The following is a 57,671-nucleotide window of genomic DNA, read 5'->3' on the forward strand; positions in this document are numbered from 1 at the left end:
CGCACCTGATCATGACGTGCGCGAGTTTTCGTGCCTGATCCTCGACGATGTCAGGACAGCAGTCACGCGGTTTTCAGCAGCAATGGATAGAACTTCCTATTCGGCTGATCATTGAGTGAGGCACGCTTGGAAGCTCGGAAAGACCCCATTCAGTGTCGCATGGCATGGCACGGCTCAGGCTGGATGCTCGGCGTGCTGACAGTTGGAACTCAGCGCAACAATGCCGTACACATTGCTCTCCGCGTTATCGCGAACACCTATACTCTCCGGGTACCGCTTGAGTGATCTGCATAGGACGACAGATACATGACTATCTCTGTGCTCATTGTGGGTGCTGGCCCGGTAGGGATGACGCTTGCATCCGAACTTGCCCGCTACGGCATTCCTGTTCGTATCGTTGACAAGGCGCCGCATCGAACCGACAAGTCCAAAGCCATGGTGCTCTGGAGCAGAACGCTCGAACTTCTTGATCGGGGAGTGGGCGGCGCGCAACCGTTCGTCGATGCTGGCTTCAAACTCGAGGGCGTCACTTTCATTGCCAACGATCGAGTGGTGGGTCGGGTTGCCATGGATTCGATTCCAAGCCTGCACAATTACGCGCTGGCGCTGCCACAGTCAGAGACCGAGCGGCTGCTGGAGGAGCGGCTGATCAGTCAGGGAATCAGCGTCGAGCGCGGCGTCGAGGCAACGATGATCGTGCCTGACGATTCAGGTGCGGATGCAGTCCTGGTCCATCCCGACGCTCGAAAAGAGACAGTGCGCGCTGATTGGTTGATCGGTTGCGACGGTGCGCACAGCACAGTACGCCATGCCATGAGCGTTCCTTTTGCGGGGGAGACGTTGTTGAGCGACTGGTTTCTCGCTGACGTACACATGAGTGGATATCCTCGTTCGGACACTGACGCTTCGATTCATTGGCATAAGGACGGCGTCCTGCTTATTTTCCCGATCCAGCCAGGACGTTACAGAGTGATTGGCGACCTGCCGCCCACTGAAAGTTCCATTCCGCCGACGCCGACGCTCGATCAGGTGCAGGAGCTCGTGGATAGGCGTGGCCCCGCCGGAACCAGGCTGAATGCGCCTATCTGGCTGTCTGGCTTCCGTATAAACGGCCGTAAAGTCGCAAGCTATCGACAAAATCATATGTTCCTTGCCGGAGACGCGGCTCATATCCACAGCCCGGCGGGCGGACAGGGTATGAACACCGGCATGCAGGACGCGATGAATCTTGGCTGGAAACTTGCGCTCGTCATGAAGGGTGATGCCGACGAGTCCTTGCTCGACAGCTACAGTCCTGAACGGAGTTCGGTCGGAGATGCAGTACTGAAAGCGGCTGAACGGCTGACTGCCGTTGCCACGATTCGCAATCCGGTAGCACAGCAGCTTCGCAATCTGGCCGCGCATTTCGCGTTGGGATTCACGCACTTCTCTCGTGGAGTTGCGGAACAGATGTCCGAGGTCGAGATCCACTACCCCGATAGTCCACTCAACGGTCCGCATCATGGCGGTGCAAGGCCTGGACAAAGAGTGCCTCCCGTTGAAGGCCGGCCTCCAGTGGGTTCGGGCACTCGACCTGTGTTCGTTCTGTTTGGGACGCAGAACAGTGGTGTCGAACATCTCGTGAACAGGTTCCCTGGCCTGCTCGATGCGAATATCCAGCCGCCGCTGCATCCCGATACCCTCTCGCTTGTGCGCCCGGATGGATACCTTGCGTGCTCATCTCAGGGCATTGCCGAAATTGAAGCTTATCTTGGTCGAGTGTCAGGTTCATCTCGAATCGATAACCGCGCTTCTTAGATAATCAGCGGAGGCGGGCAAACACGATCGCGGCGGCATCGGCGACCTGACGGGGTGAAGCATGCGCGATCGCGCCTCGGGTGACGAACCGGCTGGTCGCCGCCGGAGAAGGGTCGTGGATAGGTAGTGCGACATCGTCGGCAAGGAGGCGCCCGGCCATCGAGCCGCCCATTTGACCGAGCCCGATGAAGCCAATTGCTGTCTTGTTCGGCATGGAAATCCTGATCGTGGATACGCGTCGTATGCTGCCGCAAGGCCGCAGGGCCGCACGTTCGGTTGATCCGGCGGAGCTCAGTCCGGGAAGTAATGCATCTCGAGCAGGACGCATCCGCCCTCGGAGCGGATCGGTCCGTGAGGCGTGCCGGGCGGCCGGCGCACGAATGCCCGTTCGGCGAACGTGCCGAAGGCCGCAGCCTGCCGGATGCCGTGGACATCGACGGAGAGCAGGAATCGCGGTCAACCAGCCGGCACGATGAGTTCCGTACATTGGAAGCCGGCTTTGCCGCGGCAGTCGGGTCCTGGCCCGGGTCCGTCGAGAAAGGCCGTCGCGAACCTGGTCATGGCGAAGACTGGTTGTCGATAAACGCGCAAACGTCGTCCAGAACAGGTGCCACCCTCACGAATGCCGATAGAGCTCGCACCGGCCGCGCCAGACTCCCGACGATCATTGCGTGATTCACGTCGGCATAGCGTTTGAGCACAACGCGATCGTGCGTCGCCTGGAGCCGCGCGGCGAAGCGAGTGGTGTTACCTGGATCGACGGTGTGATCTCCTGTGCCGACGCCCAGAAAGATCGGCGGCTCATGCCCGTCGACGTGATTGATCGGCTGACTCGCCTCACGTAGCGGCGCCGGAAAAATCGCTTCGAGCTTGGCATCGTTCAAGGGCAGGAAGTCGTACGGTCCAGCGAGACCGATCGCGCCTGCCAATGACGGCACGCGGACACCGCGTTCCGTCAGGTAGTGCCGGTCGGTCATGAGGAGCATCACGATCTGCGCGCCGGCCGAATGGCCCATGAGAAATAGTCGGTCAGGGTCCGCACCAAATTCAACAGCATGGGCGCGCGCCCACGAGACAGCAGCGGCGGCATCGTCCATAAATCCGGGGAACGTCGTTTGCGGATAAAGCCGGTAGTCGGGTATGACCGTGACATAGCCTCTCGAGGCGAGCGCTTCGCCTACGAACCGATAGTCACGACGCTGGCCCGTCTGCCAGCTTCCGCCGTAGAAGAAGACCACGAGCGGCCTGGCGGGCTTCGACATGGCTGTTGCCTTGGGCACGTAGACGTCGAGTGAATGACGCTCACCGCTCTCGTAAGGCAGGTCGGGGTAGACGACGTAGTCGCTTCGCGGAGTCAGTGCGTTGACGAGCGTGACGGGACTACACGCGGCAGATAGTGCTAACGCAGACAAGCAAGCTACGCCAGATGCAAAACGACGGGCGCGGGCCCGGACAAGAGTCATATGTCGATCCAGATGAGGGGCTTGCACGAGCAGGCTGAAATCTTCGATGCGGGAATCCAACCTCCCCGGATGCACGTGAGAGCCGAATGTGCGTACACCACATGCCCAAGCATGGGGGGAGGGTTGTGCCGTCGAATTGGCCGATTCCGGATAATCTGCGTCCGAGGGAACGTCGCAATCTCCCTCCCGCTTACACGAATCATTCTCCGTGATCGACGGGCCGCCATGTTTGCCGCTGCTTGCAAAAGGCATAAGCTCATACAGCGACAATTCGCCATTCGTCCCGGCCCCGGCGCTCGCTGAGAGCGTGCAGCCGACTCAATCTGTATCACTGAGCCGATGCAGCACGCCGGCTGAATCCCGAGACATTCCCTGGGTGGGCCTCCGGCCTCCGGCCTCCAGGCTCCATTTTTCATCGAAGCAGTATTCGTCCCGTACCTGGTTTGGCTTCTTGAGCGGCCTCCCTGGTGTGCGCCGGAACGAGCGCTGACGTCGCGAACTCTGGCCAAGGATAACGCGTGCCCGCCTGCTGACGGCTGTCACGCTCGTCGCTGATTCACGCAAATGGAGGACACGATATGTCCTGGTCGATGACTAGACTGTCCTTCACTCAGCCGAGCGGTCACTATCCGCTCACGACGAAGGAGACTCAGCATGCGCAATTCATATTTTGGCCGTCACTGCGGAATCTGTGAGCACGAACTCTCGCACGGCTACTTCTGCTTGTCGAAGCGCAGTCAGACTCTCAGCCCTACGCTATCTGGCCCGGTCGCTCTGGTGGCAGACGACGAACTGCTGACAGACTTCTGCAGCGAGGACTGCGCACGCTATGCCGAGGCTGCAATCAGTTCGACGTTGACCTCGCCGTATCCAGCCGCGAGCGCGACCGTCCCTTGTTCGCTCTGCCTCCGGCCCGTGGACCGGTCGAAGCCCCACGTTTCTGTCAGCATGACCGATTTCGAAGACGCCTCCGAGCCGTGGCTCGTCTCGGCCCGAGTGGTCGCTGAAAGTGAACTGGCTGTGTACTGCTGTAGCTGTGCAGAGCCTCGGCCTGCTGCCCAAGTGTTCGACGAGGCTGAGCTGGGCATTGGAGCATGAAGGTCTTTCTGGATGATGAGCGTGCCACGCCCGACGGTTGGACCCGAGTCTACTGGCCGAACGAAGCGATAAGACTGCTCGAGACCGGTGCAGTCGACGAGATGAGTCTCGACCATGACCTGGGTGATGGCGCGCGCGGCACCGGGTACGATGTGGTGCTATGGATAGAAGAAGAAGCCGTTGCGCTTCGTGGCTTCACGCCGCCGCGTATCGGGGTGCATTCCGCGAATCCGTCTGCTCGTGACAAGATGCTGGCCGGCATCCGTGCGATAGAGCGTCTCTTAGCCAAACAAAACAGAAACCCGGATGGCCGACCCGTCGACGCATGACTGCACGAGCGGGGAAGCCGCTGCAATCGAACGCGTGGCGAACGCAGCTCGAGAAGTGCAGGCTGCGTCACAGGCACTCGAATCGCAATTCAACGCGGAGGCAGCTGCAAGTGAGCGGACGCTGCCTCTCGCCCGTTTGACGGCGGCTATCGGCGAGCTCCAAGCGGCACGTGATTCGCTCGACGCCCTTCTGACCAGGAAACCTTCCGCCAAGCACACGTGACGGTCAAGCGCACGAACAGGAACGCCCTCAATGCATGCACCGAGTTTTCGAGCGAACGACGGGCCTCCTTTAGCGCGAGCGGGCGCCAGGACACTTATTTCGACCGGGAGAACGGGTTGATGGGCCGCACGGCATCTTTGTCGCTTGCTCGTTCGAGCAGCTGAACTGTCTCCCAGCCTGCGACCATGGCCTCCAACCCGCGCAAGACGTTCGCCTCCAGCGGTTGTAACGCCGCGTCACCCTTGAACGCCGAACTGAAGGCAGCATGCCAGCGATACTGGAAGTAAGCGGAGACTTCTTCAATGCGCTCGGGCGTCGCCGAATCCGTGTACATCACGGAACCGGGCGAGAAGACATCGTAGAAGAGAACATGCTTGTGCTCATTGTTTACGGCGACGGTCGGCTCATCCGTGACGAGCACCGACCCGACTAGCTGAATCGAGCCTTTCATGCCTCTCGGCGTTTTGAAAACCCAGACTCTCTTCGGAAGCCGCTGCGCGAGTTCGACAATCTTGGGGCTATTGAAGCCAAACTGGCCGACCTGACCCGCTCGAACGTTCTGTTCGAAACTGGGCGAGTGAAAGAAAATGTCCATCCGTAGTGTTCACCTTTGCTGATTGCAGTGTCTCGTGGCAACGCAATAGTAGCAAGTTCGCAGCATCCGCCCGGTCGGGCTCGACGCTTCTAGTCTTGAGCGCTCAGGCCAATACGTCTTCCGAGGTACGAGTCTGATGTTGATTGGACCCAATCGTTGCAGCTCACGATAAAGAAGAGAGCTTGAAGAGCCGGATGCTGTTGCGCGTACATGCCTGCATCACCGCGACCTCATCCATGTCCCGCAGCTCGGCAACGGCGCGTGCCGTCCATAAAAGGTTGGCCGGCTCGTTGTATGGGCGCCGCTTCTTCGCGTTCTTTGGGCCGAGATACGGCGCATCGGTTTCAAGATGCAGCCGGTCCATTGGAATGAACTTCACCGCTTCCCGCAGTGCCTGCCCGCGCGACAGGTCAGTCACCCAGCCAGTGACGCCAATGTCGAGCCCCAATTCAACGAAAGCCATCGCTTCATCTGGGCTGCCTGTGAAGCAATGCACGACTCCGTGCACGCCGCCGGCGACACTCTCTTTCAACATCGCGTAGAAGTCGTCGAACGCATCACGGCAATGCAGGAAGAGCGGTTTCCGGATATCGGCGGCCATCCCGAGTTGAGCAGCGAACCCACGGCGCTGATTCGCGGGCGTTGAGAAGTTGCGATTGTAATCGAGCCCGGTCTCGCCAACCGCGACACAAGCCGGGTCAGCCAGAATTGCAAGTAATTCCTCGCGAATCGAGTCATTCCAGTCGTCGGCCGAGTGGGGGTGCACGCCTGCGGTTGAAAACAGGTAACCAGGGTACTGATGCGCAAGCGCGAGCGCTGACCGACTAGACTCGAGCGAAGTGCCTGTCGCCAGAATGGCGCCGACATTCGCGTCCTTCGCTCGCTCGATGATCTCGGTGGCAAGTCCGGTCAATTGCTTGGAATGGAAATTGACACTAATGTCGACGAGCATCGCGGCGAGAGTCATCAGGGATTGCGATTGGAGTTTAGAGGCGGATGGATGCTGCTTGGTGCACGCGTTGTCGCCCGGCGATGGGACGGAAGCACGACATGAGTTCGAACGGCCTGGCCAGTGTCTTTCGAGCGGCATAACGATGGCGCTCGATCCTGCTCGTCTCTACCGCTGGCCGGGACTTGATGTTTCGCTCAAGGCGCCGTTTCAGAAATACGTCGCCGTCGCTGAGCTTGGGTCTAGACGCTTGGCGGTAGCGTACTTGTTTTCATTGCTCCGCCTACCGCCACCTCTGAGACCGTCAGCGCATCCGAGCGTCCGCCCGCTTCGCGCGTGTTCCGCCTCGGTAGATGCGTTCGCATTTCTTCAATCAGATGCGCGAAGCCTCGCAGCCCAGGGTGCATCGTTTGTTTCGCTTTTATATTCATCGAACTGCCCGCGAGTATGCTCAGCAACTTATTATATGCTCGCGACGCCCGCGACGACGAGGTACGCGCCCGAATGGTGTCGCCCGGAACTGTCCGAGCCCACTGGTCGTATCGGCATGCCGCGACTCAGTCGGTGGTCGGGTCGCTGATGCCATAAAATGGCGCCACGGGGACGGGCCTGCCGCTTGCGTCGGTGTTGCTCGGCCCTTTCTGCTGTTACGAAAGGCTAAAGCCGATAAGGAGGAAGAGATGAGTAAAGCGCAGGACGCAAAGAAGGCACAAAAGAAGGTGCCGACGAAGACGCCGAAGGAAAAGAAAGCCGCGAAAAAGGAGAAAAAGGAAGCGTCAAAGCGGCAGTGAAGCGCTCGGGTCTTGAGCGGCAGACCGACTTGGAAGGGCATGAATCGCTTGCCCTTCCTGGCTCGACCGAGGCGGTCTGCTTCGTCTTCAGTCTGCACATCACGCTGGATGGACACTTGACCGTAGCTGAGAGACGCCAATGAACTCTCCGCTCCCTTTTTCCTGGCGCACGACGCGTTCTGGTCGTATGCCGTGCCGGGCGCTTTCGTATCGGGAGAGTTTCTCTCCAGTCATGACAATGCGGCCCTCTAACGCACAGCGCAAGATTCGCGCACGGACCCGTCGCACGGCACGCCTGAACAGGAAAATGACCCCGGCGGGCAGAACAGTCGCCATTTAACTTTGGCGTTGCGCGCACAAACGAACGCGACTGCTTCTGCTTCCTTACCTGCGGAATCGTCGCGGTCGGCGTTCAGGGGATCGCAGCGGTTGAGCCACACTGTCGAGCACTGCGGGCTTGCTTACCGCGCGAAGGTCTATGTTCCAAGTCGCTACGACGGTCGGCCGCTACCGATGATAGTGATGCTCCACGGCGCGCAGCAACACCCCGATGACTTCGCCGCGGGAACGCAGATGAATGTGGCCGCTGAAGACGCCGGATTTATTGTTGCCTATCCGGAGCAACCGGACAGTACCAATCTGCTGCGTTGCTGGAATAATTTGCTCGCTGTTGAGCAGATGCACGGTATCGCCAACGTCACCATGGAAAGCGATCAACGGCACGGTGCGCGCCCGAGCCACGTCCTCTTCGCGTTTTGGCGAGCGGATCGCGCCTCGGCCGTCGCTCATCGCGCGCGACGCCGAGCGCTGCTCGGGACAAGCCCCATGCGCCTTACAGCGGTGGATCAACGCCCCGTCGTCACGGACGTTGACGTACTCATGGCGGGCGCAGGGCAGGCCAGCGACTGTCGAACTGAGCGAATGACCATTCAGGCGAATCGGACATACATGGGGATGTCGCATCTGAAGCGCCGAGCCACCATGCATCAACGAACTGGCTGAAAGGACTCGCGTCGGCGCATCCTTGGCCACCCTTTATAATTCGGCATGACTATATCTGCCGGCCACGCCGCAAGCTTATGCCCCCCAGCACCGACCGTGCGATTGATCCAAGGGTCGGCCGTGCGCGCCTCAGCGCGCTATTCAATCTCCTCGCGCAAGGAATTCATGCTTCGTGAACCGCGGCCGGCGGGCGTATGAAAATCCCTAAACGACTCGCGCCGCTGCTCGAGGAAGGACTCATCGACGAAGTTCTCGGCCAGTTGATGAGCGGAAAGGAAGCCACGGTCTATGTCGTGCGCAGTGGCGAAACGAAGCGTTGCGCGAAGATCTACAAGGACGCGAAGCAGCGCAGTTTTCGGCAGGCAGCATCGTATCGGGACGGGCGCAAGGTCAAGAACAGCCGCCAGGCCCGGGCGATGGAAAAAGGCACGCGTTACGGCCGTCAGATGCAGGAAGCGTCGTGGCAGAGCGCCGAAGTCGACGCGTTGTTCCGACTCGCCAATGCGGGGGTGCGCGTGCCGCAACCCTTTATTTGCACCGACGGCGTATTGCTGATGGAACTGGTGATGGACGAGGAGGGTGACGTCGCGCCACGACTCAATGACGTCGATCTGACCGAGTCCCGCGCGCTGGAGCTGCATGCGCTGCTGCTGAATCAAGTGGTCCGGATGCTCTGTGCAGGGGTCATTCACGGTGACCTGTCCGAATACAACATTCTGCTGGCTGCGGACGGACCGGTGATCATCGATCTGCCACAAGCCGTCGACGCGGCCGGCAACAACGACGCCGCCTCGATGCTCAAGCGAGACGTCGACAACCTGGCCGCGTACTTCGGTCGATTTGCGCCGCACATACTCGCTACGAACTACGGCGCGGAAATCTGGGCGCTCTTCGAAGCGGGGCGACTGCACGTCGATGTTGAATTGACTGGCCGGATCGAAACCGACACGCGACCCATGGACCTCGACGGCGTGCTGGAGGAAATCGAACTGATACGGCTCGAGGAAGACGCGCGAGTGCGGCGACAGCAGGAGTCAAGCACAGGGCGCTAGCCGTTTATCAAGGCTCGAGGGCTCAGCGTGCGCGGATGGTTCGACGCGCAGTGCAACGACTTTTCCACCTAAGGAACGGCCCATCTCGCTGGAGCAGACTCGCGCTGCCTGAGGAAGCGTCGTGCGAGGACACGCGGCTCAGCATGACGTGGGCGCGGGCAAAGTGAACTGGAACGGCGGCAGGGGAAGGTCGTCGCCATCGATGAACGCAGTCGCGCAGCGCACTGCAAAGCCGAGCGCGCCATCCCGGTTGGAGAAGACGCCGAGTGTGCCCAGAGACGTGGCGTGGCCGTCCTCTTCGAGAATCGAGGCCGTCGCGACGAAGGTGCGGCCAACGCGTCTGCAGGCGGGTTGAAAGGCGGCTCCGCGGTGGTAAATGATCATCTTTGTCTCTCTCAGGTTCTAATATGGCCGGCCGCTCTTGAGCGCGGCTTCGGTGGTGATTCATACGCTTGGCTGCCGCTGTGACCTGGATTGCGGGGCGCACGAAAAACGAGTGCTCATCGGCGCGCTAGGCTGGGCAAAACTTGAACGGCGGAGGTAAGAATATTCGCTGCGATTTTTGTTCTTCAGCAATTTTAATTTTTATTACGTTTCCGAAGTCGCTTCTTAAAACAGATCAATGGATGGCGCGACCCCGGCGTGCTGGCACGACGGTGGGTCGCAGATGGCAAGCGCCACCGATCAGAACTCATGACGCGAAGAAGCCTTGCGGACCGCGTCCGGCCGCAGGCGTCCGCCTGGTCCTGCACGATTGCGCGCTTTCATTGGGCGAGCGATGCCGAATCATCCGGCCGCTCACCGGGCCGACGTGAACTCAAGGGCTTCGCGCAAATCCGGCATGAATCAGACGTTGCAGGGTAAGGGCGCATTTGACGGCGTTTTTTGCGCCTTGCCATGCGACATGCGATGTGCGACATGCGTCAGGCCATGTGTGGATCCAATCGGCCGGACAGCCATGCCGCTTAGTCGTCGGCGGTGTGCGCATGCGGCAGACCTTTGAACAACACGATGACGTAATGGTACGGCTCGATGCGGTTGGCTTTGCAAGTCTGCACGGGCGAAAACAGGTTGGCGGCGACGCCAGCGACGGTGTCACTGAAGAGCCGGTTCCGGCATCCAACCCCGCCTAAGCGGTGTAAAGCGTGATCAAGAAAATGACAAAGCGATAAGCGATAACGATGAAGCCAGCGGCCAGCGTCATAACGATGGCGATCATGAGCCGCGCGGGTCCATACGTGCCGAAGACAGGCTTCGAAGCGAGAAACAGATAAGTCCCGCAGACACCGAGGTTAATGACAGAGAGGGTTCGATCGACTACCGGCGAATCAAGTCCGAGACCACCCAGGCGAACCTCGATGGCCGCAACCGCAAGCGCAACTGAAAACAACAATAGCAAAAATGCGTAGAGATGGAACGAGAACCATACGAACGTGACAAATGGCTTATGCGTGCGGAGAAGGACCAATCGTAGCAACAGCGAGAATGGGATCACCATAAGAATGATGAGTGATTTCGCATTGAGCACGGCTACGCGATCGAAGAGCAAAGTGTATTGCGGCAGGTTGGTGCCGAGTTCCGCCACGCGCTTGGCGACCAACAACTGGGCGAGCGAGCTCCAGTCCTGATGATGAAGATGGGACTGCAAGGTGGAGCCAAAGATTTGCGTGTCGGTCAGAGACTGCATCGCGAAGAAGATCGCATTTGAGATCAAGAACAGCTGGAAGGGCGCGACATACGGCATTCGCCTTCCGTTCAGATAGGCGACGGTCAATTCGCCGGGATGCCGGATCAAGACGTTGAGCGTGCGGAAGAACCGCCCGTCGATGCTCGTCGCCGCGTGCAGAACCTTTGCTCCGATGCCACGCAGTGTGAGATCGGGTGGCCTGAGCGGGCTCTCGCCGCACATGGGGCAGAAGGGTGTGACGACTCTGATTGCACATGTCGGACATGTCCACGGGTCGGTTTCGAGCATGATTCCCTCGTCGCGATTGCTCATGGCGCTGGACCGATCAGGCGATTCTGAACCTCTGTTCAGTCACCGGCAATATCAAGGATCCGATCGGGAGGAAGGCTATCGGAAAAGACGATTTGGGTCGTCGTCGGTGTACCCAGTGTTTTCTTCTTTCGGACCGGATTGCTGGAAATGTCAGGGCTCCCGTTAGCAAGGAGACAGTCACTCTTTCCCCGCACCTCGCGAGCCGTTAATCGACATCCTGTACAACCCGGATTCCCAGGCAAGCAAAGCGTCCTGTTGCGCACGCTGGAATCCGTTCGCCTGCGGGTCGAGCCTGTTGTCGGACTGACCAAACCGTCAACGCATTCCCGACCGAACTCACGCCGATTACACGCTGAAAGCGGGGCGAACCATTACCCGGCGCATCCTTAACCCATGCGATCGGTCGAGGGTTAACACCGGCAACACGCGCGTTGACATCGGTCGTAAGCATCCACTACGCTTTATGTACAGTGGATCCATTGAACATTCTGGTTGCCGCTGAAGGATGTGCCGAGATCGAGGCCTGAAGCAGACCACCGGAGAAAGTGATGGAGACACGTGCTCGTTGGACGCTGGTTAGTTTGCTGTTCGCTGGAGGCATGATCAGTTATCTGGATCGGGCGGCGTTGTCGATCACCGCGCCGCTGATCTCGAAGGAGCTCAACCTCGACCCCGCGCAGCTCGGCATCGTGTTCTCCAGCTTCTTCGTGGGCTATGCGCTGTTCTGTTTCGTCGGAGGCTACTCGGCGGACCGTTGGGGACCCAAGGTCGTGCTCAGCGTGTCGATGCTCGTGTGGTCGCTGTTCTGCGGACTGACGGCGGCGACGGTCGGCATCGTGAGTCTGTTGCTGGTGCGCGTGATCTTCGGCATGGGCGAGGGACCTTTCTGCGCCAACATCAACAAGCTGGTGTCGAACTGGTACCCGCGCGATCAACAGGCCAGCGCGCTCGGCCTCGCGAACTCCGGGCAATCCATCGGCGCGGCCATCGCGGGCCCCGTCGTCGGCTTTCTCGCACTGGCGACGAGCTGGCGCACGTCCTTCGTCATCATTGGCGCGGTGGGCGTGCTGTGGGTCGTTGCGTGGCTCTGGCTCGCGAAGGACAAGCCTTCCACGCCAATTGCCGGGCAGGAGCAGTCGAACGCACAGGTCCCTGCCGTCGCCGATGACGGCGCCGCGCCCGCGCCGCTCTCGACCTATCTGCTGCGTCCCGCGATCCTCGCTACCGCCTTCGCGTTCTTTGGCTACGCCTACATTCTCTATTTCTTCCTGTCGTGGTTCCCCACCTATCTCACGATGGCGCACCACCTGAGCATCCAGAAGATGTCGATCGTCAGCGTCATTCCGTGGGCCGTGGGCGTGACAGGTCTGGTGGCGGGAGGCTATGTGTGCGACTGGCTGGTACGCAAGACGGGGCGCGCGATCTTCGCCCGCAAGATCGTGCTAATTACAAGCCTGGGCGCGGGCGCGGTGTGCATCGGCTTGACGGGCACGGTGACCGAGCTGAAGAGCGCCGTCGCGCTGATGGCCGTGGCCGTGTTCTTCATGTACGCGTCGTTCAACACCTACTTCGCGATCGTGCTCGACACGGTGGAAAAACGCCGCGTGGGCGCGGTTGGCGGCTTCGTGCATTTCATCGCCAACCTGGCCGGCATCGTGGCTCCGGCGCTGACGGGCTTCCTCGTGCAATCGTCCGGCAGCTTCAAGAGCGCGTTCGTGCTGACGGGCATCATCGCGGCCTTGGGCGCGCTGTTCGTCGCGATCTTCGTGCGCGCCCCAAGCGCCGAACTGCAACTTCAACCCGAACTGGCCTGATCGACATGCGTCATTACGCCACCATCGAGGAACTGCGCGTTGCCGCCAGACGACGCGTGCCGCGCATGTTCTATGAATACGTCGATGCGGGCTCATGGACCGAGTCGACCTATCGCGCCAACAGCGACGACCTCGCCCGCCTGCAGTTCCGTCAGCGCGTCGCAGTGGACTTCAGCCGCCGCAATCTCGCGACGACCATGCTCGGCGAGCCCGTATCGATGCCGGTCGCGCTCGCGCCGACGGGCATCGCGGGCATGCAGCACGCCGACGGCGAGATGCTGGCGGCGCGCGCGGCCGAACGTTTCGGCGTACCGTTCACGCTGTCCACCGTGAGCGTGTGCTCGATCGAAGACGTGGCCGCGTTCACGCAAAAGCCGTTCTGGTTCCAGCTCTACATGATGAAGGATCGCGGCTTCATCGCCGATCTGATCGCGCGCGCGAAGAGGGCGCAATGCTCCGCGCTCGTGCTGACCCTCGATCTCCAGATTCAGGGACAGCGTCACAAGGACAAACGCAACGGCCTCTCGGCGCCGCCGAAGCTTACGTTGCGCAATCTCGCCCATCTGTCGCGCTATCCGCGCTGGTGCGCGGGCATGCTCGGGACCTCGCGAAGGAGCTTCGGCAACATCGTCGGACATGCGCCGAACGTGACCGGCATCGCATCGATGGCGGACTGGGCCGCGAAGCAGTTCGATCCGACGCTCACCTGGAAGGACATCGACTGGGTGCGGGAGCGCTGGGGCGGCAAGCTGGTGCTGAAAGGCATCCTCGACGAGGAAGATGCGCACATCGCGCGCGATATTGGCGCGGATGCGGTGATCGTGTCGAATCACGGCGGGCGTCAGCTCGACGGCGCGCCGTCCACCATTTCGATGATGCCGCGCATCGCCGAGGTGCTGGATGGCGAGATCGAACTACACATGGACGGTGGCATCCGCTCGGGACAGGACGTGCTGAAGGCGCTGGCATGCGGCGCGCACGCGGTCTACGTAGGGCGCGCCTTCCTTTACGGGCTCGGTGCGGAAGGCGAGGCCGGCGTGACGCGCTGCCTCGAAATCATCCGCGACGAACTGGACACGACGATGGCGCTGGCAGGCGTCACGGACGTTCGCCACGTGGACGGCACCGTGCTCCGCTCGGGCGGTTTCGTCCGGGAGCCACAACCCGCGAACGACGGTACGGCGCAGGTTCGCATCCAGGTCGCCTAGCTTGCCTGGTGGCCTCATACAGGGAGATTCGCATCATGTTGAAGTCGTTGACGCCTCATCAGCTCGAACATTTCAGACAGTACGGCTATGTCGCGCCGATCCGCGTCATGTCGGAGCGGACCGCACTCGAGTTGCGCAAACGCCTCGAGGATTTCGAGCAATCGAGCAATCCGCTCAGGAAGAAAGCGCTGAACGTGAAGAGCCACTTGCTGTTCTCGTGGCTGAACGAACTCGTGCGCAACGACAAGGTGGTCGATGCGATCGAGGATCTGTACGGACCGGATCTGCTGGTCTGGGCGAGCAGCTTTTTCATCAAGAACGGCAACGATCCGGCTTATGTGTCTTGGCATCAGGACTCGACGTATTGGGGACTCTCGAAACCCGATGTGGTGACGGCCTGGGTCGCCTTGTCGGAGAGCAACCGGGCGAACGGCGCCATGCAGGTGGTCCCCGGCACGCATCTGCTCGATCAGATTCCGCATCGCGACACCTTCAATGAAAGCAATCTGCTGACGCGCGGGCAGGAAGTCGCGGTGGACGTCGACGAATCCCAGGCGGTGGCAATCGAGCTCGAGCCGGGCGAAATGTCCCTGCATCACGTGCGGATCGTGCACGGCTCGCCGCCGAACGCATCGCCGAACCGGCGCATCGGGTATGCGATCCGTTACATCCCGACCTATGTGCGTCAGCTCGAAGGCGCCGACAGCGCGACGCTGGTACGCGGCGTCGATACGTTCAACACCTTCGAGCACGAGCCGCGTCCGACACAGGATCTGGATCCGGCATTCGTCGCGCTGCATCAGCAGATCGGCGAGCGCAATCTGAATATTCTTTACAAGGGCGCGGCGCAGAATGCGGCGGCCCAGCGCTGAACCGCGCATGACTTCGTTGACCTTCGATGCAGCAATCATGGAGCGCAACGGCGAGCCGCTGCGCATCGCGCGGGTATCGCTGCGCGACCTCGCCGGGACCGACGTAGTCGTTCGCGTGAAGGCGGCGAGTCTGTGTCACACGGATCTCGAAGCGATGCGCGGCGACCTTGGCACGCCGCTGCCGTTCGTGCCCGGACACGAGGCGGCCGGTATCGTCGAGTGGACCGGCGCATCGGTCACGCGAGTCGCGAAGGGCGATCACGTCGTGATGTCGTGGAATCCGCACTGCGGGCAGTGTTTCTATTGCACACGGCAACAGTCGATCCTGTGCCAGCCGTATCGCAGTCACATGGCGCAGTCATTTCATGTCGACGGAAAGCCGCGTCTGTTTCTCGACGATGGCGCGCCCGTACATCAACTGGCCTACATGGGCAGCTTCGCGGAGTTCTGCGTCGTGTCGCAGGAGTGCGCGGTGCCCGTCCCCGCAGCGATGCCGTTCGATCGCGCCTGTCTGATCGGCTGCGGCGTAATGACCGGTTTTGGCGCAGCGATCAACGTCGCGAAGGTCGAGCCTGGCAGCACGGTTGCGGTGATCGGCTGCGGGGCAGTGGGTCTGTCCGCGATACAGGGTGCACGGCACGCGGGCGCGGCGCGGATCGTCGCGATCGATCGCGCGCCGGACCGGCTCGAGACGGCGCGTGAACTGGGCGCGAGCCACGCGCTGTGCGCCGATGAAGCGCTGGTGGCGGCCGTCGCGGACCTGACGAGCGGGCGCGGCGCGGATTGCGTGATCGAATCCGCGGGCAATCGTCACGCGCTCAGGACGAGCGTTGAAATCGTGCGTCCGGGCGGTCAGGTGGTCTGGCTCGGCAAACTCCCCGCCGACGACGAAGCGTCGTTCCGCTGGGGCGCGCTGATGGGCGAGAAGCGCATCGTGCGTTCGAGCTATGGCGGCGCGAATCCCGCACGGGATTTCCCGATGCTCGCCAATGCCTATCTCGACGGTACGTTGCGGCTCGACGAATACGTGACCTCTCGCATCACGCTCGATGGAATCAATGAAGGGATGCAACGTCTTGCGGCAGGCGCCGAGCTCCGCGCCGTGATCGAGTTCTGATCATGAGTCATCCCGACATGCAACCCGGCTGGATCGACGCGCCCCATTGCTGCACATCGCTCGGGCGGTTCAGGCTGGAATCGGGCGACTATATCGACGATCTGCTGATGTCCCACGTCGTTCACGGCGATCTCGATGATCGTACGCGACCTGTCGTGCTGGGCGTGTGCGCCATCGGCAGCACGCATCACCGGCTGGACTTCCTGATCGGCGCGGGACGCGCGTTCGATCCCGCCCGCGTCACCGTAATCGTCGCCGATGCGCTGGGCAATGGTCTTTCCAGTTCGCCGTCGAATTCTCCGACGCAGGGCGGTGTGGCCTTTCCGCGCTTCACGATTCGCGACATGGTGCATAGCCAGAAGGCGCTGCTCGATCACCTGAACATCGATACCCTGGATGCAGTCGTGGGTGCATCGATGGGCGGCATGCAGGCGTTGCAATGGGGCGTGTCGTATCCGCGCTTCATGAAGAAGCTGGTCGCGCTCGTGCCGATGGCGAAGACCACGTCCTGGTCGCAGGCGGTCAACCAGGCCGGCCGACGCGCGCTCGAAACATCGGGCGGGGACTGGAGTGCGTGGCTCGGGATCATGCACGTATTGGCGATGCGCACGCCGGAGCGTTTCGAGGAAGACGCGACACAGGCAGGCGGCACCCAGGCGTGGTTCGAGAAGCGTGCCGCGTGGTTTCGCACGCAGCGGCTCGATCCGCTCGACTGGATCTGGCAGTCGCATGCTTACGATGCCCATGATGTCGGCACGACGCCGGGTTTCGACGGCGATACGGCGCGTGCGCTCGCGAGCATCGAGGCACACTCGCTGATTGGCGTGCCGACGCTGGACCTCTACAATCCAGTGGAAGAGGGCGTACGCGCGGCCGGGCAGATCGGTAACGCCAGACTGCTGCGGGTGCCTTCGACGAGCGGCCATATGATGGCCTCCGAGGCCGATCCCACGTCGGCCGCGCGCCTGAATGTGGAGATCGCGTCGTTCATGGAGTATTCGCAGGGACCCGTGTCATGAATCCTCAGGTGGAGGACATCGCACCGACGAATTCGCATTCCCCGTCCGAGGCGGGCGGTTCTATCCAGGATCGCACGTATCGGGTCTTGCACGAGATGATCGAAGACGGGCGCATCACGCCGGGTGAACGGCTGCTCGAAGCGCAGGTCGCGAAATCGTTCTGTATCAGCCGCTCGCCTGCGCGCATTGCATTGGCAGCGCTGTGCGCGGACGGGATCATCGTCGAAAGCGAGGGGCGCGGGTATCGCGTGGCCGGAGCGGTGTCGGGCGATCGCGCCGGCAAGCCGGCCGTGCTCGACAAGCTGGAAATTACGAGCGCGCCGCAATGGCAGCGCATGTACGCGGAACTGGAACGCGAGCTATGCACTCGCGTGCTGTTCGGTTCGGTGCGCATCACGGAAGAAGGGCTCGCTGAACATTTCGCCGTGAGCCGCACCGTCGCACGCGGCGCGATGGCGCGCATGCACAGCGTCGGGCAGCTGTCGCAGGACCGCAACGGGCACTGGATCGCGGAGCAGGTGACGCGTGAGCGCATCGAGCACCTGTTCGAGATACGCCGCCTGCTCGAACCGACTGCGCTGCTGCACGCGGCGCATCATGTGCCGCGCGAGTTCCTCGAGGCGGTGCGTGCGCGCCTTGTCGGTGTCATCGAGGCGGGGCATCGCGGAGGTGCCGAGATGGACACCGCCGAAACCGATTTGCATATCGATCTCCTGTCCCACTGCCCGAACAAGGAGATCGTGCTTGCCCTATCGCGCACGCACGTATTGTTCGTACCGACACGCTATCTCAGCGACCCCTATCTCGAGATTCCGTATCAACTCATCAGCGATGCGTTCACCGAGCATTTGCAGATCGTGGACGACATACTTGCCGGCAAGCCTGAGCGCGCTGCGCAGGCACTGACGGATCATATCCGCGAAGCGAACACCCGCTGGGTGCTGCGGTTCGAGATCATCCGGCGCATGAAGCAGCCGGACTTTCCCGCTTATCTGACGGCGCTTGGTGCGGGTTGACAACGGGTGAACCCGCCGCAAAGAGACCGGCTCTTGCACAAAGGGCGAACGGCTCGAGCGCCTGCGCTGATTTGCTGTCGAGATCCAGGACAGAAATGAGTGTGGGTGGTTCGGCGCTAGTTTCCCCAATGCCGGTCGACGATCCGAGCTGGCAACCGGGCATCTCCGAGCCAACGTACCACCATTGGAAGGCGCCGTATTGGGGGCACGGAATCGAACCAGGTCCGTGAACTGAAGCAGTTCCAGGACAGGAATGCCCGGCTCGAAAAGCGGGTTGCGTAGCTCAGTCTGGACAACGGGATCCCGCAGGATATCGCCACAATAAATTCCCCCGCCCGTGCTGAAGAGACAAGTCGTGACCCCTATCGTGATTCATGACGGTCTTCCGGCACAGCGGGCGTGTGGGCTGGTCAAGCAGGCGCTCAGCACCGACTACCATCGCGGCGTCAAGCGGCTGTGGCGCTTCGAGAGCGCCAATATTCCGAACTGGACTGGAAGCCGGATAATCGCTTGTTCGAGATGTGTTGTGTGAGTCGGGAGCACGTTGCCCTGTGGGCACGATTGTGTAATATCCGGGTTACACACGACGGCTCCTGTGCGTGGGATAGACGAACGCACGATCCATGGAGCATCGCAGAAGTGGCAGGGAGGGCGATATTGGCATGGAAGACACATCGAAGGCACGCTACTTGATTTCGCCGGAGATAGCGCAGGAGAAGGCCGAGCTGTTGCAGACACTGGCTGGCGGCAAAAATGCATTGCGCATGAATCAAGCGCTTGAGGCAGTGGCGCAGGCATGCGGGTTTGACCGATGGCGCGAGTTGGTCGCGACTAATGCGAGGTTGGCGGCAGGCGAGGCCTATTCTCTCGGTATCTCTGCGCTCATGCTGGCCGACGACCAGCATATTGACGCTGAGGCGCTGTCTGCTCGTCGCGCGCTGCAGATGGAGGCGGTTCGCGGCGTCATCACGTGTTCTCATGCGCGAGCACAAGAGCTCGTTCTACAGTGGGCGCTTTCCGGCAGCTCGCCTGGCCTCGAAAAGAGCGCCGAAGAAGCCGTTGAAGCCCGCCAGACGGGCGACGACGCATTCCGTTCAAATGTCGATGACGACTCGCAGCAGGTACTTGAGGAAGCCCTCGACGATGCCTTGTTTGCGGCTGCGCAGGAATCAGGTCCGGACGAACTTCCGTACGCGTCGACAACTACGTCCCCTTCATCGGTCCCGGTGAGCTACAAGAAGCGTCGCTCGCTCGCCGGCAAATAAGATGACGGCTAGCGTGGGCGCACCACGCCGGGCTAGCCGGTAGCGCGCATGAGCACCATGCTCCGACAATCCAGGCAAGCGCCGACGTGTGAAACGCCGGGAACGGGGCACCGGGGGCGGTTCTCTGGTACCTTGAACAAGGTGTCGAGCTTGAGACTGCGCACAGCGTTGCGCTGAAATCGGATGCCGTCAAAAGTCAGAAACTCGTTGCTCTGGATTTTCGAACCTCTCGAGAACGATGAAACTTTCTTTCGAAAGCGAATGTTCGGCTCCGACGCGGCGTATGTCGACGGGTTGCTGTGCCTGGTTGTCGCTGACCGGGGTGAACCGTGGAATGGTTTGCTGGTATGCACATCGCGGGAGCGGCATGCCGCCCTCATCGAGGAAATGCCGGCCCTGCGGCCACATAAAGTGCTCGGAAAATGGCTTTGCATCGCGCAAGACGACCCTGCATTCGAGGATGTCGTCCAGCGAATCATATCGCTTGTGCTTTCACATGATTCGCGTATCGGCGTCGAGCCAGGATCGCGGCGACGAGTGCGGTCAATCAGACAAACCCCGTCGATATGAATGAGTCCAGGGCCGTGGCGCAACAACTGGCGGATCGATAAACCTGACGGAGGGAAAGCCGTTAAAACCTTTTCAGAAAGGCGATACCTTTCCGCCATGAGTCAACCGTGGTGCGTCCGGCCAGACCTCGATCGTGGTGTTCCGGAAGAGTCCAGTGACTCCAGACGCCAGTGCGATTCGGATTCCATCATCATCTCGCTGGCCCAGTCTACAAAGGCCCGCACTGTAGGAGAAAGATGACGATTTTGAGGATAAACGATGGAGAGCGGATACGCGGGAGCCGAGTAGTCGGTGAGCACCGCCCGCAAACGCCCGGTACGAAGATGCTGCATCACCATATAGCTCGGGGCACGTATGAAGCCTAAACCTTCAAGCGCGCATGCAACGTAGGCATCGGTGTCATTGACGATCAGCCGCTCTCGCATCCGGATGAAGCGATCCTCGCCATCCACCACATAGTGCCAGTCGAGTGTACGAGCCGTGCGGCTGGACAAGTAGCCGACGGCCTCGAAGTTTGCCAGGTCTTCGAGCACCTCTGGAACGCCGTGTTCCTCAAGATACTCCGTTGATGCGCAGGTAACCCAGTCGAAGGCGCCGATGCGCTTTGCAACGAGTGTCGGCGAATCTTCCGGTGTGCCTGCTCGAATGGCGCAGTCGATGCCCTCCTGAACCAACTCGATGATTCGATCGGACATCGTCAAGGTCAACTCGACTTCCGGGAATCGAGACTGAAAGTCCTTGATACACGGGAGAAGCACAAGCCGCGCGAGCGACAGCGTCATATCGATACGCAATCGACCGCGGGGCCGTCCGGCGCTTCCGGGGAAACTCGCCTCAACCGCTTCAATTTCGCCCAAGAGCCTTCTGCAATGGTCGTAATAGAGCGTGCCGTCAGACGTGAGACTGAGGTGACGTGTTGTCCGCTGCAGCAGGCGTACGCCGAGAAATGTCTCGAGTTCCTTGATCGCACGGGTCACTCGAGAGGGAGGAAGGGAAAGACTCTCGGAGGCCCGACTGAAGCTGTGCATCTCGACGACTCTCGTGAATATCTGCATCAGCTGGAGGCGATCCACAACGATTCTCCCTGGTAGGTCAAATTGTGCACAGCGCAATAGAAACGATGCGGCCGAGAGGCGAAGTCGAAGTTTATACCGCCTGACGCTTCGTTCCTCGCCTCGATCCTTCCAGGTGAGGCAATAAACATAGCCAGTTTCGAGACTAGATGGGAGGGTGCGACGAACAGAAACTGTGAGCGATCAAACCTTTGAGGCTCACGGCCATGAAAGTCCTCCCGCAACCTCCCGTGGATATCTTCACGGCTGGCACCGTAGCCGCCAGCGTCTACGGTTTCCGTGGCCTGTCTTCCTCGCGCCGGATGGGAGACCCGTCATGAACATCTCCAGGTTTTTCGTCGACCGGCCGATTTTCGCGAGCGTTCTTTCCGCCATGATTCTGCTCGCGGGCATCGTCGCGGCATTTCGCATGCCGATCTCGGAGTATCCGCAGGTCATCCCTCCCTCTGTCGTGGTTCACGCGCAATACCCCGGTGCCAACGCCAGGACGATTGCGGAGACGGTGGCGGCACCGCTGGAAGCGTCGATCAACGGCGTCGAAGAGATGCTTTACATGGAGTCGCGAGCCGCCGGCGATGGACACCTGTATCTGACGGTGACCTTCAAGCTCGGAACGGATCCGGTGAAGGCTCAGGAGCTCGTGCAAAACCGCGTGTCGCAAGCCCAGCCTCGCTTGCCGGAAGATGTCCAGCGACTCGGCGTGACGACGATCAAGAGCTCTCCGATCATCAGTATCACGGTACACATGGTCTCCCCGAAAGGGACGTACGACGGCAACTACCTGAGCAATTACGCGATCTTGCATGTGAAGGACCGTCTCGCCCGAATTCCTGGCGTGGGCGATGTCGTGCCGTGGGGGCCTGGCGGCTATGCGATGCGTATCTGGCTGAATCCGTCAGCCCTGACGCAGCGAGGACTGAGCCCGAATGACGTCGCGGCAGCCATCCGGCGCCAGAACATTCAGGCCGCAGTCGGCACGATCGGAAGCGCACCGAGCAATCCCGGCACGAGCTTTCAGCTGAATGTGAACGCAGAGGGTCGCCTCAAGACGGTGGATGAATTCCGGAATATCGTGATCAAGTCGGACGCCCAGGGCGCGGTGACGCATCTGCGCGATGTAGCGCGTGTGGAACTCGGCGCTGAAGACTACGGTATCCGCGCGACGTTGAACAACAAGCCGGCTATCGCGCTGGCCGTCCAGGAATCTCCCGGTGCCAACTCGCTGGCGATTTCCCGTCAGGTCCACGAGGCGATGCAGGACCTCTCGAAAGACTTCCCCGATGACCTTCAATATCGCATCGTTTATGAACCAAGCCGCGCGGTTTCAACCGGCATTCATGCGGTCATTCACACGCTCATCGAGTCCGTCGCGCTGGTTGTGCTTGTCGTGTTCCTCTTTCTGCAGACCTGGCGTGCGTCCCTCATTCCGCTGCTTGCGGTGCCCGTCTCGATCGTCGGGACGCTCGCATTCCTGCTTCTCGCGGGATATTCGATCAACACCTTATCGCTGTTCGGTCTGGTACTCGCTATCGGCATCGTCGTCGATGATGCGATCGTGGTCGTCGAGAACGTGGAGCGAAACATCGCTCGCGGCTTGAGTCCCCGTGAGGCAACCTACCACGCCATGAGAGAGGTGAGTGGGCCGATCATTGCGATCGCGCTCACACTCTCTGCTGTATTCCTTCCGCTGGCGTTCCTGACAGGCTTGACGGGACAGTTCTACAAGCAGTTCGCGGTCACCATCGCCATCTCGACGCTGATCTCCGCAGTGAACTCGCTGACGCTGTCACCGGCACTGGCGGCCATGCTCCTGAAAGGACACGGAGAGCCGCCGGACGCGTTGACCCGAGTCATGCACAAGGTGTTCGGCCGGTTCTTCGCCGCGTTCAATCGCATCTTCGATCGCGGATCTGATGGATATGGCAGCGGCCTGGGTCGCCTCCTGAAGCACAAAGGCGGCTTGCTCGCGGTCTACGGGTGTTTGCTCGCCGCTACCTGGTGGCTGACCGGCCATGTGCCCGGCGGCTTCGTCCCGGCGCAGGATAAGGAATACGTCGTGAGCCTCGCGCAGCTGCCTGAGGGCTCCACGCTGGACCGCACCGAAGCAACCATGGAACGGATGAACGCGATCGCGCTCAAGCATCCTGCCGTTGCCGAAACCGTGACGTATAGCGGGCTCTCGATCAACGGGGTCACGAAGAGTTCGAGTACGGCTTTGACTTTCGTCCTGCTCAAACCATTTAAAGACCGCAAGGGGATTTCCGCCAATCAGGTCGTGACCGATCTGAATCGCGACTATGCAGGCATTCGCCAGGCCTTCACGGCAGTCTTTCCTGCGCCGCCTGTGTATGGTCTGGGAACCGTCGGCGGCTTCAAGCTGCAGATCGAGGACCGGACGGACCTCGGCTACAACGAGCTGTACAAAGCGACTCAGGCCTTCATCAAGAAAGCGTCTCAGGCTCCGGAACTGGGCCCGCTCTTCTCGACGTACACCGTGAATGTCCCGCAGTTGAAGCTCGATATCGATCGCACGAAGGCCCAGCAACTCGGGCTGGACACCGCGCAAGTCTTCGGCACGCTGCAACAGTTTCTCGGCTCGTACTACGTCAACGACTTCAACTATCTGGGCCGCGTGTATCAGGTGCGCATGCAGGCCGACAGCCCGTTCCGCTCGAAGCCCGAGGACATTGGCCAACTGCACATTCGCAATCAGTCGGGCGATATGGTGCCGTTGAACTCTGTGCTGAAGGTGAGCGAAACCTATGGTCCTGATCAGGTCGTTCGTTACAACGGCTTCACAGCGGCTGACATAAGCGGCAGTCCTGCACCGGGTTACTCGTCGGACCAGGCCATGGCTGCTATCCAGCGAATCGCCGCTGAAACCCTGCCTAAAGGCATGTCGTATGAGTGGACCGATCTGACCTATCAGCAAATTATCGCGGGTAACGCTGCGATCTGGGTCTTCCCGATCTGCGTTTTGCTGGTGTTCTTCGTCCTCGCCGCTCAGTACGAAAGCCTGACGCTTCCGTTTGCCATCATCCTCATCGTCCCGATGAGCATCATGTCCGCGCTTCTCGGTGTGTGGCTGACGAACGGCGACAACAACATCTTCACGCAGATTGGCCTCATCGTGCTGGTGGGGCTCGCGTCGAAAAACGCCATCCTGATTGTCGAGTTTGCGCGTGAGCTGGAAATGTCAGGGATGTCTCCGCTGCAGGCCGTGATTGAAGCCGGCCGACTTCGACTGCGCCCGATCCTGATGACGTCTGTTGCTTTCATCATGGGCGCCATTCCGTTGGTCCTGTCGAGCGGCGCCGGTGCGGAAATGCGCCATGCGATGGGCATCTCCGTGTTCTTCGGCATGCTCGGCGTCACGCTGTTCGGCCTGTTCCTCACGCCGCTCTTCTATGTGGTCATGCGGACGGTGTGCAAGGGCAGGCCCATGCACTCCGCAGCGCATCACGAACCGCCCGCGCTCGCATCGCATCACACCAACCCCGATCAGCCTGCCAAGCGAGAGCCCGAGCAGCAGGTGTGAACCGTCTGCCCCTGGCAAGCCCATGGGCACGTGAGGTTCCTGGTCGCGGCAAAGCTACACGATGTTGTCCGGAAAAACGCAATTGGTCATCTTGACCAACTGACTTCTCATACCTTTTCGAAATCGGAAGTGTCATGTCTATTTCAGATCTCTTTAAGCCACTCACGTTACTTCATGGACCAGCAATGAGAAATCGTTTCATGCTGGCGCCGCTTACCAATCAGCAAAGCGAACTCGACGGCAGCGCGTCAGAGTTCGATCAGGACTGGATCGAACAGGTAGCAGACGGAGGCTACGCACTGATCCAGACCAGCGCTGCGACTGTCGAGGCGAGCGGGATTGCGTTCAGGCGGCAGCTGGGTATCCATAGCGACGCGCATCTACCCGGTCTCACCGGGATGGCCACGGCAATCCGCGCGGGAGGGGCGCTGTCAGCCGTCCAGTTGCACCATGCCGGACACCGCGCGCGCCCGGAACTGGGCGGAATCCCGGCGCCGGCCTCCAGCACGACCTTGCCGGGTGTTCGCGCATTGACAACAGAAGAGGTGGAGCGAATCCGGGATAGCTTCATCCTGGCCGCGAAAAGAGCGGAACAAGCCGGTTTCGATGGCGTTGCGCTTCACGGTGCGTTCGGATGGATCTTGTCGGAGTTCATGTCCCCGTTACTCAATGATCGAACTGACAAGTATGGCGGCAGCATTGAAAACCGTATCCGCCTCACGATCGAAGTTATTGAAGGCATACGGCAGGCATGTGGTCCTCACTTCCAGATCGGCTGGCGTCTCTCGGTGGAACGCTATGGCTTGAATCTCGAGCAACTGCGAGAAATCACTGCTGAGATTCTCGATCGGGAGTTGATCGACTACCTCGACCTCGCGCTCTGGGACTCCGCGCAAGTTGTACAGGAAGGGGCGTTCAAAGGCAAAAGCATGCTTGGCCTCTTCACGGGGCTGCCTCGAAAAGGCGTGCGTGTTGGCACGGCGGGCAAGATCATGAGCGCCGCACGCGCCGCGCAATTGCTCGACGAGGGATGCGACTTCGTACTGATCGGCCGGGCCGGCATTCTTCAGCGGGACTTTCCTGTTCAGGTGAATCAAAACCCGTATTACGAGAGTCCGACGCTACCCGTTACAGCTGAGTATCTCCGAACCAGAGGCCTGAGCGAACGCTTCATCAATCATATGCGGGGATGGCCTTCCTTCGTTTCGCCGGGTTCGTAGTCGAGACGAACTGCGCCGAACCATGCGCGGTGGAGGATCAAATGAGGTGTGGTTCGATAACGTTCCGACGGCTCCTGTTTGAACGGATGCCGAACGCCGTGCAGGGTCGGGCGTCCATCTCTGCGCCCGTCGTGACTGTCAACCCAAAGAATCGAGGTCGGACATGAATAAACTGCAGGCGATGGAGGTGTTCGTTCAGGTGGTCGATGCTGGCGGATTTACGCGCGCGGCCGAGAACATGCAGCTTCCCAAGGCGACCGTCTCGACCCTGGTCCAATCCCTGGAAGAATCGCTCTCGGTCAAGCTGCTTCACCGGACGACTCGCCGCATCAGCGTGACCGTGGAAGGCGCCGTCTACTACGAACGTGCGATGCGAGTGCTGGCGGAAGTGCGCGAGGCCGACGAGTGCGTCGCGCTCAGTCGCTCGAGTCCATCGGGGCGGTTGCGTGTCGACGCTCCGACCGGCCTGGCCAGCGAGGTGATCATTCCTGCTCTTTCTGACTTCCTTGAGCGCTATCCTGACATCCAGCTTGAACTTGGTTGCAGCGACCGAAATGTAGAGCTTATCGAAGAGGGCGTGGATTGCGCGATACGGGGCGGTCGACAGCTTGCCGACTCCAGCCTGATCGCTCGCAGGGTCGGCACGATGCGTTACGCGACCTGCGCCTCTCGTGCCTACCTTGAGCGTTACGGTCAGCCTATGCATCCCGACGATCTGGTGAACCATCATTGCGTCAACTATTTCTCGGCGCGCAACGGGACCAAGTTTGACTGGTATTTCGAGCGTGAAGGCGAGAAGGCTCAGGTATCGCTGTCGAGTCGTATCGCGCTGAGCGACAGCTATGCGTATACGGCGGCGGGCCTTGCGGGGCTCGGCATCATACAAATGGCGAATTTTCTGACCGATCCCCTGCTCAAGGACGGCCGGCTCGTGACGATACTGGGCGATTGGACAAACGAACCGCTTCCCGTGTACGTGGTGTACCCGCAAAACCGGCACCTCTCCGCGAAGTTACGCGTATTCGTTGAGTGGATCGCGGAACTGTTTTCCAATCACGCGGCAATGCGCTGAAAGAGCATCTACCGACCTACGGCTGAACCACGCGTTTATGCCGCATAACCGCTGGCTGCCAGAACGGCAGCCAGTGGCACACCGTCCAGCGCGTTATGCCTTGGGCAACTGCTGAAACGTTTCGATCACGCGCGCCGAGTACGTGAGTGCAGCTCCGGCATTCAGCGCGATAGCGACACCCAATGCCTCGGAAATCTCAGGCAGGGTCGCGCCGGCCTCGACGGCCTTCCTGGTGTGCACTGCAATGCAGCCATCGCAGCGTGTCGTGACGGCCACAGCGAGTGCAATCAGCTCGTGAATTCTCGGATCCAGATGGCCCGTCTTTTCGGCAGCCTTTTCCATCGTCATCAGGCCGCGAAGTACGTCGGGAGTTTGCTTGGCAAAATCGCCAACACGTTCCAGCAGCGTGTCGCGATAACCGTTCCAATCGTTCATCATGAAGACTGCTCCTTTTCAGGTTTGAAAGGCGGCCACCGATGCGGCGCCGGCCAAAAAACGCGGCGATCGAAAGTCGAACACTCCGCGACCGCCAGTGAGAGATGACCTTTCGAATTAACCAGCAGGCCGGTGCCGACTATTGGGTTGCTGCTGCCTGGCGTTCCGCTTCCAGAGCGGCACGAATGCTCAATCGCTGTTCCATACGCGCCATATACTGTTGAATCGACTTGTAGATCGACAGATCGAGATTGACGCGCGGCGACCACGACAGAACGTTGTACAGATACGCATCGGCAACCGAAAACTGTGCGCCGAGGACATGATCATTCGTGGACAGGTGCTCGTCGATATACTCGAACTTGCTGGTCAGGTTGCCGTCCGCGAAGCGCTTTTTTGTGTCCGGATCGATGAACGACGAGAACATCACACCCATACCCTTGTGCAGATCGCTCGCGATGAAATTGAGCCACTCAAGGGCCGTATATCGTTCCCGGGTACCGAAAGCCGGAAGGAGCTTGCTCGCCGGATTCTTATCAGCGATCCACTGAAGGATGACTGCGCCTTCCGTAATCATGTCGCCGTCGTCGAGTTTCAATACGGGGATGAAACCCTTGGGCGTTACTTTCCGATAGTCACCCTCGATGGTCGTCTTGGTCTTGAAATCGACCTTGACGAGTTCGTACTTCTGTCCCGCTTCTTGCAGTGCGATTTGAGAAGCAAGGCCACACGAGCCAGGCGCGTAATAAAGTTTCATGGGGAACATCCTTGAGAGATAGAAAAGGGGGCAAACGTGTCGCCATGACGCGTTCGCCGTTACAGCCGTTCGGTTAGAACTTCGGAAGGCCGACTACTTGGCCTGCAACGCTGAATCGATATCGGCCGCCGCGTGGCGCTCGAGGAGGAACGTGCCTGGCTGTCCAGACGTCCGGTTCACGATCCTCCCTCTTGCCACTGCCGGGCGCGCGGCAATGGCCTTGTACCAGCGCAGAAGGTGCTTGTATTCCTCGACTGCAACAAATTCGTGCGTGTTGTACACGCCGTAGAGACTGCCTGGTTGCCACGGCCAGACTGCCATGTCCGCGATCGTGTATTGGTCGCCCGCGAGAAACTCATGAGATGCCAGATGCGTGTCGAGGACGTGTAGTTGTCGCTTCACCTCCATCGCATAGCGGTCGATTGCATATTCGATCTTTAGCGGCGCATAGGCGTAGAAGTGACCCAGGCCACCCCCGACAAAAGGCGCTGTTCCCATTTGCCACATCAGCCAGTTAAACGTCTCGGTACGGGCGCGACGCTCGGTGGGCAGGAATGCGCCGAACCGTTCGGCCAGATACACGAGAATCGAGCCGCTTTCGAAAACAGGTGTGACCGGACTCGTCGACTGATCCACCAGCGCCGGGATCTTCGAGTTCGGATTCACTGCTGCGAACCCGCTTCCGAACTGGTCACCTTTGAAGATATCAATGAGCCACGCGTCGTACTCGGCGTCGGTATGGCCCGCCGCCAGCAGTTCCTCCAACAGGATCGTGACCTTTTGACCGTTGGGCGTCCCTTGCGAGTAGAGCTGCAACGGATGCTTGCCGACCGGTAGATCGCGCTCGAACCTGGCTCCCGATACAGGGCTGTTGATGTTGCCGAACTGGCCACCGTAGGTTGTCTTCGGGCTCCATACCTTGGGAGGTACGTACCCTGCAGGCTGGTTCTCAAGAATGATTTCAGTCATCGTTCACTCCGTTTTAACCAGATGGCAATTTTTTGAATGGCAAATGGCAAGGTGAGGAAATTCCACTTGTCGCAGCAGCCTGATATCTCACTCTGATGATCAATTCCGCTCGACAAATCTATTTCGTGATTCATTGATATAAATTCTATAAAGGCTATCGGAATACATAAACGAGCACGATTCGAATACACCATTCAGCGATTCGAACAATCTGGAAAGCAAGCCGGCTCGAAACGGCCTGGCATCGTGTATCCCGATGCAACGGGCGTGCGATGCCAGTTAGCGGGGTCTACACCGCGTCGTATGGGCATGCCGGGAGAGGTAGCCTTTGGCTACAGAGAAATCGGAACCACAGAACTTTCAGCGCTTACCTTATTGGCTAGGCCAGACGTGCCGCCGAAGCGGGCCGCCATGCCAGCGGCCCGTCTTTATCAAATCAGTCGGCGACGGGTTGCCGCATGTTGACGAACTCTTCCGCGGCGGTTGGATGTATCCCGATGGTGGTGTCGAAGAGGCGTTTCGTTGCACCCGCTCGCAAGGCGACAGCGAACCCCTGAATGATCTCGCCCGCTTCTTCGCCCACCATATGTACGCCCAGCACTTTATCGGTCGCACGGTCAACGACCAGTTTCATCATGGTCCGCGCCGGACTTCCGCTCAACGTGTGCTTTAACGCCCGAAATTCAGACCGGTAGATGTCGATTTCGTCGAATTTCGCTCGAGCCTGCGCTTCCGATAAGCCGACCGTCCCCACATTGGGATGCGTAAAGATTGCAGTCGGCACATTTGCATAGTCCATGCGCCGCTGACCGTCTCCGAAGAGATGCCCAACCACCACCATCGCTTCGGCCAGCGCGATGGGCGTGAGGTGTTGTCGGCTGCTGACATCGCCGACGGCATGGATCGACGGTACGCTGCTGCCGTAATTGTCGTCGACCGATACAGCGCCTCTATCGTCAGCGCGCATGCCGATTGTTTCCAGTCCGAGTCCTCTAACCGCTGGTGCGCGACCGGTGGCAAACAGTACGACGCCTGCCTCGAACGTCTGGCCGTTATCAAGCGTTGCGAGGATCGCATCGCCCCGACGGGTGAGTCGTTCTACGGTGCGTCCGAGTTCGATTTCGACGCCCGTCTTCCTCATTTCCTTTTCAAGAAAATCGGAGAGATCGGTATCGAACGCGGAGATCAGACGCGGGTGCCGATGTACCTGCAAGACATGTGCGCCAAGTGCGTTGAAAATCGAGGCAAACTCGCAACCGATATATCCACCGCCAACCACGAGCAGTCTGCGTGGGAAGGCGGGAAGGTCGAACATCTCATCCGAAGTGATGCCAAGATCCTTGCCCGGAATATCAGGAATAGTGGGACGCCCGCCTGTCGCGATGAGAATGTTTCTGGCAGATATGCGTTGGCCCGATACGTCAACGGTGTGTGCGTCCACGAACGATGCCCACCCGTTCATGATCTCGACGCCCGCATTGCTGAGCAGGTTTCGATAGACTTCATTCAAGCGGAGGATCTCATCGTTTCGATTTCGTTTGAGCGTTTCCCAGTCAAACTGAGGCTTGGCAGCCAGGGTCCAGCCAAAGCCCGCGGCCTCCTCGAAGTGTTCGGCGTAGGTTGCCGCATAGCTATAGAGTTTCTTGGGGATGCAGCCGACGTTGACGCAAGTACCGCCGAGTTTTGTTGCCTCGACGATCGCGACCCGCGCTCCCGCTTGAGCGGCCATTCGCGCTGCGCGTACTCCACCGCTGCCACCGCCCACGACCAGAAAATCGAAATCGAACTCGCGCTGACTCATTTCACTCGGTGACTTTTCAGATCACCCCTATAAAAGTTGAGGGATTGCTTGAGATTGCTTTTGTTTCGCATGAAGAAGACCAGCGGGACATACAGGTCAGAATTTCTCGACCCAGGGACGTAACTCGATCTCCCACGACCACGCGCTGCGAGGCTGGCGAAGCACGTCGACGTAGGATTGCGCAATGGCATCGGGGTCCAGCAAGCTGTCCGGAGCAGTGGCGCGATCGTCGAGACCAGCGCGCACAGCACCGTCGATGATGAAGTGTGCGACATGAATGCCTTTCGGTGTCAGTTCGCGTGCAGCGCTCTGTGCGAGCCCTCGCATCGCGAATTGCGCCATGGCGAACGGAGACGAGCCGGCGAAGCCTTTAACACTCGCCGTGGAACCCGTCATCAGGATCGCGCCGTTGCCCGCAGGTGCCATTCGCCTGGCGGCCTGTTGGACGACATAAAACGCGCCGAGCGCGGACACGGCGACAGCTCGATCAACCGCGATGGGATCGAGTTCCGTAATCGGTCCGCGCAACTCGCCGCTCGCGTTGTACGCCACGATCTCGGGCGCACCGATGCGCGCGTCAGCTTGCGCGAAGAGTGTTTCGACCTGCCGTGGATCGGTCGCATCGACGGGCAGCGCAATGGCGCCGGTTTCGTCGACGAGCGACGCCAGTTTGTCCACGTTGCGCGCCGCGATAATGACCGGAATATTGGCAGCGCGTAACCGTCGGGTGAGTGATGCGCTAATGCCGGGTCCCGCGCCGATAATCAACGCACTGCGATAAGGAATGTTCATGTTGGTTCGATCCTCGAGATGGGTTGGAAAGAGGCGCATTGCGTGTGTACGAGCCGGGACACAGGCGCCCGGTACGCTTCGATATCTGCCCGTGGTTCGTCGAATGCTCGCATCCCGACTAATCGCTGAATTGACTCTACCGAAGCTTGAAAAACCGATATACGAGCACCACGCGAATTCATCGTTCAGTCACTCGAACAATCGAGCCTGTTTCATGCAGCGGGACGCGGGTCTGAGCAAGCCAGAATCATTCGATCAGCCGACTCAGGCCGCAAGGCTTAGTGATGAAGGTACAGCCGGGAGGGCGTGCCGTTACCCGATTCGATCGAGGTGCTTTGAAGCAGTCGACAAGGTTGAAGTTCGCCCGCTTGTCACAGGGACAATTGTCGCCGTGTATTTCAAGGATGGCGCGCTGGTGAAAAAGGGCGATCGGCTTTTCAGCATTGATCCGGGGCCCTATGCCGCAGAGGTTGACCGCACGGCTGCGCAACTGGCGGCCGCTCAGGCTCAGGAACGCTATGCGACGTCGGATGCAGCCGGCGCCGACCGCCTTGGATAAGCGCATAGGTTAGCCGAGGATGTTTGATCGATAAAAGAGACACCCCTCGCTTGCATGGCCGAAAACCTTGCGCATGCGACATTGGAACGGCTCCGCGTTCAATCGAGAATGGGGCTTTCGAGGAGTGAAACGATCATGCCGTATTTGCAACTGGACGTATGCGGCCACTATCCGGTGGAAGACAAGCAGCGCCTGGCGCTGAAAATGAGCGAGACCTATGCACAGTTGATGTCGGTCGACATCCGGCGAATCAGTGTCGCGATCCGCGAACTGGGCGACGGTGGCGTCTGGCGGATTCCAGAAGCCGGCGAGGCGCCGGTGCCCGTCGCGGTCATGATGCTGGACATCAGAAAGGGACGGCCACCCGAGTTGCGCATGGAAGTGGCGAAAGCGCTATGCGCGCATTGCATCGATATCCTCGGCCTGCGCGAAGACCGGCTCAACGTCGAATTCACGCAGCACTCCGGGGACGAGATGTATCACCCGGCGCTGGGCGGCTACAGCCCGGAGTGGACGCCGGGCGAGCCGCGGGGCGAGCAATAGTCAGCCTGGCCCGGTGTGCATCAGACCGCAAGCGGCGTGACCCCCGACGCCCGCTGGATGGTCTGCGGCGGCTGACCGAACGCACGCAGGAACGCCTGACGCATGCGCTCACGGTCACCGAAACCCGTCTCCCTCGCGACCACCTCGATCGGATGACGCGTTGTCTCCATCATCAGCCGGGCGGCTTCCACGCGTAGCCGCTCGACCGCCTTGGCGGGCGATTGCCCCGTTTCCTCACGAAATACCCGGCTGAACTGGCGCGGACTGAGCCGCGCCGCTTCGGCCAGCCGCTCGACCGACAGATCGCTCGCGAGGTTTTCGCTGGCATAGGTCAGCGCCATCTGCACGCGATCCGAGCGTGCGCCCATCTCCAGTAACGCGGAGAACTGCGACTGGCCGCCGCCGCGCCGTTGATACAGCACGAGCTTGCGCGCGACCATGCGCGACGTCTCCAGCCCGAAGTCGCTTTCGATCATGGCCAGTGCGAGGTCTACGCCCGCACTCATGCCTGCTGAAGTCCACATCTGGCCATCGACCACGTAGATGCGGTCTTCTTCGAGTTGAATATCCGGATACTGCGTTTGAAACGCGCGCGCGTGGAACCAGTGCGTCGTGGCTCGCTTGCCCTCCAGCAGGCCGGCCGCCGCCAGTACGAACGCGCCCGTGCAGATCGACGCGATGCGCCGTGAATGATGCGGCGCCTGTCGAAGAAAGTCGATCAGCGCCGCCGAAGGCAGGCGGCATTCGTTATCGCCCGCGACGATCAGCGTGTCGTAACCCTGCCTGGCCAGCGGTTCGCTATGAACCGAAAACCCCTGCGACGAAGCGACCGGTCCGCCGTGCTCGGACACGATGCTGAACTGGTACGACGTTTCATCGCGCAGCAGGTTCGCGTATTCGAAAACGCTCGCCACGGCCAGCGCGAGCGACTGGAAATTCGGATAAACGAGCAGACCGACGGTATGCATGATGTTCCGGTTTGAGTGACTCGATTCATTGAAGCTAGCACAAAAGAGACAGATTTGCTGAAATCAGATGTCCTGAAACCTTGCATCTATGACATTGAGGTCAGGCGTCGCCGAGGTCAGAATTCGCTCCATGAACCAGCAACCCGCTGGTTCAACCCACTCAAAGGAACGATCATGACTGCTTCTACTCATGCTGCTTCGGCCAAAGGCTTCGCACTGGTTACGGGCGCATCGGCCGGCATCGGCGCCATCTATGCGGACCGCCTCGCGCGGCGCGGTTTCAATCTCATTCTGGTGGCGCGCAACCAGTCGCGCCTCGATACGCTCGCCAAGCGCATCACCCAGGAAACGGGCCGCGCGGTCGAGACCGTCGCCGCCGATCTCAACGACAAGGCTGCGCTCGCGAAAATCGAGACCCTGCTCCGCGAAGACGCGCGCATCACGATGCTGGTGAACAACGCCGGCGTCGGTTCGGTTGCATCGGTGCTCGACGGCAATGTCGACGCGATGGAATCGATGATCGACCTGAACATCACCGCGCTGACGCGCCTCACCTACGCCGCCGCACCCGCATTCGTCGCCAGGGGCTCGGGCACCATCATCAATATCAGTTCGGTGGTCGGCATTGCGGTTGAACTGCTGAATGGCGTCTATAGCGCGTCGAAGTCCTATGTGCTGAGCTTCGGCCATGCGTTGCAACGCGACCTCGCGGACAAGGGCGTGCGCGTGCAGACCGTGCTGCCGGCCGCGACGGCCACCGAGTTCTGGGACGTGGCGGGCTATGCGAAGCAGAAGGAAGCCGCGAGCACGATGACTGCCGCCGATCTGGTCGATGCCGCGCTCGCCGGGCTCGATCAGGGCGAACGGGTGACCATCCCGACGCTGCACGACGGCGAGCAATGGACGAAATGGGAAGCGGACCGTCGCGCGTTGACGCCCCGTTTTGCCAATGCGAAGGCCGCGCCGCGCTATGTGCCGAGTGCCGAGTAAGCCTGCCAACTCCTTTGCTGACGAGAACCACCATGAACATCCTCAAATTCGGCGCGGCGGCGCTTGCGATAGGCACCGCCTTCGCGTTGCCGGCAAGCGCATCGGCGCAATCGCGCGGCAAGGTGCTGGTCGTGATGTCGAGTGCGCATCAGCTCGACCTGCGTGACGGCAAACACTATGCAACCGGCTACTACCTGAACGAGTTCGTCGTGCCGTATCGAAAGCTCGTTGAAGCGGGCTATGAGCCGGTCATTGCCAACCCGAACGGCGACATGCCCGTCATGGACGCCAACTCCAACAACAAGATGTTCTTCGGCGGCGATGACGCGGCGCGCGCGGATGCTCTCAAGTACGCGCAAGGCATCGCTCAACTCAAGCATCCGAAGACGCTCGCCTCGGTGGCCGCCGAGGGAACAGACGGCTATGTCGGCCTGTTCATTCCCGGCGGTCATGCGCCGATGGTCGATCTGCTGAGAGACCGCAATCTCGGCAAGATCCTCGTCAGCTTCCATGACAACGGCCGCCCGACCGGCATCATCTGTCACGGACCGATCGTGCTGCTGTCCGCGCTTCATGACCCGGACGCCTTCATCGCCTCGATGATTGCCCATGACGGCAAGGCGAATTCGTATGCAGCCGGCTGGCCGTATGCGGGCTATCGCCTGACGGTCTTCTCTACGGGTGAAGAGCAGCAACTCGAAGGTCCGAACGGGCTCGGCGGCGATGTTCAGTTCTATCCGGTGAATGCACTCGCGGAAGCCGGCGCGCATGTCGATACGGTGGCGAACTGGCATGGCAACGTGGTCGTCGATCGTGAACTGATCACGGGTCAGCAGCCGATGTCGGCACCGGAATTCGCTGACGTGTTGGTGGCGAAGCTCAATGCGCACGCCCGCTGAGCGCCCGTTGCTGTCGTTCCCTGTCACTTCGTTGTTCAGACTCGACTGGCTGATGGGCGCTCCGAACACGTCATTCGAAAGAGTCGTCGTTTCTGACACTGTCCGAGGGACGGAACTCCGTTGACTGCCAGAGCCCGACACGCATCGACTGGATGGATCACGGGTATGGGACGCAGGGTGCAGTGGTCGTCGCTCATGAGCACGCCGCTATCGGGCGGGCGAGAACCATTTGCTATCGATCTGCTCGTCAGTGCCGTCCTCCAACATCGCGAGAAGCGCTTCGTTGGTGGGTTTGCGCAATGCGCTGCCCACGGCAAGCATGCCGTGGGCGCGCTTCGCGGCTCAGTACTGAAGGTCAGTGCATCGTAGACAATGGCCTGCACATCGCCGTGCGCGAGCTGCACGGCGGACAACAGGCCGGCCAAGGCGGGAAGCGTGACCCATATGAAATCCAGGTGCATTCGGCGCGCCAGTTCATCCCACCCATTGATGCTGAAGCCTTCCGGCGCCTGAAGTTGCGGCAGCACGAAAGGCGCGACTGACGAAATCGCGACGCGCAAAGGCGCATGCGCGATGGCCGTGACCGCGGCCGGTCCGGAAGCATCGGCCGCCGCGCGTCCCCCATTGGACCCGAGCAAGCAAAACAGCAGCGCCGGCCAGAGGGATCGCCTCTTCATCACGCTTTTGCCTTAACGCTCGCACCGTCAAACGCGGAAATCGGCGGCCATGTCCTCGTCGCTTCTAGCCTCCAGCTTGCCTGAGCGACACGCGCGGATAAACGCGTCATAGTCTTTCTGATTTTGTTCGGCGTAGCCGAACGCATACTGCGTGAGCGCGTCCGCGAAGCGATTGCCGTTGCCGAGATAAGCCGCAATTTCCACGGCCCGGCCACTGGCCTTCGCGTGGGCGCGCGCCAGCGCCCAGCCGCAGATGCGTCCGTAACCTTTGAGAATCGTGCTGCTCATGCGTTCGACTTCCGCCGACACTTTCATGTCGCGCAACTGACGAAAGTAGAACTGCCGCTCGGCGGGCCCGGTGGACCAGCCCAGAAACGAATCGCTGGCAGCCTGAAGCAGCCGTTGTCCGCTTACGACACGTTCGCCCTGGTGGGTCGGCTCGTCGCCCTGAAAGAACTGTGCGATCACTGACCTGCGCGCTTCCTTGACCTGCAAGAAAAGCGGCTTGTCATGGCTGTCGATGAACAGCATCACCAGACAGAAGGTGCCGACGCTGCCGACGCCAACCACCTTGAACGCAATGTCGTGCAGCGCATACTGCGCGATCAGTTTGCGGCGCTCGGAGGAAAGCGTCTGAATGTAGCGGTCGAAGGAGGCTGCCAGTTTCCCCTTCCATTCTTCGGTGTTGGACCATCTCTGATCGCGGCCCAGCAGTGAATTGGGACCGCCCGGATGGAAGAGCGCGGGCGGCGCATCCTGAATGGTCCAGCGCCCATCGGTCAATACCGCCATCTTGCCGAGCATGCTTTCGTGCGTGCGGCCTGCCGCCTTTTCCATCGTCTTGCTGATGAGCTGACGGCCCTCGGCGGTCACGGCGGCCTCGGTCATCCGCTCGAACGTGACGATCTCATGCCAGAGCTCCAGCGCGCTGCACCCTGCATAGTTGCACATGCGGTCCCGGTACTCGTGCATGGCTGCCGTGATGATCTCGCTGATCGCGCCGCGGTTGAAGCCCATATGCTCGCCAGCGATCGCAAAGCTGGCTGCAAGCCGTTTTACGTCCCACTCCCATGGGCCGGTGGCGGTTTCATCGAAATCATTGAGGTCGAAAACCAGTTGCCGCTCGGGTGTGGCGAAGCCGCCGAAATTCATGAGGTGGGCGTCGCCGCAGATGGGAAACGTGATCCCGCTGTTCACCGTGCCGGCGAGATCATGAGCCTGGATGATCGCGCTGCCGCGATAGAACGTGAAGGGAGACACGGACATGCGGCCATAGCGTAGCGGCACGAGCGCTTCCACGCGGCCCTTGCTGTTTTCCTTCAGTAATTGGACGGGATCACGATCGATGTTCCCGGTTTTCGCATGCAGTGAGCGCTTCGCGTGTTGCCGGGCGTGGCGACCCGCCGCCTGGCGCTCGGTCAAGGTCTGAACGTCTGCCATGTGCCCACCCTGTGTGATTCACTTCGTTGACGCGTGAGCCGTGCAACATGGCTTCCAACGTGTCTCTTGCCGGTTTGAAGCACTCGTTCTAATTCAGTTTAGGACATAAGTTTCATGCTGCCCTGCAATCTTTTGCCCGCTCTCGATGAGCGGACATGAAGGTCTCATCAAGGGCCGGGTATTCACGCGCCAGACTCAGCGGCCCTGGATTGAAGTGCAACGGTAACGGACCTCTCACAGGTCGAACGAGTTTCGCCCGGATGTATCCACGCATGACTCGTCAGGCGATCACGCGAGCAAGCTCGGGCAACCAATCCCTATCTGAATCTCCCATAGGTCGCGGAGTTTGAGCTTTCCGGTACCGCATCGAGATGACCAGGCGTAGAAGAAGCGGCAAGACAACCCGCACGCGCAACTGCATTCCGATACCACGTAACCGAGCAACGTGGGATAAGCCAATGCAGCTCTCAATGTCGAGAGCCGGTTCCTGAGCGGCCCGTGGACATCGAGCAGCCCGAAGGTCAGCTGCCTCCTGGCTTTCCGATAGAAACTCCTTGCCAATCGAACCGGTTAGCTATATCCGTGCTCAAGATCGCATTTTTCTCGCACGATGACCGGTACTCGATTTTCTTTCAACTCATCCACGGCGATAAGCGATGGACTGCTGGAGGTAATCTGGCATGCAACGAAGCGATACCGGGCTCGCTGCATCAGGCTCGGTGAAGATCGTTGCTGCTCTTGCGGACGCTACGCGGTGAGACCGAAGAACTCGGTGCACGTGACGTTGACGACTGCCCAGGTCGAGTCTCGATAACATCATGCTGCACCACACGAACCAATTGTGACGCCGCGGCCGTGAAGTGAAAGCCGGCGCCGGCTGCGACGGAGGCCGCGCCGGCGCGTCGTCACGGGCCTGAGCAAAGTGAACCATTGTGAGCGCCGCTTCCTTCTCAAGATCCGAAAGCATGACCTTGACTTGTCCGACAGGGGCGTGAAATGACGACATTCGTCGATCATCCCGCTCTCCTGTTTGTAGCGCTTCTCCTGCTCCTCATCGGCGCGGTCGCGTTCGGCGCGTACGTGTTGCGCCGCATGGCCGTGCTGCCCGCCGAGGACCGGGAGGACTTCAACATGATCCAGACATCCACGCTGACGTTGCTCGCGCTCCTGGTGGGCTTCAGCCTTTCGATGGCGGTGAACCGCTACGACCTTCGCAAGACGCTGGAAGAAGGTGAAGCCAACGCCATCGGCACCGAATATTCGCGTGCGGATCTCGCCGATGCGGCAGTCGGTGGAAAGATCAAAACCGCCTTGATGCACTATACGAGGCTGAGACTCGCCAGCTATCGCACGCGGGATTCGGTGGAACTGGCGAAGATCAACCGCGACATGGCGAATATCGAAACGGAACTCTGGCAACTGGCGACCCAGGTCGCGAAAGCGCAGCCGACGCCCATCGGGGCGCTCGTTGTCGCAGGCATGAACGATGTTCTGAATTCCCAGGATTACGCGGAGGCGGCGCGGATCAACCATATTCCGGCAGGAGCGTGGTACCTGATGATCATCATCGCCCTGCTCGGGTGTGTCGTGCAGGGTTATGGCGCGAAGGGCAGCCTGCGTAAGGGTTTGCTCATCACCATTCTTCCCGCGACTGTCGCGCTTTCGCTCGCACTCATTGCGGACATCGATAGCCCGAAGAGCGGAATCATCCGTGTGGAGCCGCGCGATCTCACACGGCTCCTGCAGTCGATCGCGCAATGACGGCGCATCGGCGCTCGGGAAGGCGATTTGGGGAGATGGAAAGATCGAACCCTGCTGGGCCGGATGATCGTGCGATGGCACTGGGGCGCTACGTCAGGGACCGGCCCTCGCAAGGTGCAGGGCTATTGAGTCGGGTGCTTTGCTTGGCAAGTGGCCCGGAGCCATGTGAGGGAGCTTTCAATGATCGTAGCGTTCGATTGGTTTCGAAACGTGCTTCGACTTCATCCCGAAGTCACTTTTTTCCTGGTGTTGGGCGTCGGTTATGCGCTGGGAAAACTCAGGATCGGCAGCTTCACGCTGGGCGCGGTCACCGGCACGTTGCTGGCGGGGGTACTGGTAGGCCAAATGGGGCTCAGGATCGCCGGCGACGTGAAGCAGTGCTTCTTCCTGCTCTTTCTGTTCTCCATCGGATTTCGTACCGGCCCACAGTTTTTTCGCGGCATGCGTCGTGACGGGTTGCAGCAGGCGCTTCTGGCTGCAATCGTGGCCACGACGGGTCTCGGGGTGGCGTTCATCGTGAGCAAGCTTCTGGGTTACCAGGCCGGCACCGCGGCGGGCGTGGTGGCCGGGTCGCTCACCGAGTCGGCCACCATCGGTACAGCCACCGACGCCATCACACGGCTGGCCTTGTCTGAGGCCGATCGAAACATGCTGACCAATCAGATTCCAGTCGCCTTTGCTGTCACCTATCTGGTGGGTGTGATCGGTGCGGCCTGGATTCTGAGTCAACTTGCGCCCAGGCTCATGGGGGTGGACCTGCCTGCGGTCTGCCGTGAGCTCGAAGACAAGATGCAAGGCGCCGGCGCGCAAGGCATTCCCGGGCGACGGGAGTTCGAGTTGCGCGCCTACACCATCGAAGAAGGTTCGCCGCTGGCGGGCGCGTCGATATCGGAGATGGAGGCCAACATGGGCGATCAGCGGCTCTTCATCGATCGGATACGGCGCGACGGCCTGGTCATGAACGCCGCCCCCGACACCGTACTACGCGCGGGCGACACCATCAGCGCCGCCGGGCGGCGCACCTTATTGGTCGAGCGCATGCTGGGGCCGACTTCGGGCGTGCGTGAGATCGACGATCGCGAATTGCTCGACATGGAGGCCGAATCGCTCGATGTGGTGGTCACATCCAAGGCGATCGACGGCCACCGGCTCGGCGAGTTGGCGCAAGAGCAGGGTGCGCGCGGCGTATTCGTATTGCGCCTCGCGCGCGCGGGCACGCCGGTGCTGATCTCGCCCGAGACCGTGATCAATCGTGGTGATGTCCTTACGCTCGTGGGCAGCGTGTCCCGCGTGGAGGCGGTCGTCGGCAAAGTCGGTGTGGCCGACCGCGCGACCAATGCGACGGACATGGTTCTCGTGTCGCTCGGCATCGTGGCCGGTGCGCTGATAGGCGTCCCGGCGCTGCTTGTCGGCGGTGTGGAAATCGGCCTGTCTCTCAGCGTGGGCGTGCTATTGGGAGGATTAGTGTGTGGCTGGCTGCGTTCAGTGGAGCCGCGCCTCTTCGGGCGTATTCCCGGGCCGACCTTGTGGGTGTTCGAATCCATTGGATTGACGGGCTTTGTCGCCATCGTAGGATTGAACGCAGGGCCCGACTTCGTTAGAGGACTGCAATCAAGCGGGCTTTCGCTTTTGTTTGCAGGCATATTGACCTCGAGTATTCCAATGTTGGTGGGCGTATTCGTCGGGCACAAGATCATGAAGATGCATGCGGGTGTCATGCTCGGGGTGTGCGCAGGGGCTTTGACTGCCACGCCGGCGTTGGCAGCGGTGCAGGAGGCCGCGAAAAGCGCGGTGCCGACCTTGGGCTATGGCGTGGCCTATGCGGTGGGAAATGTGCTGTTGGCGTTGTGGGGAACAGTGATCGTGGCGCTGGTGACCTGACAGGAAACACGCTTGCATTGTGGGCGCGAAGGCGCACAGCATGGCATTCTTGAATTTCTTGAAGCCAGGTACATCTCCACAGACTGGTGATGCAAGTTTTGGCATTTAACGGCGCCGAGACGACGACGTCAGGCAGAAACGATCCGGGTGAGATCTTCGCTTTTGCGCCACGGCTCCGCCGCTCGTGGCCGATATCGGGACATCCGTTTTGCGACGCCTGGGAGACCACCGTGCGCGCCTGGATCTTGAGTACGTTCAGAGCCTCGCCCTCTGATCCGACGCGAATGCTCCCCGGATGGCCCGGTGCCTACCAGCGTGGGATACTGCGTCACTTCGATCGTTTCCGCGCGCAGCGTCCCATCCATGAACCGTTCTGCTCCCCCGGCTTTGCAGGATGCCGACGCGCCTGTCCTCGACCTGCGGGCGAACTTCGCCGCCCGCGTTGACATCGTCACGCTGAAGCTGTTCATCGCGGTGGCGGAGGAGGCGAGCATCGCCAAGGCCGCGGAGCGCGAGCACATGGCGCCTTCGGCTGTCAGCAAGCGGCTCGCCGATCTCGAACAGGCCGTGCGTGTGCCGCTGCTGGAGCGGCATCGTCGCGGCGTGTCGCCGACCTCGGCGGGCGAAGCCTTCCTGCGCCACTCACGCAAGATTCTGCGCGACCTGACTCAGCTCGAATGCGAGATGGGCGAGTTTTCGTCGACTTCGCACGGCGCGCGCGGCCACGTTCGCGCCGCCGCGAACGAATCGGCGCTGTTCGGTTTTTTCCCCGATGCGTTGTCGCGCTTCATGCGCGATCACCCGAACGTGACCGTCGAGCTGCAGCCGAACACGAGCACCGGCGCGGTGCAGGCGGTGCGCGAAGGCGTCGTCGAGTTCGGCATCTTCTGGGGCGACCAGCCGGTCGACGGTCTGAAGGTCATGCCCTGCTATGTGGACCGTCTGGTCGTGGTCGTGCCGCAAGGGCACCCGCTATGCCGCCGGCGCGGTCTGCGCTTCGTCGATCTGCTGGATCACGCGCTGATCCTGCAGGAACCTTATAGCTCCATTCAGAACCTGACTGAACGCCTCGCCGCCGAGGCAGGCCGCACCCTGCATGCGCGCATTCGCGTAGCGGGGTTCGACGCCGTGTGCCGCATGGCGCAGGCCGGCCTGGGGATCGGCATCGTGCCGGACTACTTCGTGGCGGATCGCGCGGCGGCCATGCATATCGAGGAAGTGCCGCTCGACGAGCCGTGGGCGAACCGTCTGCACAAGCTCTGTATTCGCAAGGACGAAGAACTCGCGACCGCCACGCGGCTGCTGGTGGAGTTCCTGAGCAGCTGATGCGCCGCCCGGCGTTCTGCCATCGTGGGCCACGTTGCGAGCGTTCCCAAATACGTCTTCAGCCTTTTTTTTGATATCCGCAGACTCCGTTTCATCAGATCACATCGGTCGTTCGAAAGCGCCGCGATGGCGCCGGGACCGGCCGAAAGCACGGAGACTGCGTGAGTTCCACTGCGCCTGCCGCGCGCACTCTGTTCGACAAGCTGTGGGTACGGCATGTCGTGCACGAGCGCGATGACGGACATACCCTCGTCTATATCGATCGCCATTACGTCGGCGACGATCTGCCCCGCGACACCTTCGACCTGCTCGCGCGCAAGAACCTGCGCGTGCGGCGGCCCGAGGCGACCTTCGCGATGGCGGATCACTACGCGTCGTCGCACGGCCGCTCGATCGCCGATGTCGTCGATGCGGACCGCCGCGAGCTCGTCGAGCGGCTCGTTCATTTCAGTCGCACGCAGCATGTCACGATGTTCCCGCTCGACGACCCGCGTCACGGCATCGTGCATGTCACCGGACCGGAGCAGGGCCTGACGTTGCCGGGCATGACGGTCGTCTGCGGCGACAGCCACACGTCCACGCACGGCGCACTCGGCGCGTTCGCGTTCGGCATCGGCGCGTCGGAAGTCGCGCATGTGCTGGCCACGCAAACGCTGTGGCAGAAGCGGCCCGCCACCATGCGCGTGCATATCGTCGGCGAGTGCGCGTTCGGCGTCACGGCCAAAGACGTGGCGCTCGCGATGATCGCGCAGATCGGCGTGGCGGGCGGCGTGGGGCACGTCATCGAATACGCGGGCGATGCGGTCGCGGCCATGAGCATGGAAGCACGCATGACGCTCTGCAATCTTTCGATCGAGGCGGGCGCGCGCGCCGGCATGATCGCACCGGACGATACCGCGTTCGACTGGCTGCGCGGCCGTCCCCATGCACCGCAAGGCGCGGCCTGGGACGACGCGCTGGCCGCGTGGCGCCTGCTGGCGAGCGACGTCGGCGCGCGCTTTGCCCGCGAAGCCGTGATCGACGCTGCGCGCATCGCGCCGATGGTTACATGGGGCACCAACCCCGCGCAGGCGGCGCCGATCGACGGCCGCATCGGCGACATGATCGGCGACATGCGGGATCGCGGCGACGCCGCCCAGCGCGAGCGGATCAGGCAGGCGCTCGACTACATGGGCATCGAGGCCGGCAGGCCGCTCGAAGGCGTGCCGGTGGACCGCGTGTTCATCGGCTCATGCACGAACGGGCGGCTGGAAGATCTGCGCGCGGCCGCCGCCGTGCTCAAGGGCCGCCGCGTGCGGGTGCCGACGCTCGTCGTGCCGGGTTCGCGCGCCGTGCAGAACGCCGCCGCCGAAGAAGGCCTCGACCGCGTGTTCAGCGAAGCGGGCGCGGAATGGGGCGAGCCGGGCTGTTCGATGTGCCTCGCCATCAACGGCGACGAAGGCCGCCCCGGCGAGCGCATTGCGTCCACCACCAACCGCAACTTCGTGGGCCGCCAGGGACGCGGCGTGCGCACGCACCTGATGAGCCCGGGCATGGCCGCCGGCGCCGCCGTTGCCGGACGACTGATCGACTACCGGGAGCTCTTGCGCGATGCAAGCATTGACGCAGCTTGATGCCATCGGCGTGCCGCTGCCCGCCGCCGATATCGACACGGACCAGATTCTGCCCGCGCGCTTCATGCACGCACGGCGCATCGACTATGGCCGCTACTTCTTTCACGACCTGCGCGGCGCCGGGACCTTCGCGCTGGACCGCGCCGCTTACGCGGGGGCGCAGGTGCTGGTCACGGGTCCGAATTTCGGTTGCGGTTCGTCGCGCGAACAGGCCGTGCATACGCTCGCGGACTTCGGTATTCGCGCGCTCGTCGGCACGAGTTTCGGCGACATCTTCTTCACCAACTGTCTCAAGAACGGCGTGCTGCCGGTGCGCGCCGATGCGGCCTTCGTCGAACGCCTGCTCGCTGCGCTCGACGCGCAGCCGGGCGCGCGCGTGCGCATCGACTTGCCGGCGCAATGCGTGCTCGCGCCGGACGGCACGCGCGCGTCGTTCGAGATCGACGCCTTTCAGAAAGAAGCGCTCGTCGCAGGTCTCGACGAGATCGACGTGACGCTGCGCCTCGGCGCGAGCATCGACGCCTACGAGCGCGCGCACGGCATCGGCCGGTGATTCGGGAATCGCAGCACGTAACAGAAAAAGCAGGAACAACAGGAAACCACATGAAAATCGCAGTGCTCCCCGGCGACGGGATCGGTCCCGAAGTCACCGCGCAAGCGCTCAAGGTGCTCGACGTGTTCGTGCGCGAAGGCATGCCGCTCGAATTCGAACGTGCGCTCATCGGCGGCTGCGCCTACGACGAGACCGGCCATCCGCTGCCCGACGCGACCTTCGCGCTGGCGCGTGAAGCGGACGCGATCCTGTTCGGCGCGGAAGGCGGCTTCCAGTACGAAACGCTGCCGCGCGGCCTGCGCCCCGGCGATGCGCTGCTGACCATTCGCCGCGAACTCGGCCTGTTCGCGAACTTCCGTCCGGTGGTGGCGTGGCCGGAACTCGTGGGTGCGTCGCCGCTGAAGGCCGCGCGTCTGGACGGACTCGATCTGCTGATCCTGCGCGAGCTGACCGGCGACCTCTACTTCGGCGAGCCGCGCGGCGTGACGACCGAGAACGGCGTGCGCGTGGGCATCAACACCATGCGCTACGACGAGAACGAGATTCGCCGCATCGCGCACGTCGCGTTCAGGACCGCGCGCACGCGGCGTCATCGCGTGTGCTCGGTGGACAAGGCCAACGTCCTCGAATCGATGGAACTGTGGCGCGAGGTCGTCGAAGACGTGGCGCGCGACTATCCGGATGTCACGCTGGAGCATCTCTACGTGGATGCCGCCGCGATGTCGCTGCTGCGCGCGCCGCAGCACTTCGACGTGATCGTGACCGGCAATCTGTTCGGCGACATCCTGTCCGACGAAGCGTCGATGCTGACGGGCTCCATCGGCATGTTGCCGTCGGCGTCGGTCGGCGATGGGCGCAAGGGACTCTACGAACCGGTGCACGGCTGCGCGCCGGATATCGCCGGGCGCGATATCGCCAATCCGCTCGCCTCCATTCTCTCGGCCGCGATGATGCTGCGCATGAGCTTCGAGCAGCCCGAGGCGGCGGCGCGCATCGAGCGTGCGGTGCGCCGCGTGCTCGCGTCGGGCTATCGCACGGCGGATATCGCGGAACCGGGCACGAAGCAGGTCGGCACCGCGCAGATGGGCGACCTCGTGGTCGCGGCCATCGCCTGAGAGGCATCGCAGGAGACGCATATGAACGTATCGGCACCCCCGCTCGTGCGCTTCCGTCAGGTCGGCAAGACCTACGACGGCGTCACGCCCGTCGTCGAAGCGCTCGACCTCGATATCCACGAAGGCGAATTCCTCTCGCTGCTCGGGCCGTCGGGTTCGGGCAAGACGACCTGCCTCATGATGCTCGCCGGTTTCGAGTCGCCCAGCACGGGCGAGATCTGGCTCGGCGACACGCTGCTCAACACCACGCCGCCGCACAGGCGCGATATCGGCATGGTGTTCCAGAACTACGCGCTGTTTCCGCACATGACGGTGGCGCAGAACGTCGGGTACGCGCTGACGGTGCGGCGCGTTGGCAAGGCCGAGAAGGCGGCCGCCGTGGCGCGGGCGCTGGACATGGTGCGCATGCGCGAGTTCGCGGATCGTCTGCCGAAGAGCCTGTCCGGCGGACAGCAACAGCGCGTGGCGCTGGCGCGCGCACTGGTCTTCAATCCGCGCCTGGTGCTGATGGACGAGCCGCTCGGCGCGCTCGACAAGCGCCTGCGCGAGCACATGCAGATCGAGCTCAAGGACTTGCATCGCACGCTCGGCATTACGTTCGTCTATGTGACGCACGATCAGAGCGAGGCGCTCACGATGTCCGACCGCGTCGCCGTGTTCGACCGCGGGCGCATCCAGCAGATCGACCGCGTGCATGCGCTGTACGAGACGCCGGAGAACGGCACCGTCGCGAACTTCGTCGGCGACAACAACGTGTTTGTCGGACGCCTGCTGTCGCTGGATGGCGACCGGGGCGAGATCGGACTCACGGGCGGCGAGCGGCTGACGGGACGCGTGGTCGGCTCGCCGCGCGTGGGCGACGCGGTGCGCGCGTGCGTGCGCCCGGAGCGCATGACGCTTGCCGGCGACGACGCGAGCGCGCTCGTGCCGTCGCTCAACACGCTGCGTGCGCGCACGGCGGGCACGCTCTATTTCGGCGATCACGTGCGCGTGAGGTTCGCCGTGTCGCAGCAGGAGGGCGGCTTCGTGAAGCTGCCGCTCGACGACGCGGGTCCGGCGCAACGGCCTGACGGGGACACGATGACGCTGCGGTTTCACGAGCGTCATCTGCGGATTTTTGCTTGAGTGCGGTTATCCATCGGGGAGTCATCATGCTGAGAAAAATGGGAACGGGCGCGGCTGTCGCGCTGATATTGGCGCAGCTGTCGCACGGCGCAATGGCGCGGCCGCTCGCGGTCGTCAACTATGGCGGGACGCTCGCGGACGCGCAGCAATCCGCGTTCATCAAGCCCTTCCAGGCGGCGACGGGCATCGACGTCACGGCGTCGTCGTATTCGGGTGAGCAAGCCAAGGTCAAGGCAATGGTCGACGGGCGCCAGGTGAGCTGGGACGTGGTCGAGGTCGAATCCACCGACGTCGGGCGCGGCTGCGACTCGGGCATGTACGAGCGCATCGACTGGGCGAAGGTGCCGGACGCCGCGCATCTCACGTCAACCGCTAAAACACGCTGCGGCGTGGGTCTGTTCGCATGGGCCAACGCGTTCGCCTGGAACACGAAGCAGCTGAAGAGCGCGCCGGCCGGCTGGGCCGATTTCTGGGACACGAAGAAATATCCCGGCAAGCGCGGCATGCGCAAATCGGCGCGCGGCAATCTGGAGTTCGCGCTGATGGCCGACGGCGTCAAGCCCGCCGATGTCTACAAGGTGCTCGGCACGCCGGCGGGCGTCGATCGTGCGTTCAAAAAGCTCGACGAACTGCGGCCGAACATCCAGTGGTGGGACGCGGGCGCACAACCGGCGCAGTTCCTCGTGTCCGGCGACGTCGCGATGTCAACGGTGTTCAGCGGACGCATCATCACCGCGCAGAAGGCGGGGCAGCCGCTCGACATCGTCTGGAACGGTGCGATCGCCGACTACGACTACTGGGTGATTCCGAAGGGCTCGCCGATGAAGGACGAGGCGATGAAGTTCATCAACTACACCATCGGCGCGCAGCAGCAGAATGCGTTTCTCGCGCTGCAGCCGGGCGGCCCCGCCAACGCGCAGGCGCTGGGCAAGATGGACGCCGCGCAGCTCAAGAACCTGCCCAACACGCCGGAGCACGAGAAGATCGGCGTCGTCAACGACCGGGAGTTCTGGGACGAGCACGGCGACGATCTCGACCAGCGCTTCGCGGCGTGGGCGGCGCGTTAAGTGAGGGCACGCGAGATGGCGAGTCCCTCGGGCGCAACGCAGCCGGCGGTCAACGTGCCGGCAGCACAGGCCGCGCGGCGCACCCGGCCACGGCGCCGGGGCCGCACGCGCGGCGACGTGCCGGGCGCGATGTTGCTGATCGCGCCGCTCGCGATCTTCATGGCGGTGTTTTTCATCACGCCCATCGTGAGCCTGATGACGCGGGCGGTGTGGGACCCGGTCGTCGCGGTGGCGTTTCCGCAGACCGCACGGGCGCTCGCTGGCTGGCATGACGGCACGCCGCCGCCCGAGGCATTCGCGGCGGTCGCGCGCGACATCCTCGCCGCGGACCAGGCGGGCACGCTCGGCGAAGCGGCATCGCGGCTGAATCAGGACCGGTCCGGCATGCGCGCGCTGATGCTGCGCACGCGCCGCCATCTCGACGATCTCTCGACGGACGGCAAGCCTCTCGCGACGCCGCAGGATGCGCAGCGCGAACTCGTCGCGGCGGATGAGCGCTGGAGCGAAGCCGGCACCTGGAGCGACCTCGCGAGCGCGCTCCGTCCGCTGACGGCGGCTTATCTGCTGCGTGCGGTCGATCGCCGGCGCGCGGCGGACGGCGGCATCGTCGCGTTGCCGCAGGAGGAGGGCGCCTACGTGCCGATCCTCGCGCGCACCTTCTGGATCAGCCTCGTCGTGACGGCGATCGTTGTCGCGCTCGGCTATCCGCTCACGTACTGGCTTGCGCAACTGCCCGAGCGCCGTCAGCGGCGCGTCCTGATGGCCGTGCTGATTCCGTTCTGGACGTCGATCCTCGTGCGCATCGCCGCGTGGATGGTGGTGCTGCCGCGCGAAGGGCTCGTCAACAGGATCGGCATGTCGATGCACCTGTTCGACAGTCCGCTCACGCTGCTCTACAACCGCACCGGCGTGATCATTTCGATGGTGCACATCCTGATCCCGTTCATGGTGCTGCCGCTGTTTGCCGTGATGCGCGGCATCCCGCCGACTTATCAGCGCGCTGCGATCTCGCTCGGCAGCCATCCGTTCGGCGCGTTCTGGCGTGTGTACGTGCCGCAGACCGCGCCCGGCGTGGCGGCGGGCGCGCTGCTCGTGTTCATCAGCGCGCTCGGCTATTACATTGCGCCCGCGCTGCTCGGCGGCGCGGGGGATCAGATGCTCAGCTACTACATCGCGTACTTCACCAATACGTCGATCAACTGGGGGCTCGCGGCGGCGCTGTCCGTGCTCCTGCTCGTCGCGACCGCGCTGCTGTTCGCGGTCTACCGGCTCCTTGCCGCATGGCGGCCGGGCGCGGCAAAGGAGGCCTGAGGTGCGCATCGTTCCCGCATTCGAACCCTACGCGCGCTGGCCCGAGAAGGTCTGGTACGTCGCGCAGCGCGTGCTGTGCTACGGCGTGCTCGCGTATCTCGTCCTGCCGATCGCCGCGCTGGTGCCGCTGTCGTTCTCGGCGGACGCGTTTCTCGTGTATCCGGTTCGCCATTGGTCGCTGCGCTGGTACGAGACGCTGTTCGCCTCCGACGCGTGGTGGCGCGCGATCCGCAACAGCTTCATCGTCGCGCCGGGTGCGACGGTGCTCGCCACCGTGCTCGGCACCTTGTGCGCGCTCGGGCTCGATCGCGCGGAGTTTCCCGGCAAGCGCGTGCTGACCGCGATCATCCTCTCGCCGCTGGTCGCGCCGCTCGTGGTGGTCGCGGTGGGGCTGTACCTGTTCTACATGAAGCTGCATCTGGCAGGCACCTTCACGGGGCTGGTCATCGCGCACGCGCTGCTCGGCGCGCCGTTCGTCGTGACTACGGTGAGCGCCGTGCTCAAGGGCTTCAACGGCACGCTCGTGAACGCGAGCCGCAGTCTCGGCGCGGGCCGCATCGAGACGTTCCTGCGCATCACGTTGCCGCTGATCCTGCCAGGCGTGCTGTCCGGCGCGCTGTTCGCGTTCGCGACTTCATTCGACGAAGTGGTGGTGACGCTGTTCCTCGCCGGGCCGGATCAGGTGACGATTCCGCGTCAGATGTTCAGCGGCATCCGCGACAGCATCACGCCGACCATCGTTGCGCTGGCCACCATTCTCGTGCTGTTCTCGATGACCCTGCTGCTGGTGATGGAGCGCCTGCGCGTGCGCGGCGCCGCGCGTGTTTGATCCTCTAGCGCGTCTCGTCACTCGTTATGGCAATGCCATCGACGCCGTCATGTTCTGGCGCATGTAATCGAGGAAGCGTTTCTGGAACAGCATCGTGTGTTCATGGGCGAGACGTTCGGCGGCGTCGGCGTCGCGCCGTTCGATCGCCGCGATGATGTCGTCATGATCGCGGCCCATCTTGGTCTCGCTGTGCGCGCTCATCGTGTAATCGAAATGCAGGTGCAGCAGGCGCTGCCCCTCGCCGAGCAGCCGTTCGTAGTAGCCGACGAAGTAAGGATTGTTCGCCGCCTGCGCAATGGCAATATGCACTGCCTTGTTGGTCTCCGACATTTTCTGGAAGTCGCCGCTGTCGAGCGCCTTCATATAGTCATCGTCGGCGCGGCGAATGCGGGCGAGATCCGCATCCGTGCGATGCAGCGCGGCCAGCCGCGTGACCGCGCGCTGAATCAGATCGAGCGCTGAAATGTACTTCGGAAACTCTTCGATCTCGAACGGCGTCACGAGCGTGGTGCGGTTCGGCAGAATGGTGACGAGTCCCTCGCTGATGAGCCGCGCGAGCGCGTCGCGCACGGGTGAACGCGAGAGCCCGAACTGCGCTGCCAGCGAGACTTCATCCAGCGGCGCGCCGGGTTTGAGCTGCAACGTGAGGATCTGCTTGCGCAACTCTTCGTAGATATACCGTCCGCCGTGCCGGCGACCGCTCGTCTCGGTCTCCGCCGTTGCTTTGCTCATTGTTTCACCGCTTTGATCAAGGGCTCGGGGAACGAGCCGTATCGGCGAGTTTATCATCGTGCTTCGTGTCCGAAATGCCGCCTGCAACGCGGCCTAGTTGAGATACCAGCCCCACGGCTCGCTACTGTCGTAGCGTGTGATCTGCTTCGTTTCCAGATAGTTGTTCAAGCCCCATTCGCCCAGTTCGCGGCCGATGCCGCTTTGCTTGTAACCGCCCCAGGGCGCTTCGGTGAAAGTCGGCTGCGAACAGTTGATCCAGACGATACCCGCGCGTAACGTACGCGCCACGCGTTCGCACCGGTCGAGATCGCGCGACATGACGGCGGCCGCCAGGCCGAAGCGCGAGTCGTTGGCTTCGCGCACGGCGTGCGCTTCGTCATCGAACGGGCGCACGCAGACGACCGGACCGAAGATTTCCTCCCGCCAGATCCAGCTGTCCACGGGGACGTCCGCGAAGATCGCCGGCTCCATGAAGAAGCCTCGTTCGAGATGCGCGGGACGGCTTCCGCCCGATATCAGCCGCGCCCCTTCTTCCTGGCCGCGCGCAATCGCCTGCAGGACCTTCTCGTACTGTGCGCGGTTCACCAGCGGCCCGAGCAGCACGCCTTCATCCAGTCCATTGCCGATGCGAATCCTGCGTGTTTCCTCGGCCAGCCTGTGCAGCAGGCGCGGATAGAGGTCGCGCTGTACGAGCACGCGCGAGGTCGCCGAGCAGACTTCACCCTGATTCCAGAAGATGCCGAACATGATCCATTCGACGGCGGCGTCGATATCGCTGTCGTCGAAGACGATGAACGGCGACTTGCCGCCGAGCTCCAGGCTGATGTTCTTGATATGCCGTGCCGCCGCCTGCATGATGCGGCTGCCCGTCGGGACGCTGCCGGTGAAGGCGAGTTTGTCGATATCCGGATGCTCGCTCAGTGCCGCGCCCGCTTCGTGGCCCAGACCAGTGACGACATTGAGCACGCCGGCAGGAAGGCCCGCGTGCGCGGCGATGTCGGCGAGTTCGAGCGCGCTGAGCGGCGTCAGCTCCGAGGGTTTCAACACCATCGTGCAGCCCGCGGCCAGCGCAGGCGCGACCTTCCACGCCGCCATCAAAAGCGGAAAATTCCACGGGATGATCGCGCCCGCGACGCCCACCGGTTCCTTGCGCGCAATCGAAGTAAAGCGCTCGTCGGCGAGGGCGATGGGTGTTTCCGCGCTATCGTCCAGCTTCGCGGCGAGATCGGCGTAGAAGTCGAAGCAGCCGGCCGCGTCGCCCAGGTCCCATTTCGCTTCGGGCAGCGGCTTGCCGTTGTCGCGCACTTCGATGCGCGCGAGTTCGTCGAGACGTTCGCGAATGCCTTGACCGATACGGCGCAAGACTTGCGCGCGTTCGTGCCCGCTCATGCGCGGCCACGGACCCTGATCGAAGGCGCGGCGCGCGGCTGCGACGGCGAGATCGACGTCTTCGCTCGTCGCGGCCGCCACGCTGGCGATGACCGCCTCGCTAGCCGGGTCGATCGACTCGAAGCGGCCGTCTCGTACCGGCGCGACCCATTGGCCGTCGATGAAAAGGCATTCATAGGATTTCATGGGCGCTGCGTCCTCATTGGCGCGATTTGATGAGTTTGTCGTCGACTGCTTCGAGCCACGTGTCCGCGAGCGTGAAGCCGTTCTGAAAGCGATCGGTGGGATCGACTCCCACTTGCGAGATCGCCGTGATCCAGGCCTGACCTGCTACCACCGGCACCACCGCTGCATGCTCGCCGACCCGAGTAGTCGCTTCGATACGGCTCTCGAAGCGCGAACCGGTGATCGATTCATGAACGAAGGTCTCGCCGACATCGACGAGGCCGCGCGCATGGAGCACTGCGAGCCGCGCGGACGTGCCCGTGCCGCACGGCGAGCGATCACAGCGTCCCGGCGACACGATCACCGTATTGCGCGCGAACAGCGTGCCGTTCTCACGCATGAGCGGTCCCATGAACTGGGTATTGGTCACGCCCTTGATGAGCGGGTTGTCGGGATGCGAGAACGGCAATTGTTCGAACGCCGCCGCCTCGATGCGCTGGCCGAGTTCGCACAGTTCGCGCGCTTCGTCGGGCGTGATGGAAAAGCCCAGCGCCTGGGCATCGACGAGCGCATACGTCATGCCGCCATACGCGATGTCTACCTTGATGCTGCCTGCGCCCGCCACGTCCACATAGGCGTCCAGATGCGCGACAAACGCCGGTTGATTCGTGAATTCGACGCGCGTCACCTTGCCGTCCCTGCATTCGCAACGCGCGCGTATCAGACCGGCGGGCGCTTCGAGCACGAGTTCCGTCACGGGCTCGGTCATCGGCAGGATGCCGGTTTCGAGCAGCACTGTCGCGACACACATCGTGTTCGAGCCGGACATCGCCACGTATTCGGTCGATTCGCCGATGACATAGCCCATCTGTGCGCGCGCGTCGGTGGCGGGCAGAATGAAGTTGATGTTGTGATTCACCGAGCCGCGCGGTTCGAACAGGCAGAGGCGGCGCAATGCGTCGCCGTGCTCCTCGAGATACAGCATCTTGTCGAACATGGTCTTGCCGGGCACGTCGATCAGGCCGCCCGTCACCACGTTGCCGACTTCGCCTTCGGCATGACAGCCGACCATCGTGAAGGTCTTGTTCCAGCGCATGGTGTTCTCCTCGTCAGAAGCGATAGGCGCTGAAGGGCGCAAGGCTTTGCCTGGTCGTGCGCTGCGCGACGAGGTCCGCGATCAGCCGTCCCGTCGTCGCGCCGAGCGTGAGCCCGAGCTGACCGTGTCCGAATGCCATCGTTGCGTTTGCCAGACGGCGTGACCGGTCGATGACCGGCTTCGTATCAGGCAGGAACGGGCGATAGCCGACACCGTATTCGACGTGGTCGACATTGAGCCCGGGCATCACGCGCTTCGCCTTGTCGAGGATGATGTCCGCGCGCCTGAAGTTCGGTTTCGCATCGCGGCCCGCGAATTCGATGGTTCCCCCGATCTGCAGGCCGCGCGTCATCGGCGTGAAGCAGAAGCCGCCATCGGCGTAGATGATCGAGTGACGGACCTCGACGCCCGGCGCGGGCAGCACCGCCTGATAGCCGGCGATGCCCGCAAGCGGCACGTTCACGCCGAGCGCGTCGAAGAAGCGCCGCGAACCCGTGCCCGCCGCCACGACGACGTGATCGCAAGCGAGCCGCTCGCCGTTCGCGAGCGTGACGCCGGTCGCGCGTCCGTTCGCTTCGTCGATGCGCGAGGCTGCCGACCGCACGCGTCGCCCGCCATCGCGCAAGAAGGCCTCCGTCAGCGCGACGATGAAGCCTTCCGTATCGTTCACCGCGCGCCAGTCGGGAAACAGCAGACCGTGCGCGAAGCGGCCCGCGAGCGCCGGCTCGAGATCGCCGATCTCGCCGGCATTCAGACGCTGCGTTCCGAAGCCGACCGATTCGCGCAACGCCAGATGCGGCGCTTCGTGTTCGAGGCCTGCCGCGCTGTCGAACACCTCGATGATGGGGCGATCGCCCAACAGCGCCTTGTCGTCGCAGGCAGCGAGCAGCGGCGCGAAGTCGGCGTAGGCATCATGCGTGAGCGTGGCCATGGCGTTCGCAATCTCGACGATCTTCGTATGCCGCGCGCACAGCAGGAAGCGCACGAACCACGGAAGGATGCCGGGCAGCGCGCCCGGCCGCAGCGCGAGCGGTCCGTTCTGATCCATCAGCCAGCCGGGTATTTTCATCAGCACGCCGGGCTTTGACAGCGGCACGATCTCGCTGACGGCCATCTGTCCGCAACTCCACTTCGCGGTGCTGTTGCCGGGCGCTTCGGGATCGATCAGCGTGACGGCGAGGCCATCGCGTTGCAGATACATCGCGCAGCACACGCCGACAATCCCGCCGCCAATGACGATCGCCTGTTGCGTCGGCTGCGCGTGAAGATGCTCGCGAGGCACGGCGTTCACTGGCTGAACTCCTGAAGGCTGAAGCCTTGCGGATACGGCTCGGTGTCGTCGACGAGATGCTGCGCGCGGCCGGTGATGTACGCGCGGCCTTCGATGCTCGGCAGCACGGCCGCGAGCCCGCTTTCGAGCCGGGTTACCGTTTCCACGCGTCCGACGAACGCGCTGCCGATGATGCTCTCATGCGTGAACGTCTCGCCTTCGCGCAACCAGCCTCGTGCATGGCGTTGCGCCACGCGCGCCGACGTGCCGGTGCCGCATGGCGAACGGTCGACGATCAGATCGCCCGCGATGACGACCGCGCGCGCGTCGGCCGTTTTGGAGAGTGGAGCGCCGGTCCACATGCAATGCTTCACGCCGCGAATGCGCGGATTGTCCGGATGCACGACATCGAGCGCGCGATTCACGATGGACTGCATTTGCCGGCCGTATTCGAGAAGCTGATCCGCCGAGAAGTGTTCGCAGCCCGGGAAATTCGGCTGCACTTCGACGATCGGATAGAAGTTGCCGCCATACGCGATGTCGATGACCAGCTTGCCGAACACCGGATGCTCGATCTCCAGGTCGCGATGCAACAGGAAGCTCGGCACGTTCGTGAAGCGTACGTTGCGCACCTTGTCGCCGTGCATCTCGTAGCGCGCGGTGAGCTGGCCCGCGGGCACATCGACCACCATCACGCCCGGACGGCGCGGCTTCACGAGTCCTGTTTCCAGAGCGAACGTGACCGATCCGATGGAGGCGTGTCCGCACATCGGCAAACAGCCCGAGGTTTCAATGAACAGCAGACTCATGTCCGCGTCGGGCGAGAGCGGCGGATAGAGAATCGTGCCCGACATATGGGCGCATCCGCGCGGTTCCAGCATGAGCGCGCGGCGAATCCAGTCGTGTTCAGCCACGAAATATTCGCGGCGCGCGTTCATCGTCGCACCCTGTAATTCGGGTGCGCCGTCGATCACCATCCGCACGGGCATGCCTTCCGTATGCCCTTCGATGCAGTCAAAGCGATATTGCGTCATTCGTCCTGCTCCTTAACCTTGGGCCGCTTCGAACACCGCGCGAAAGGCGGCTTTTTCTTCATCGGTCAGCGGTTTGAGCGGCATGCGCGCCGCGCCGACCTTGAAGCCCGCGAGCTCGCAACCGTACTTCACCTTCTGCACGAACTTGCCGGCTTCCATCGTCGCCATGACAGGGAAGAGGGAACGCATGACGTCCTGCGCGCCGCGAATGTCGCCCGCACTGAACCGGTTGTAGAACTCGACGACGGGCTTGACGAAGCAGTTGGCCGGGCCGCAAATCCAGCTCGTCGCGCCCCACAGGAAGAAGTCCAGCGCCTGATCGTCGGAGCCGCAGGAAAGCTGGTAGCTGTCCCGGTAGTTCTCGCCGATCTCGATCGCGCGCAACAGATTGCCGCTGCTTTCCTTGATGCCGATGACGCGCGGATGGTCCCTGAATGCATCGAGCACGCCGAAGCCGATTTCGACGTTCGTGCGCACCGGATAGTTGTAGAGGATCAGATCGACGTCGGGCACGGCGTCGAGAATCGCCTCGTAGTGGCCAATCAATTCTTCCTGTGAGGGCAGCGCGTAGTAGGGCGGGGCGATCAATACATTGGTATAGCCTGCATCGCGCACCAGGCGCGTCTGTTCGATGACTTCACGCGTGCTCGACCCGTTCGCGCCGCCGATCAGCATGCCGCGTTCGCCGACGACTTCCTTCACGGTCTTGAGGATCGCGCGGCGTTCATCGTGCGTGAGCGCGTAGTACTCGCCGGTCGAACCGAGCGGCACGAAACCGGTTACGCCGGCTTTCAGCTGATAGTCGAGGATCGACGCGAGCGTGTCGTGATCGACTGCGCCGGCGGCGTTGAACGGCGTGACGAGCGCCGGCAGGATTCCCTTCATCTGCATGTGTTTCTCCACTGTGTGTGAACCTTCGAAATCAATAGGCGAAGCGCCTGAGCAAGCGCGTTTCGACGAGGCCGACCAGACGCGTCAGCGGAAAGGCGACGAGAAAATAGATGATCGCGACCGTGGTCAGGAATTCAACCGGCTTGGCGGTGCTGTTCGAGATGCTCTGTCCAACGAACATGAGATCCGCGACGCCGACCGAAGAGATCAGCGCGCTCTCCTTGAACAGGCTCACGAAGTTCGACAGCAGCGGCGGGATCGCGCGCAGCAGCGCCTGCGGGAAGATGACGTAGAGAATCTTCGCCTGCGGCGTCAGGCTCAGCGCAATGCACGCGTCGTGTTGCTCGGCGGAAATCGATTTGAGCGCGCCACGGAAGGTCTCGCTCGTGATCGCGGCCATGTACAGCGTGAGCGAAATCATCACTGAGACGTAGGGCGCAATCTGCACGTGAAACACCACAGGAAAGCAGAAGAAGACCCAGAAAAGCTGAATCAACAGCGGCGTGCCGCGGAAGAATTCGACGTAGAGCGTGGTCGCGGTCTTCATCCATCGCGAAGGCGACATGCGCAAGAGGCTCAGCGCGAAGCCCGCGAGACTGCC

50 protein-coding genes and 2 pseudogenes (1 of these 52 only partly in view) are annotated in these 57,671 nt (G+C 62.0%); 30 read left to right on the forward strand and 22 right to left on the reverse strand.

Features of this window, described 5'->3' with window-relative positions; genetic code table 11:
* Positions 1-306 precede the first annotated feature (306 nt).
* Entirely contained in the window at positions 307-1,797 is a 1,491-nt protein-coding gene (locus QCE88_RS18550) for an FAD-dependent monooxygenase (RefSeq protein ID WP_309904772.1), read from the forward strand.
* Between the two features lie 4 nt (positions 1,798-1,801).
* Here QCE88_RS18550 and QCE88_RS18555 read toward each other — a convergent pair whose 3' ends face one another.
* From QCE88_RS18555 to QCE88_RS18565, 3 genes are all read right to left on the reverse strand, one after another.
* Positions 1,802-2,011 (reverse strand): NAD(P)-binding domain-containing protein, encoded by a 210-nt coding sequence (locus QCE88_RS18555; RefSeq protein WP_309904774.1) that lies wholly within the window; start codon positions 2,009-2,011, stop codon positions 1,802-1,804.
* A gap of 343 nt (positions 2,012-2,354) precedes the next feature.
* Positions 2,355-3,260, reverse strand: a complete 906-nt coding sequence (locus QCE88_RS18560) for an alpha/beta hydrolase (protein ID WP_409018190.1) — start codon at positions 3,258-3,260, stop codon at positions 2,355-2,357.
* A gap of 827 nt (positions 3,261-4,087) precedes the next feature.
* Positions 4,088-4,210, reverse strand: a complete 123-nt coding sequence (locus tag QCE88_RS18565) for a hypothetical protein (protein ID WP_309904777.1) — start codon at positions 4,208-4,210, stop codon at positions 4,088-4,090.
* 144 nt (positions 4,211-4,354) lie between these two features.
* On the opposite strand from QCE88_RS18565, the gene QCE88_RS18570 reads away from it, so the two are divergent.
* A complete protein-coding gene (locus QCE88_RS18570) occupies positions 4,355-4,687 on the forward strand; it encodes a cyclic-phosphate processing receiver domain-containing protein (RefSeq protein ID WP_309904779.1) in 333 nt (110 codons plus the stop codon).
* 317 nt (positions 4,688-5,004) lie between these two features.
* On the opposite strand, the gene QCE88_RS18575 is transcribed toward QCE88_RS18570, so the two are convergent.
* On the reverse strand, positions 5,005-5,505 hold the full coding sequence (locus QCE88_RS18575) for a hypothetical protein (protein WP_309904781.1): 501 nt from the start codon (positions 5,503-5,505) through the stop codon (positions 5,005-5,007).
* A 163-nt stretch (positions 5,506-5,668) separates the two neighbouring features.
* On the reverse strand, positions 5,669-6,472 hold the full coding sequence (locus QCE88_RS18580; protein ID WP_309904783.1) for a TatD family hydrolase: 804 nt from the start codon (positions 6,470-6,472) through the stop codon (positions 5,669-5,671).
* Positions 6,473-7,767: 1,295 nt separating this feature from the next.
* On the opposite strand from QCE88_RS18580, the gene QCE88_RS18585 reads away from it, so the two are divergent.
* Positions 7,768-8,247: a PHB depolymerase family esterase gene (locus QCE88_RS18585; RefSeq protein WP_309906504.1), complete on the forward strand. Its 480-nt coding sequence runs from the start codon at positions 7,768-7,770 to the stop codon at positions 8,245-8,247.
* A gap of 194 nt (positions 8,248-8,441) precedes the next feature.
* Positions 8,442-9,299 carry a PA4780 family RIO1-like protein kinase gene (locus QCE88_RS18590; protein WP_309904785.1) on the forward strand — a complete coding sequence of 286 codons (858 nt, stop codon included), beginning with the start codon at positions 8,442-8,444 and terminating at the stop codon, positions 9,297-9,299.
* 138 nt (positions 9,300-9,437) lie between these two features.
* Here the strand turns inward: QCE88_RS18590 and QCE88_RS18595 are convergent, their stop codons facing one another.
* Both QCE88_RS18595 and QCE88_RS18605 read right to left on the reverse strand, forming a co-directional pair.
* Positions 9,438-9,683, reverse strand: a complete 246-nt coding sequence (locus QCE88_RS18595; RefSeq protein WP_309904788.1) for a hypothetical protein — start codon at positions 9,681-9,683, stop codon at positions 9,438-9,440.
* A 745-nt stretch (positions 9,684-10,428) separates the two neighbouring features.
* Entirely contained in the window at positions 10,429-11,274 is an 846-nt protein-coding gene (locus QCE88_RS18605) for a DUF3667 domain-containing protein (protein WP_309904791.1), read from the reverse strand.
* Positions 11,275-11,846: 572 nt separating this feature from the next.
* On the opposite strand from QCE88_RS18605, the gene QCE88_RS18610 reads away from it, so the two are divergent.
* From QCE88_RS18610 to QCE88_RS18650, 9 genes and pseudogenes are all read left to right on the forward strand, one after another.
* On the forward strand, positions 11,847-13,112 hold the full coding sequence (locus QCE88_RS18610; RefSeq protein WP_309904793.1) for an MFS transporter: 1,266 nt from the start codon (positions 11,847-11,849) through the stop codon (positions 13,110-13,112).
* Between the two features lie 5 nt (positions 13,113-13,117).
* Positions 13,118-14,320 (forward strand): alpha-hydroxy acid oxidase, encoded by a 1,203-nt coding sequence (locus QCE88_RS18615; RefSeq protein WP_309904795.1) that lies wholly within the window; start codon positions 13,118-13,120, stop codon positions 14,318-14,320.
* A gap of 35 nt (positions 14,321-14,355) precedes the next feature.
* Entirely contained in the window at positions 14,356-15,192 is an 837-nt protein-coding gene (locus QCE88_RS18620; protein ID WP_309904797.1) for a phytanoyl-CoA dioxygenase family protein, read from the forward strand.
* A 7-nt stretch (positions 15,193-15,199) separates the two neighbouring features.
* Entirely contained in the window at positions 15,200-16,309 is a 1,110-nt protein-coding gene (locus QCE88_RS18625) for a Zn-dependent alcohol dehydrogenase (RefSeq protein WP_309904799.1), read from the forward strand.
* Positions 16,310-16,311: 2 nt separating this feature from the next.
* Positions 16,312-17,328 carry an alpha/beta fold hydrolase gene (locus QCE88_RS18630; protein WP_309904801.1) on the forward strand — a complete coding sequence of 339 codons (1,017 nt, stop codon included), beginning with the start codon at positions 16,312-16,314 and terminating at the stop codon, positions 17,326-17,328.
* A gap of 62 nt (positions 17,329-17,390) precedes the next feature.
* Complete coding sequence (locus tag QCE88_RS18635; protein WP_409018191.1) at positions 17,391-18,344, forward strand: GntR family transcriptional regulator; 954 nt, start codon at positions 17,391-17,393, stop codon at positions 18,342-18,344.
* A 128-nt stretch (positions 18,345-18,472) separates the two neighbouring features.
* Positions 18,473-18,795 (forward strand): annotated as a pseudogene (locus QCE88_RS18640) (transposase); the annotation flags it as partial.
* 211 nt (positions 18,796-19,006) lie between these two features.
* Complete coding sequence (locus QCE88_RS18645) at positions 19,007-19,609, forward strand: hypothetical protein (RefSeq protein WP_309904805.1); 603 nt, start codon at positions 19,007-19,009, stop codon at positions 19,607-19,609.
* Positions 19,610-19,792: 183 nt separating this feature from the next.
* A complete protein-coding gene (locus QCE88_RS18650; RefSeq protein WP_309904807.1) occupies positions 19,793-20,179 on the forward strand; it encodes a hypothetical protein in 387 nt (128 codons plus the stop codon).
* 101 nt (positions 20,180-20,280) lie between these two features.
* Here QCE88_RS18650 and QCE88_RS18655 read toward each other — a convergent pair whose 3' ends face one another.
* The gene (locus QCE88_RS18655) at positions 20,281-21,252 is read right to left on the reverse strand and encodes a LysR family transcriptional regulator (RefSeq protein ID WP_309904809.1); all 972 of its coding nucleotides are present in this window, start codon (positions 21,250-21,252) and stop codon (positions 20,281-20,283) included.
* A 316-nt stretch (positions 21,253-21,568) separates the two neighbouring features.
* Between QCE88_RS18655 and QCE88_RS18660 the strand changes: the two genes are divergently transcribed.
* The 3 genes from QCE88_RS18660 (at position 21,569) to QCE88_RS18670 (ending at position 27,082) form a co-directional block, all read left to right on the forward strand.
* On the forward strand, positions 21,569-24,790 hold the full coding sequence (locus QCE88_RS18660) for a multidrug efflux RND transporter permease subunit (RefSeq protein WP_309904811.1): 3,222 nt from the start codon (positions 21,569-21,571) through the stop codon (positions 24,788-24,790).
* Between the two features lie 134 nt (positions 24,791-24,924).
* Positions 24,925-26,010 carry an NADH:flavin oxidoreductase gene (locus QCE88_RS18665; RefSeq protein WP_309904813.1) on the forward strand — a complete coding sequence of 362 codons (1,086 nt, stop codon included), beginning with the start codon at positions 24,925-24,927 and terminating at the stop codon, positions 26,008-26,010.
* Between the two features lie 163 nt (positions 26,011-26,173).
* On the forward strand, positions 26,174-27,082 hold the full coding sequence (locus QCE88_RS18670; RefSeq protein ID WP_309904815.1) for a LysR family transcriptional regulator: 909 nt from the start codon (positions 26,174-26,176) through the stop codon (positions 27,080-27,082).
* Positions 27,083-27,175: 93 nt separating this feature from the next.
* Here QCE88_RS18670 and QCE88_RS18675 read toward each other — a convergent pair whose 3' ends face one another.
* The 5 genes from QCE88_RS18675 to QCE88_RS18695 all read right to left on the reverse strand — a co-directional run bounded on the left by QCE88_RS18675 (position 27,176) and on the right by QCE88_RS18695 (position 31,836).
* Positions 27,176-27,520 carry a carboxymuconolactone decarboxylase family protein gene (locus QCE88_RS18675; RefSeq protein WP_309904817.1) on the reverse strand — a complete coding sequence of 115 codons (345 nt, stop codon included), beginning with the start codon at positions 27,518-27,520 and terminating at the stop codon, positions 27,176-27,178.
* A gap of 136 nt (positions 27,521-27,656) precedes the next feature.
* Entirely contained in the window at positions 27,657-28,274 is a 618-nt protein-coding gene (gstA, locus tag QCE88_RS18680; RefSeq protein ID WP_309904819.1) for a glutathione transferase GstA, read from the reverse strand.
* 93 nt (positions 28,275-28,367) lie between these two features.
* Positions 28,368-29,243 carry a glutathione-dependent disulfide-bond oxidoreductase gene (yghU, locus tag QCE88_RS18685; RefSeq protein WP_309904821.1) on the reverse strand — a complete coding sequence of 292 codons (876 nt, stop codon included), beginning with the start codon at positions 29,241-29,243 and terminating at the stop codon, positions 28,368-28,370.
* 436 nt (positions 29,244-29,679) lie between these two features.
* Positions 29,680-31,044 carry a glutathione-disulfide reductase gene (gorA, locus tag QCE88_RS18690; RefSeq protein ID WP_309904823.1) on the reverse strand — a complete coding sequence of 455 codons (1,365 nt, stop codon included), beginning with the start codon at positions 31,042-31,044 and terminating at the stop codon, positions 29,680-29,682.
* Positions 31,045-31,140: 96 nt separating this feature from the next.
* Positions 31,141-31,836, reverse strand: coding sequence for an SDR family NAD(P)-dependent oxidoreductase (locus tag QCE88_RS18695; protein ID WP_309904826.1), 696 nt, complete (start codon positions 31,834-31,836; stop codon positions 31,141-31,143).
* 337 nt (positions 31,837-32,173) lie between these two features.
* On the opposite strand from QCE88_RS18695, the pseudogene QCE88_RS42075 reads away from it, so the two are divergent.
* Both QCE88_RS42075 and QCE88_RS18705 read left to right on the forward strand, forming a co-directional pair.
* Positions 32,174-32,389 (forward strand): annotated as a pseudogene (locus QCE88_RS42075) (biotin/lipoyl-binding protein); the annotation flags it as partial.
* Positions 32,390-32,530: 141 nt separating this feature from the next.
* Complete coding sequence (locus QCE88_RS18705; protein WP_309904832.1) at positions 32,531-32,938, forward strand: tautomerase; 408 nt, start codon at positions 32,531-32,533, stop codon at positions 32,936-32,938.
* Between the two features lie 20 nt (positions 32,939-32,958).
* Here the strand turns inward: QCE88_RS18705 and QCE88_RS18710 are convergent, their stop codons facing one another.
* Positions 32,959-33,906 carry a GlxA family transcriptional regulator gene (locus QCE88_RS18710; RefSeq protein ID WP_309904834.1) on the reverse strand — a complete coding sequence of 316 codons (948 nt, stop codon included), beginning with the start codon at positions 33,904-33,906 and terminating at the stop codon, positions 32,959-32,961.
* A 174-nt stretch (positions 33,907-34,080) separates the two neighbouring features.
* On the opposite strand from QCE88_RS18710, the gene QCE88_RS18715 reads away from it, so the two are divergent.
* Both QCE88_RS18715 and QCE88_RS18720 read left to right on the forward strand, forming a co-directional pair.
* Positions 34,081-34,896: an SDR family oxidoreductase gene (locus tag QCE88_RS18715; RefSeq protein ID WP_309904836.1), complete on the forward strand. Its 816-nt coding sequence runs from the start codon at positions 34,081-34,083 to the stop codon at positions 34,894-34,896.
* A gap of 32 nt (positions 34,897-34,928) precedes the next feature.
* On the forward strand, positions 34,929-35,795 hold the full coding sequence (locus tag QCE88_RS18720; protein ID WP_309904837.1) for a type 1 glutamine amidotransferase domain-containing protein: 867 nt from the start codon (positions 34,929-34,931) through the stop codon (positions 35,793-35,795).
* A 704-nt stretch (positions 35,796-36,499) separates the two neighbouring features.
* Here the strand turns inward: QCE88_RS18720 and QCE88_RS18725 are convergent.
* Positions 36,500-37,912, reverse strand: a complete 1,413-nt coding sequence (locus QCE88_RS18725; RefSeq protein ID WP_309904839.1) for a DUF2252 domain-containing protein — start codon at positions 37,910-37,912, stop codon at positions 36,500-36,502.
* A gap of 996 nt (positions 37,913-38,908) precedes the next feature.
* Between QCE88_RS18725 and QCE88_RS18730 the strand changes: the two genes are divergently transcribed.
* From QCE88_RS18730 to QCE88_RS18775, 10 genes are all read left to right on the forward strand, one after another.
* A complete protein-coding gene (locus QCE88_RS18730; RefSeq protein ID WP_309904841.1) occupies positions 38,909-39,673 on the forward strand; it encodes a hypothetical protein in 765 nt (254 codons plus the stop codon).
* Positions 39,674-39,853: 180 nt separating this feature from the next.
* The gene (gene aspT / locus QCE88_RS18735) at positions 39,854-41,554 is read left to right on the forward strand and encodes an aspartate-alanine antiporter (protein ID WP_309904843.1); all 1,701 of its coding nucleotides are present in this window, start codon (positions 39,854-39,856) and stop codon (positions 41,552-41,554) included.
* 363 nt (positions 41,555-41,917) lie between these two features.
* Positions 41,918-42,880: a LysR family transcriptional regulator gene (locus QCE88_RS18740; protein WP_309904846.1), complete on the forward strand. Its 963-nt coding sequence runs from the start codon at positions 41,918-41,920 to the stop codon at positions 42,878-42,880.
* A 161-nt stretch (positions 42,881-43,041) separates the two neighbouring features.
* Positions 43,042-44,493, forward strand: coding sequence for a 3-isopropylmalate dehydratase large subunit (leuC, locus tag QCE88_RS18745; protein ID WP_309904848.1), 1,452 nt, complete (start codon positions 43,042-43,044; stop codon positions 44,491-44,493).
* Complete coding sequence (gene leuD / locus QCE88_RS18750) at positions 44,471-45,046, forward strand: 3-isopropylmalate dehydratase small subunit (protein WP_309904850.1); 576 nt, start codon at positions 44,471-44,473, stop codon at positions 45,044-45,046. The genes leuC and leuD overlap by 23 nt, the downstream gene beginning before the upstream one ends.
* A gap of 50 nt (positions 45,047-45,096) precedes the next feature.
* Positions 45,097-46,161: a 3-isopropylmalate dehydrogenase gene (leuB, locus tag QCE88_RS18755; RefSeq protein WP_309904852.1), complete on the forward strand. Its 1,065-nt coding sequence runs from the start codon at positions 45,097-45,099 to the stop codon at positions 46,159-46,161.
* A 21-nt stretch (positions 46,162-46,182) separates the two neighbouring features.
* Positions 46,183-47,286 (forward strand): ABC transporter ATP-binding protein, encoded by a 1,104-nt coding sequence (locus QCE88_RS18760; protein WP_309904854.1) that lies wholly within the window; start codon positions 46,183-46,185, stop codon positions 47,284-47,286.
* 26 nt (positions 47,287-47,312) lie between these two features.
* Positions 47,313-48,353, forward strand: coding sequence for an ABC transporter substrate-binding protein (locus tag QCE88_RS18765; protein ID WP_309904856.1), 1,041 nt, complete (start codon positions 47,313-47,315; stop codon positions 48,351-48,353).
* A gap of 15 nt (positions 48,354-48,368) precedes the next feature.
* Positions 48,369-49,664, forward strand: coding sequence for an ABC transporter permease (locus QCE88_RS18770; RefSeq protein WP_309904858.1), 1,296 nt, complete (start codon positions 48,369-48,371; stop codon positions 49,662-49,664).
* A gap of 1 nt (position 49,665) precedes the next feature.
* Positions 49,666-50,493: an ABC transporter permease gene (locus tag QCE88_RS18775; RefSeq protein ID WP_309904861.1), complete on the forward strand. Its 828-nt coding sequence runs from the start codon at positions 49,666-49,668 to the stop codon at positions 50,491-50,493.
* Between the two features lie 24 nt (positions 50,494-50,517).
* Here the strand turns inward: QCE88_RS18775 and QCE88_RS18780 are convergent, their stop codons facing one another.
* The 7 genes from QCE88_RS18780 to QCE88_RS18810 form a co-directional block, all read right to left on the reverse strand.
* The gene (locus QCE88_RS18780; protein WP_309904863.1) at positions 50,518-51,225 is read right to left on the reverse strand and encodes a GntR family transcriptional regulator; all 708 of its coding nucleotides are present in this window, start codon (positions 51,223-51,225) and stop codon (positions 50,518-50,520) included.
* Positions 51,226-51,318: 93 nt separating this feature from the next.
* Positions 51,319-52,800 (reverse strand): aldehyde dehydrogenase family protein, encoded by a 1,482-nt coding sequence (locus tag QCE88_RS18785; RefSeq protein WP_309904865.1) that lies wholly within the window; start codon positions 52,798-52,800, stop codon positions 51,319-51,321.
* Between the two features lie 13 nt (positions 52,801-52,813).
* Positions 52,814-53,875, reverse strand: coding sequence for a proline racemase family protein (locus QCE88_RS18790; protein WP_309904867.1), 1,062 nt, complete (start codon positions 53,873-53,875; stop codon positions 52,814-52,816).
* Positions 53,876-53,888: 13 nt separating this feature from the next.
* On the reverse strand, positions 53,889-55,166 hold the full coding sequence (locus tag QCE88_RS18795; RefSeq protein ID WP_309904869.1) for an FAD-dependent oxidoreductase: 1,278 nt from the start codon (positions 55,164-55,166) through the stop codon (positions 53,889-53,891).
* Positions 55,163-56,179 carry a 4-hydroxyproline epimerase gene (locus QCE88_RS18800; RefSeq protein ID WP_309904871.1) on the reverse strand — a complete coding sequence of 339 codons (1,017 nt, stop codon included), beginning with the start codon at positions 56,177-56,179 and terminating at the stop codon, positions 55,163-55,165. Before QCE88_RS18800 ends, QCE88_RS18795 begins: the two co-directional genes overlap by 4 nt.
* 12 nt (positions 56,180-56,191) lie before the next feature.
* Positions 56,192-57,070 carry a dihydrodipicolinate synthase family protein gene (locus QCE88_RS18805; RefSeq protein ID WP_309904873.1) on the reverse strand — a complete coding sequence of 293 codons (879 nt, stop codon included), beginning with the start codon at positions 57,068-57,070 and terminating at the stop codon, positions 56,192-56,194.
* 31 nt (positions 57,071-57,101) lie between these two features.
* Positions 57,102-57,671 carry the 3' portion of an amino acid ABC transporter permease gene (locus QCE88_RS18810; RefSeq protein WP_309904875.1) on the reverse strand. Its footprint extends 96 nt past the window's final position, so the window shows 570 of its 666 coding nt (coding positions 97-666); its start codon lies beyond the right edge, outside the window; the stop codon is at positions 57,102-57,104.

It is taken from the genome of Caballeronia sp. LZ035 (assembly GCF_031451175.1).
Classification (GTDB): Bacteria; Pseudomonadota; Gammaproteobacteria; order Burkholderiales; family Burkholderiaceae; genus Caballeronia.

What these genes read in the sequence shown, in the direction of transcription:
- leuB (WP_309904852.1), top strand. Translation starts at nt 45,097, where the DNA reads ATGAAAATCGCAGTGCTCCCCGGCGACGGGATCGGTCCCGAAGTCACC.
- QCE88_RS18720 (WP_309904837.1), top strand. Translation starts at nt 34,929, where the DNA reads ATGAACATCCTCAAATTCGGCGCGGCGGCGCTTGCGATAGGCACCGCC.
- gorA (WP_309904823.1), bottom strand. Translation starts at nt 31,044, where the DNA reads ATGAGTCAGCGCGAGTTCGATTTCGATTTTCTGGTCGTGGGCGGTGGC.
- QCE88_RS18800 (WP_309904871.1), bottom strand. Translation starts at nt 56,179, where the DNA reads ATGACGCAATATCGCTTTGACTGCATCGAAGGGCATACGGAAGGCATG.
- QCE88_RS18790 (WP_309904867.1), bottom strand. Translation starts at nt 53,875, where the DNA reads ATGCGCTGGAACAAGACCTTCACGATGGTCGGCTGTCATGCCGAAGGC.
- QCE88_RS18670 (WP_309904815.1), top strand. Translation starts at nt 26,174, where the DNA reads ATGAATAAACTGCAGGCGATGGAGGTGTTCGTTCAGGTGGTCGATGCT.
- QCE88_RS18695 (WP_309904826.1), bottom strand. Translation starts at nt 31,836, where the DNA reads ATGAACATTCCTTATCGCAGTGCGTTGATTATCGGCGCGGGACCCGGC.
- QCE88_RS18555 (WP_309904774.1), bottom strand. Translation starts at nt 2,011, where the DNA reads ATGCCGAACAAGACAGCAATTGGCTTCATCGGGCTCGGTCAAATGGGC.
- QCE88_RS18595 (WP_309904788.1), bottom strand. Translation starts at nt 9,683, where the DNA reads ATGATCATTTACCACCGCGGAGCCGCCTTTCAACCCGCCTGCAGACGC.
- QCE88_RS18710 (WP_309904834.1), bottom strand. Translation starts at nt 33,906, where the DNA reads ATGCATACCGTCGGTCTGCTCGTTTATCCGAATTTCCAGTCGCTCGCG.
- leuD (WP_309904850.1), top strand. Translation starts at nt 44,471, where the DNA reads ATGCAAGCATTGACGCAGCTTGATGCCATCGGCGTGCCGCTGCCCGCC.
- QCE88_RS18645 (WP_309904805.1), top strand. Translation starts at nt 19,007, where the DNA reads ATGGAAGACACATCGAAGGCACGCTACTTGATTTCGCCGGAGATAGCG.
- QCE88_RS18590 (WP_309904785.1), top strand. Translation starts at nt 8,442, where the DNA reads ATGAAAATCCCTAAACGACTCGCGCCGCTGCTCGAGGAAGGACTCATC.
- QCE88_RS18565 (WP_309904777.1), bottom strand. Translation starts at nt 4,210, where the DNA reads ATGCTGACAGAAACGTGGGGCTTCGACCGGTCCACGGGCCGGAGGCAG.
- aspT (WP_309904843.1), top strand. Translation starts at nt 39,854, where the DNA reads ATGATCGTAGCGTTCGATTGGTTTCGAAACGTGCTTCGACTTCATCCC.
- QCE88_RS18615 (WP_309904795.1), top strand. Translation starts at nt 13,118, where the DNA reads ATGCGTCATTACGCCACCATCGAGGAACTGCGCGTTGCCGCCAGACGA.
- QCE88_RS18770 (WP_309904858.1), top strand. Translation starts at nt 48,369, where the DNA reads ATGGCGAGTCCCTCGGGCGCAACGCAGCCGGCGGTCAACGTGCCGGCA.
- QCE88_RS18705 (WP_309904832.1), top strand. Translation starts at nt 32,531, where the DNA reads ATGCCGTATTTGCAACTGGACGTATGCGGCCACTATCCGGTGGAAGAC.
- QCE88_RS18575 (WP_309904781.1), bottom strand. Translation starts at nt 5,505, where the DNA reads ATGGACATTTTCTTTCACTCGCCCAGTTTCGAACAGAACGTTCGAGCG.
- QCE88_RS18625 (WP_309904799.1), top strand. Translation starts at nt 15,200, where the DNA reads ATGACTTCGTTGACCTTCGATGCAGCAATCATGGAGCGCAACGGCGAG.
- QCE88_RS18585 (WP_309906504.1), top strand. Translation starts at nt 7,768, where the DNA reads ATGCTCCACGGCGCGCAGCAACACCCCGATGACTTCGCCGCGGGAACG.
- QCE88_RS18715 (WP_309904836.1), top strand. Translation starts at nt 34,081, where the DNA reads ATGACTGCTTCTACTCATGCTGCTTCGGCCAAAGGCTTCGCACTGGTT.
- QCE88_RS18675 (WP_309904817.1), bottom strand. Translation starts at nt 27,520, where the DNA reads ATGATGAACGATTGGAACGGTTATCGCGACACGCTGCTGGAACGTGTT.
- QCE88_RS18730 (WP_309904841.1), top strand. Translation starts at nt 38,909, where the DNA reads ATGACGACATTCGTCGATCATCCCGCTCTCCTGTTTGTAGCGCTTCTC.
- QCE88_RS18650 (WP_309904807.1), top strand. Translation starts at nt 19,793, where the DNA reads ATGCCGTCAAAAGTCAGAAACTCGTTGCTCTGGATTTTCGAACCTCTC.
- QCE88_RS18805 (WP_309904873.1), bottom strand. Translation starts at nt 57,070, where the DNA reads ATGCAGATGAAGGGAATCCTGCCGGCGCTCGTCACGCCGTTCAACGCC.
- QCE88_RS18630 (WP_309904801.1), top strand. Translation starts at nt 16,312, where the DNA reads ATGAGTCATCCCGACATGCAACCCGGCTGGATCGACGCGCCCCATTGC.
- QCE88_RS18605 (WP_309904791.1), bottom strand. Translation starts at nt 11,274, where the DNA reads ATGCTCGAAACCGACCCGTGGACATGTCCGACATGTGCAATCAGAGTC.
- QCE88_RS18665 (WP_309904813.1), top strand. Translation starts at nt 24,925, where the DNA reads ATGTCTATTTCAGATCTCTTTAAGCCACTCACGTTACTTCATGGACCA.
- QCE88_RS18610 (WP_309904793.1), top strand. Translation starts at nt 11,847, where the DNA reads ATGGAGACACGTGCTCGTTGGACGCTGGTTAGTTTGCTGTTCGCTGGA.
- QCE88_RS18785 (WP_309904865.1), bottom strand. Translation starts at nt 52,800, where the DNA reads ATGAAATCCTATGAATGCCTTTTCATCGACGGCCAATGGGTCGCGCCG.
- QCE88_RS18780 (WP_309904863.1), bottom strand. Translation starts at nt 51,225, where the DNA reads ATGAGCAAAGCAACGGCGGAGACCGAGACGAGCGGTCGCCGGCACGGC.
- QCE88_RS18760 (WP_309904854.1), top strand. Translation starts at nt 46,183, where the DNA reads ATGAACGTATCGGCACCCCCGCTCGTGCGCTTCCGTCAGGTCGGCAAG.
- QCE88_RS18580 (WP_309904783.1), bottom strand. Translation starts at nt 6,472, where the DNA reads ATGACTCTCGCCGCGATGCTCGTCGACATTAGTGTCAATTTCCATTCC.
- gstA (WP_309904819.1), bottom strand. Translation starts at nt 28,274, where the DNA reads ATGAAACTTTATTACGCGCCTGGCTCGTGTGGCCTTGCTTCTCAAATC.
- yghU (WP_309904821.1), bottom strand. Translation starts at nt 29,243, where the DNA reads ATGACTGAAATCATTCTTGAGAACCAGCCTGCAGGGTACGTACCTCCC.
- QCE88_RS18570 (WP_309904779.1), top strand. Translation starts at nt 4,355, where the DNA reads ATGAAGGTCTTTCTGGATGATGAGCGTGCCACGCCCGACGGTTGGACC.
- QCE88_RS18620 (WP_309904797.1), top strand. Translation starts at nt 14,356, where the DNA reads ATGTTGAAGTCGTTGACGCCTCATCAGCTCGAACATTTCAGACAGTAC.
- QCE88_RS18550 (WP_309904772.1), top strand. Translation starts at nt 307, where the DNA reads ATGACTATCTCTGTGCTCATTGTGGGTGCTGGCCCGGTAGGGATGACG.
- QCE88_RS18725 (WP_309904839.1), bottom strand. Translation starts at nt 37,912, where the DNA reads ATGGCAGACGTTCAGACCTTGACCGAGCGCCAGGCGGCGGGTCGCCAC.
- QCE88_RS18765 (WP_309904856.1), top strand. Translation starts at nt 47,313, where the DNA reads ATGCTGAGAAAAATGGGAACGGGCGCGGCTGTCGCGCTGATATTGGCG.
- QCE88_RS18740 (WP_309904846.1), top strand. Translation starts at nt 41,918, where the DNA reads ATGAACCGTTCTGCTCCCCCGGCTTTGCAGGATGCCGACGCGCCTGTC.
- QCE88_RS18660 (WP_309904811.1), top strand. Translation starts at nt 21,569, where the DNA reads ATGAACATCTCCAGGTTTTTCGTCGACCGGCCGATTTTCGCGAGCGTT.
- QCE88_RS18560 (WP_409018190.1), bottom strand. Translation starts at nt 3,260, where the DNA reads ATGACTCTTGTCCGGGCCCGCGCCCGTCGTTTTGCATCTGGCGTAGCT.